Origin of the sequence: Streptomyces sp. NPDC097595, from assembly GCF_044761525.1 — a bacterium.
GTDB lineage: Bacteria > Actinomycetota > Actinomycetes > Streptomycetales > Streptomycetaceae > Streptomyces > Streptomyces drozdowiczii_A.
The window spans coordinates 225,095-282,244 of sequence record NZ_JBIWCN010000003.1; the positions used below are offsets into that span (position 1 = coordinate 225,095).

Below are 57,150 nucleotides of genomic sequence, written 5' to 3' on the forward strand. Positions count from 1 at the left end.
GCCTTCACCATGGCGTTCGGCGCTTACGCGTAGGGCCGGCACACAGCACCACCCCCCCCCCCCCCCCCCCCCGCCCCGCCCCCCCCCCCCCCCCCCCCCGGGGGGGGCGCGCGCCCCACTGCCCCCGGCCGGGTCGAGCACCCCCCTTCCTCCCGGCCGGGGGCGCACTCCTGTCGCGATCCGTTACCCGCGCGCCCGGTTCACCGCCGACAGCACCGCCGCCACGGACGCGGCCACGCCCGAGGCGTCCCGGCCCGCGCCCCAGCGCTCCTCGCCACCGACGCGGCAGCGCGCGTACGCCGTCGCCGCCCCGGTCCCGTCCGGCCCCTGCTCCACCAGGTCCAGGACGGCCGCCTCCACTCCCGCCGCCGCCAGCGCGTCCGCGAACGCCGTGACGGGGCCGGTGCCCGTTCCCTCGTAGTCGCCCTCCCGGTCGTCCACGCGCAGGGTGCAGACGAAGCGGTGCTCACCGGCCGGGCCGGTCTGCGCCGACCAGGAGGTGAGGGCGACCCCGCCGTCCCGCCCGGGGACCAGATACGCGGCCTCGAAGAGGTTCCACAGGTCCTTGCCGGTGGCCTCCGCGCCGCTGTCGTCGGTCGCCTCCTGGACGGTACGGGAGAATTCGGCCCGCATCCCGGCCGGCAGGTCGACGCCGTGGCCGGTGCGCAGCAGATGGGCGATGCCGCCCTTGCCCGACTGCGAGTTGACCCGGATGACGGCCTCGTACGTGCGCCCCACATCGGCCGGGTCGATCGGCAGGTACGGCACCTCCCACAGCTCCGACGCGCTGTCCGTGCGGCGGGCGAAGCCCTTGCTGATGGCGTCCTGGTGGGTGCCGGAGAACGCGGTGTACACCAGGTCCCCGCCGTACGGGTGGCGCGGCGGCACCGGCAGCCGGTTGCAGTGCTCGACCGTGCGGCGGATCTCGTCGATGTCCGAGAAGTCGATCATCGGGTCGACGCCCTGGGCGTGCAGGTTGAGCGCCAGGTTGACCAGGTCGACGTTGCCGGTGCGCTCCCCATTGCCGAACAGGCAGCCCTCCACCCGCTGGGCGCCCGCCAGCACCGCCAGTTCCGCGCAGGCCACGCCCGTGCCCCGGTCGTTGTGCGGGTGCACGGAGAGGATCACCGCGTCCCGCCGGGCCAGGTGGCGGTGCATGTACTCGATCTGGTCCGCGTAGACGTTGGGCGTGGCGATCTCCACGGTGGCCGGGAGGTTGTGGACGACCGGCCGGTCCGGCGAGGCGTCCCACAGCTCGGTGAGGCTGTCGCAGATCTCCAGGATGTAGTCGGGCTCGGTCAGGTTGAAGACCTCGGGCGAGAACTGGAACCGGATGTCGGCGCCGGGCCTGGCCCGGGCCAGCCGGTCCATCTGCCGGGCCGCGTCCAGCACCACGCCGTGCACCTCGGCCCGGTCGCGGCCCAGGACCACCTCGCGCCAGACGGGGGCGGTCGCGATGTAGAGGTGGACGACGACGCGGTCCAGGCCCGCCACGGACGCGAAGGTCCGGTCGATCAGGTCGGCCTTGGCGGGAGTGAAGACGACCACGGTGACGTCGTCGGGGACCGCCCCGCTCGTCGCCAGGTGGCGTACGAAGTCGAAGTCGGTGCGGCTCGCGGACGGGTAGCCGACCTCGATCTCCTTGAAGCCCATCGCCACCAGCAGGTCGAACATCCGCCGCTTGCGCGGGGTGTCCATCGGCTCCGCCAGCGCCTGGTTGCCGTCCCGCAGGTCGACCGGCACCCACAGCGGGGCCCGTTCGATACGGGCCTGCGGCCAGCTCCGCCCGGTCAGCGGGACCGCGACCCGGTCGAACGCGGAGCGGTAGCGGTGCGAGGGCATGGAGCTGGAGCGCTGCGGGTTCCAGCGGGGCGCCGCCTGGGGGACCGGGCCGCGCGGCGTGCAGATGGTGGGGAAGCTGTGCATCGGGGACCGGGCGTCGGACGTGGCCGCGGACATGGACTCGGGCATGGACGGTGTCTCTTCTCGCATCGCCGGATGCGACCGGCCCAGCACGGCACCCCGCGGCGGGGTGCCGATCGCTTCAGGCCCCGCCGCGGCAGCCGAGAAGGAGGAGACCGCGGTACGTCATGGGCGGTACAGTAACCAGAACGCAACCCCTCAGACAACCTGACAGGTGAACGACGTGTCCCGGCTCGGCCCCCTCCGCCCCAGTCCCCTCGTAGAGCAGGCGACCAGCCATCTGCGGACGCAGATCACCGAGGGGCACTGGCCGGTCGGCACGAAGCTCCCGGGCGAGACGACTCTCGCCCGCGAGCTGGGCGTGGGCCGCTCCACGGTCCGCGAGGCGGTCCGTACGCTCGCCACGCTCGGACTCCTCCGGTCCCGCCAGGGCGCCGGCGTCTTCGTCGTCGCGGACCACGTCACGGAGGACTGGCCGGTACGGCTGCGCCGGGCATCGGTCACCGACGTCTACGAGGTCCGCATGCTCGTCGAGGTCCAGGCCGCCCGCCTCGCCGCCCGCCGCCGCACCGACGAGGACCTCACCGCCCTCGACGCGGCGCTCACGGCCCGGCTGAAGGCGGGCGCGGGCGTCGACGACGCGGACTTCGTGGACGCGGACATCGCGGTGCACCGGGCGGTCGTGGCCGCCGCGCACAACCCGGTCCTCACGGACCTCTTCGCCGAGTTCGTCCCGGCCCTCCGCCAGGGCCTCATCGACCTCGTGGACCTCCTGGGCCTGCGCCGCCAGGACCCCCACCACGGCCACCCGGGCCACCGCGCCCTGGTCACCGCCATCGTCGCGGGCGACCCGGACCGAGCGGCCCGGGCCGCCCAGGACGAACTGGAAGCGACACTGGCCCGGCTGCGGGGGGAGTGACACCGGAGGGCCCCCGCTCCGCCACCATCCGGACCTCGGCTTCGGGCAAAGAAGGCGTGGGTCCGGATCAGTGCCCCCTCCATGCCGTACCCCGTTCACTTCCCGGCGGGGTCCGCAGGGCTTAGGCGGACTGTTTCCGGGCCGTGCCGGAAAACCGGCACCAGGGCCGGTTTTCCGCGAGGGCTCCCTCAAGATCCATTGTCAACCCGCCCCCCACCTGCGGGAATTCAAAACCGCGACCCACGCCGCAACGCGGCGCACCGCTTTGGCAAGCCTTCGGCCGGACACGGTCTCGTGACTTGCAGGACACGCTCGCGCAACGGAAGCGTCTTCAACTCTTGACACCCACCCCCCGCAGGCAGCAATCTTCCGACATCGACGCATGGGAGCGCTCCCACATCACGCGGGGGATTCCCCGGGTGAACGGCACTGCCCGTGTACTCCCCCCAAAACCATCCGGCACCCGCACTCACCAGCGCGTATGCCACGCAGTGAGCCAGTCCCACCCTGGAACAAGGAGTAGTGGAATGCGTATCACCCGCACCGTCGCCGGCCGCGGCCGCAGAGTCGCGGTCCTGGCCACCACGGGCCTGACCGCTTCGGCGCTGCTGCTGACCGGCTGCAGCAGCGACGACTCCGATTCGAACGAGTCCTCCGACGCGAACGGGAAGATCACGCTGACCGTCGCCGACTTCGGCCAGTTCGGCTACAAGGAAGCCGGTCTCTTCGCCAAGTACCACGAGCTGCACCCGAACATCACGGTGAAGGAAGACACCACCGCCGATGAGAAGGTCTACTACCCCAAGCTGCTCCAGCAGCTGAACTCGGGCAGCGGCCTCGCCGACGTCCAGGGTCTCGAGGTCGGCCGCATCAAGGAGCTCGTCGACACCAAGGCGGACCAGTTCGCCGACCTGGGCAAGGTCATCGACGTCAACGAGTTCGTGTCGTGGAAGGAGAAGCAGGCCACCACGGCCGACGGCAAGGTGATCGGCGCGGGTACCGACATCGGCCCGATGTCGCTCTGCTACAACACCGAGCTGTTCAAGAAGGCCGGTCTGCCGACCGACCGCAAGGAGGTCGCCGCCAAGATCGCCGGTGGCTGGGAGGACTACCTCAAGCTCGGTGAGGAGTTCAAGAAGAAGGCCCCCGCGGGCACGTACTTCATGGACTCCGCCAGCGCCATGTACAACGCCGTCGTCAGCTCCAACGCGAAGCAGTACTACGACGAGAGCGGCAAGGCGATCTACAAGGACAGCCCCAGCGTCCAGCAGGGCTGGAACCTCGCGGCCGAGGCCGCGGACAAGAAGCTGACCCAGGGCCTCGCCCAGTTCAGCGACCCGTGGAAGGCCGCGCTCCGCAAGAGCACCATGGCCACCGTGGTCTGCCCCGCCTGGATGGCCGGCCAGATCTCCGTGAACGCCGGTGACGCCAACAAGGGCAAGTGGGACATCACCACCGCCCCCGGCACCACCGCGGCCAACTGGGGCGGCTCCTTCCTCGGCGTCCCGAAGGCCGGCAAGAACGTGGACGAGGCCGCCAAGCTCGTCAAGTGGCTGACCGCCCCCGAGCAGCAGGCCGCCGTCTTCAAGGCGATCGGTTCCTTCCCGTCCAACAAGGGCGCGTACGAGCTGGCGGACGTGAAGTCCGCGACCCTGCCGTACTTCAACGACGCCCCGATCGGCCAGATCTACGCCGATGAGGCCAAGTCCATCCCCGAGACGATCCTCGGCCCGAAGGACGCGGCCATCAAGGACACCATCTCCACCCAGATCAACAACATGGAGCAGCGCGGCACCAAGCCGGACGCCGCGTGGGAGGCCGCGACCAAGTCGATCGACAAGGTGATCGGCTGACGTTCGCCAGGGCGTGTCCGGCCACCTGACCAGCCGGACCCGCCCGGGCGCGGGCGGCCCCTCCCCGGGCCGCCCGCACCCGCGTGTTCCTGAGGGGTGCGGCACGACGGCCCAGCCATCCCGTACCCGGGTAACCCAAGCAATCCAGGGAAGGACTCCCGCTCGTGGCCACCTCGACTCCCACCCGGGACGCATACGCGCCGCCACCCCGCGGCTCCCAGCACAAACCGGTGGACGCCCGCCGGCAGACGTGGCGGAGCCGGCTCTGGCGGTTCGACGACAAGGCGTCCCCGTACGCCTACATAGCCCCGTTCTTCCTCGTCTTCGGCGCCTTCGGGCTCTACCCGCTGCTGTACACCGGCTGGATCGCCATGCACCGGGTCGAGATGACCGGCATGGACCAGATGGAGTGGGTCGGCTGGGAGAACTTCGACAAGATCCTGCACGACTCCGAGTTCTGGACGGCTGTCAGCAACACCTTCCTGATCGGTGTCATCTCGGTCGTCCCGCAGCTGCTCGTCGCGCTCGGCCTGGCCCACCTGCTCAACTACAAGCTGCGGGCCAGCACCTTCTGGCGCACGGTCATCCTCACCCCGTACGCCACCTCCGTGGCCTCCGCCGCCCTCGTCTTCGCCCTGGTCTTCCGGGCCGACGGCGGCCTGCTCAACTGGGCGCTGCACTTCGTCGGTCTCGGCGACACCAACTGGGCCAACGGGCACTGGACGTCCAAGATCGCCATCGCGGTCATCGTGATCTGGCGCTGGACCGGCTACAACGCCCTGATCTACCTCGCCGCGATGCAGGCGGTGCCGTCCGACCTGTACGAGGCGGCCTCGCTCGACGGCGCCTCGCGCTGGCAGCAGTTCCGCAAGGTGACCATCCCGTCGCTCCGGCCCACGATCCTCTTCACGATCGTCATCTCGACCATCGGCTCCATGCAGCTGTTCGGTGAGCCCCTGCTGCTGGAGGGCGGCACGCTCGGCGCGACCGGCGGCAACGAGAATCAGTACGAGACCCTCAGCGTCTACCTCTACAACTACGGCTGGAATCTGGGGCACCTCGGTCCGGCCGCCGCAGTGGCCTGGGCGATGCTCGCCCTCCTGCTGATCATCGCCGCGGTCAACTGGCTCATCGGCCGCTTCGTACGCAAATCCGCGGTCTGACCGGGAGCGATATCCAATGACCCTCACCAGCCCCACCAAAGTCTCGGAGCCCGGCCTCCCGGCGCGTTCCGTCCACCGCGCACCGAAGCGGCCCAGCCGCTTCAAGCCCGGTGCCGGGCAGCAGCTGAAGGGCGGCCCGTTCGCGTACGTCGCCCTGGCCGTCATCGGCATCGGCTCGCTGCTGCCGCTGTACTGGACCCTCGTGGCCGCGTCCCACACCCAGGACGAGGTGCTGGCCACCACCCCGCCGTTCCTGCCGGGCGGGCGCCTCTTCCACAACCTCGACGCCGCCTGGACCCAGGCCCACCTGGGCAAGGCGATCGTCAACAGCGTCATCGTGGCCGGCTGCATCACCGCGGCGACGCTCTTCTTCTGCACCCTGGCCGGCTACGCCTTCGCCAAGATGCGCTTCCGCGGCCGCGGGGCCCTGATGACCGGGGTCATCCTCACCCTGACGATCCCGCCGCAGCTCAGCGTCGTCCCGCTGTTCATGATGATGGCCGACCTCGGCTGGGGCGGGAACCTGGAGTCGGTGATCTTCCCGACCCTGGTCAGCGCCTTCGGTGTGTTCTTCATGCGCCAGTACCTCATGGAGGCGCTGCCGTACGAGCTGATCGAGGCCGCCAAGATCGACGGCGCGAACAACTTCCGCATCGTGCTGAGCGTGGTGCTGCCGGTGGCCCGCCCCGCGATGATGGTGCTCGGCATGCTCACCTTCGTCCAGGCGTGGAACGACTTCTTCTGGCCCTACCTCGCCCTGAACCAGCAGAACCCCACGCTTCAGGTGGCCCTCGGCCAGCTCAGCGCCTCGTACACCCCCGACACCAGCATCGTGATGGCCGGCGCGCTGATCAGCACCCTGCCGCTGCTCGTGGTGTTCGTGATCTTCGGCAAGCAGATCGTCGGCGGCATCATGTCCGGCGCCGTCAAGGGCTGACCCCCCGCTCGCCGCAGCTGTGTCACGGAGACGTACGGTCCCGCCCGCCCCGTGGACCGTACGGGCCCCGTAGCCCCACCCGTCAACGCCCCTGTCCTTCACACCCCTGGGAGCGCTCCCGCATGACTGCTGTACGACCTGACATCGCCCCGAAGCCGGTGCCCGAGGCCCCCACGACCTTCCCGACGGGCTTCGTCTGGGGAGCGGCCACCGCCGCCTACCAGGTCGAGGGTGCCGCCGCCGAGGACGGGCGGACGCCCTCCATCTGGGACACCTTCAGCCGCACCCCCGGCAAGGTCCGCAACGGCGACACCGGCGACATCGCCGCCGACCACTACCACCGCTACCGCGACGACGTGGCCCTGATGAAGCAGCTGGGGCTGAAGGCGTACCGCTTCTCCATCTCCTGGTCCCGGGTCCAGCCCACCGGCCGCGGCCCGGCCGTCCAGCGCGGGCTCGACTTCTACCGCAAGCTCGTCGACGAGCTGCTTGAGGCCGGCATCACGCCCGTCGCCACCCTCTACCACTGGGACCTGCCCCAGGAGCTGGAGGACGCGGGCGGCTGGCCGGAGCGCGCCACCGCCGAGCGGTTCGCGGACTACACCGCGATCATGGCCGGCGCGCTCGGCGACCGCGTCGGTACGTGGACCACCTTCAACGAGCCGTGGTGCTCGGCCTTCCTCGGCTACGGCTCCGGGGTGCACGCCCCCGGCCGCACCGAGGCGGCCTCCGCCCTGCGGGCGGCCCACCACCTCAACCTCGCCCATGGCCGGGCGATCGAGGTGCTGCGCGGTCAACTCCCCGCTGCCGCGCAGACCTCGGTCACCCTCAACCTCCACCAGGTCCGCCCGCTGACGTCGAGCCCCGAGGACGCGGACGCCGCCCGCCGCATCGACGCGGTCGGCAACCGGGTCTTCACCGGCCCGATGCTGCACGGCGCCTACCCGGAGGACCTGCTCGCGGACACCGCGCACGTGGTGGACTGGTCGAAGCTGGTCCAGGACGGCGACCTGGAGGCCATCGCGCGCCCGGTCGACGTCCTCGGCATCAACTACTACACGCCGACCCTGGTCTCCACGCCCGACCGTGCCGGAAGCGGTTCCGGCAACGATGTCCACGGCGCGAGCGACCACTCGCCCTGGCCCGGCTCCGAGCGCATCGCCTTCCACCTCGCCGACGGCAAGCCGACTACCGCGATGAACTGGTCGATCGACCCCAACGGGCTCTACAACCTGCTCATGGACGTCACCCGCGAGCACCCCGGCATCCCGCTCATGGTCACCGAGAACGGCGCCGCCTTCGACGACTACGTCTCGCCCGAGGGCCGCGTCCAGGACCCGGAGCGCATCGCCTACCTGCACGGACACCTCGACGCCGTGCAGCGCGCGGTGGCCGCCGGCGCGGACGTGCGCGGCTACTTCCTCTGGTCGCTGATGGACAACTTCGAGTGGGCGTACGGCTATTCGAAGCGGTTCGGCGCGGTGTACGTGGACTACGCGTCGCAGCGCCGCATCCCGAAGGCCAGTGCCCACTGGTACGCCGACGTGATCCGCCGCCACGCCCTCCCGCCGCTGGAGGACCGCGCCTGATCCCTTCCGGTACGCCCTGTCCGTACCGATGCCTCCCCCCGAGACCCGGCACCCGTTGCCGGGTCTCGGCCCATTCGCCCCCCGGCCTGTGCGTTCCGCTTGACCACGCGCGTAGAGTGGGAGCGCTCCCACAAAGGGAGCGGGGGAGCGGCCGACCGGTCCCACAGAGTGTCAAGGGAACCAACGCCAGGACTTGGTTTGGTTATCCGACTGTGAGAAATTGACCGCGAACGGGAGGCAGCCATGACGGCAGCGCGAGTACGGAGCGGGGGCCGGCCCACGCTCGAAGAGGTCGCGGCGCGGGCGGGGGTCGGGCGGGGCACGGCCTCGCGCGTCATCAACGGATCGCCCCGGGTCAGCGCCCACACCAGGGAGGCCGTCGAGGCCGCCGTCGCCGAGCTGGGTTACGTGCCCAACCGCGCGGCCCGCGCACTGGCCGGCAACCGCACGGACGCCATCGCGCTCGTCGTGCCCGAGTCGGAGAGCCGCTTCTTCGCGGAGCCGTACTTCTCCGACATCGTGCGCGGGGTCGGCGCCGCCCTCGCCGATACGGAGATGCAGCTGCTGCTCACCCTCGTCGGCAGCGACCGCGAGCGCCGCCGGCTCGCGCAGTACCTCACCGCGCACCGCGTGGACGGCGTGCTGCTGGTCTCCGTGCACGCCGACGACCCGCTGCCCGACCTGCTCGAACAGCTCGGCATGCCCGCCGTGATGAACGGGCGCAGATCCGCCGCCGAGTCCCTCTCCTCCGTCGACTCCGACAACTTCGAGGGCGCCCGCACCGCCGTGGAACACCTCGCCTCGCGCGGCCGCCGCTCCATCGCCACGATCACCGGCCGGCTCGACGTCTACGCCTCCCAGAGCCGCCTGGACGGATACCGCCAGGCCGTCCGCGACGCGGGCCTGGAGCCCGACGAGCGGCTGATCGCCCCCGCCGACTTCTCCGAGGAGGGCGGCGCCCAGGCCATGCGCGACCTGCTCGCCCGCCGCCCCGACGTGGACGCGGTCTTCGCCGCCTCCGACGTGATGGCCGCCGGCGCCCGCCAGGTCCTGCGCGAGGCCGGCCGCCGCATCCCGGACGACGTCGCCCTCATCGGCTTCGACGACTCGGCCGTGGCCCGCCACATGGACCCGGCCCTCACCAGCGTGCGCCAGCCGATCGAGGAGATGGGCCGCACGATGACCCGGGTCCTGCTCGACATGATCGCGGGCGAGAACGCGGACCGGGCGCAGATCGTGCTCCCGACCGAGCTGGTGGTCCGCGACTCCTCGTGAGGCCGGGTTGCCGCAACTCGGTTTCCCCGGGGCGCACTTCGAGTAGCTTCTGAGGCGTGGACCCTTCTCTGACCGCTCTGATCGTCGCCGTGGTGGGGGTGGCGGGCACCCTGCTGTCCGGCGTGATGGCGCACCGCAGCGCCCTGCGTGCCAAGACGGTGGAGCTCGACCGCGCGGAGCGGCTGCGCCGGGACGAACTGCTGGCGGACGAACGCCGCGAGAACCTCGCCGTACGGCGCGCCTCGTACGCGGTGTTCAACCAGCGCCTGCGGCAGTTCCACTCGGTCCTCTCCAAGGACTACTTCGCCCTCGCCGCCGGGGAGGCGCGCCCCGAACGGGGCCGGGAGCGGGAGGAGCCCCGCCGCGTCCTGCGCGATGTGTACGCCGAGGCGCAGATGGTCATCAGCGACGAGGTGCTGACCGTCGCGGGCGGCGTCGTGCACCAGCTGCACCGCATCCATGCGGCGCTCCTCCGGCACGAGCAGGGGGAGCCGGCCGACGATTCCCTGGCGGACATCAGGGAACGGCTGGAACGGGCCTCGGAGGGCCTGTACGAGGTACGGCAGACGATGCGCCGGGAGCTGGGAGTCTCGGCGCTCCCGGTCGCCCGGCCCGAGGGCTACGGTGCCCCGTGAGAGGGCGCCGTGCGGAGGAGCGAACCATGACCCAGCACTGGACCAGGTCCACCTACTGCGACTCGGCGGGCCCCGACTGCGTCGAGGTGGCCCTGCCCCCCGGCCCCGCGACGGCGGTCCGCCTGCGCGACTCCAAGACCCCGTCCCTCCCCGCGCTCGCCTTCGAGCCGGACGCGTGGACGGAGTTCGTCGGCTCCGTCGAGCAGTTGAGCGCTGGTTCGACGCGTCGGTGCGGGCAGGGTTTGTGAGCGTGCCGTCCGGCCCGGCTGATCAGTGTTCCGGCTCGATCCGGACGCCGTCGGCCTCCAGGCGGTGGAGGTAGCCGAGGATCGCGTCGAAGCCGGTCGGCCGGTAGAAGCGGATCACCATGTTCCAGCCGGGCACGGTGGTCATGTTGTTGGGCCGGCCGGGGGCGTTGAAGCGGAAGGTGTAGGTGCCGTCGTCGTTGGGGACGGCCGTGCGGTGGTTGTACGCGTAGTCGTCGGTGGCGATGAACCCGTCGGGGCCGTAGGTGGTGACGGAGAAGAACCCGCCCGCGTCGAAAGCCAGCGGCGGAACGGGCAGGGTGAGGGCGGCGGGTCGCAGCTCGGCGGCCGCGCCGGTGGGCACGATCTTCGGGTAGTAGAGGGCGTGCTCCTTGGGCAGCCCGGCCCAGCCGCCGGCGGACGCGATCAGGAACGTCTGGGGGTCGACCGCCCCGGCGGTGCCGAAGCCCTCCCAGCTGTCGACCGTGGGGGCCAGCTTCAGCAACTCGGTGCGGACGTCGTCCAGCGACCGTTTGTCGAAGCCCTTCGGCTCGTAGGGGAGCGCGGAGGCCGCCTCGATGACATAGGCGTCCTGGTGGCGGTGCGCGTCGTGGAAGCCGCCACCGTTCTCCGGGCGCACCTCGGTGCGGATGTTGAGCCACACGTGGTGGCCGAGGGTCACCATGTCCGGCGTGACGGTGAGCGCGTCGCCCGGGTAGAGGTGCGCGAAGGAGTACTGGTTCTCGTCCAGGATCTGGATGATCGAGTACCGGTCTCCCCCGCGCCGGGGGTTCGCGATCACCGCACCCCGGGAGACGTCGACCACCGCGTGGCTGTACAGGCAGTCCTTGTTCTCCCGGATCACCACCTGGTTGTCCTTGTCGGAGAACCCGCGCGAGTGCCGGATCGTGTTGACCGGATGGCTTCGGGAGTGCTCGGCGAAATAGTGATCGGTTTCCGCCACGGTGAAATTCGTCCTGTCCACCCGGATCATGAGCACGCCCGTCGCCGTCGCTGGCCCCGCACCTGGCGGGATCATGGTGGCGCCAGCGTAGGCAGCGGCTGCCGCCAAGCCGCGCCTGTACCGCCACGACACCCGGCACACACCGGTTCCTTGCCCCATTCGAGGTGACGCCTCGGGGCTCCGGCGGTCACTCGCCGGGCGGCGCCGGCTGTCGCTCTTCGTCCGTGCGCGGGTGCCGGACCAGACCTTCGAGCATCAGGTCGTAGACGGCAAATGCGCGCTGGTCGAGCTCTTCGAGTTCGAGGCCGAGCTCGCGGGCGATGGTCTCACGGAATATGGCGTAGCCGAGGTACGTCGCCGCAGTCATCGCGTGCATGGCCAACCCGTCGGCATCCTCGGGGAGTTCGCCGCTCGCCCGATCGCGTTGCAGCGCTTCCTTGGTGCGGTCCAGCTCCGGGAAGAGGCTGAGCTCGGGGTCGCCGTCGAGGACCAGCAGGGCCTCCATGCGCAGGAGCTGGGTGTGCTCCAGCGCGTATCGGAGCATCGTGCGGCGCCGCTCCACGAACGACTGGTCCCAGTGGCTCCGCGCGCCGAGTTCGCTGGTGTCGATCAGGCGGCCGATGGCCGCGCGCAGCAGTGTCCGGCGGTCTCCGAAGTACTGGTAGATCTGGCCGTGGTTGACCCCGGCCTCCTTCGCGACCTCGCGCAGTGTGATGCCGGCGAGTGCTCCGTCGCGTTCCAGGAGGTGCAGAGCGGCGTCCAGCAGGTCGGACTCCGTCTCCTGGCGGGTGCGCCGTCGACGCTTGGCGGGTGCTGCGGCTGGCTGGTCCGGCATGACACTCCCAAAAAACTACTGGTCGGTAACCCATTGTCGGGTGAGCACTCGCGACGTACCGTCCCATATCAACGTTCCGTTGTTAACGAACCGTTGATTAGGTGGACGCATGACCGACACACAGCTACCGCTGGCTGGAATACGCGTACTCGACGTCTCGACCGTACTGGCCGCCCCCGTCACCGCGACCTTCCTGGGTGATTTCGGCGCCGACGTGGTCAAGGTCGAGGAACCGGGCCGCGGCGACTTCACCCGAGGGGGCGCAGGCCAGGACGCCCCCGGCAAGCGCTCGCTGCAGTGGGTGCAGGAGGGCCGCAACAAGAAGTCGGTCACCATCGACCTGCGCACCGAACGCGGCCAGGCACTCCTGCGCGACCTCGTCCCGCACTTCGACGTCGTCGTGACCAACTACCGGCCGCCGACGCTGGAGAAGTGGGGCCTGGGCCCGGAAGCACTCAGGGCCCTCAATCCGCGCGCCGTGCTGGTGTTCCTGACCGGGTACGGACTGACCGGCCCCTTCCGGGACCGGGGCGCCTTCGACCGGATCGCCAGCGCCTTCTCGGGGCTGACCTACGTCAGTGGCGACCCGGACCGCCCGCCGGTGCGCTCGGGGTACTCGGTGATCGACTACATGGCCGCCTACATGGCCGCGTTCGCCACGATGACCGCCCTCTACCACCGCGACCTGCGCGGCGGCGAGGGACAGATCATCGACCTCGCCCTGTACGAGGCCGGCTTCCGGGCCTGCGAGAACGCGCTCATCTCCTACAGCGGGACCGGTGCGGTCCGGGAACGGCTCGGCAACCGCAACCCCAACATCGCCCCCGCCAGCGACTTCGACACCGCCGACGGGCGCCGGGTCTCCGTGCACGCGGGGACCGACCCCCTCTTCCGCCGACTCGTGCACGCGATGGGGCGTCCCGAGCTGGTGGAGGACGAACGGTTCGCCGAGCGCAACGAACGGCTCGCGCACCAGGAGGAGCTGTACGGCATCGTCGCGGCCTGGGTCGCCACGCTGGAGGCCGATGCCGTGGTGACGCTGCTGAATGACGCGGGCATCCCGTCCGCGCCGCTCATGAACGTCGCCGACATCGCCGCCGACCGCCACTACCGCGAGCGCGGCACCATCGCCGAGGTCCACGACGAGCACCACGGCGACCTGCTGATGGCGGCGCCGCTGCCGCACCTGAGCTCCACCCCGGGCTCCATCCGGAGCCTCGGCGCCGCGCTCGGCGAGCACACCGACGAGGTGCTCGCGCACTACCTCGGACTGGACGCCGACGCCCTCGCCGCGCTCCACGCCGACGGCGTCGTCTGACGCCACCGCTCCGCCGCCCACCGACCCTCTCTCCGACGACGCAGACAGGCGTGACGACCATGACTCGACAGCAAGGGGCTCTGCCCGACGTGGCGGACCCCGCCGCGGTTCCCCCGCCGCGGCGCGCATGGCTGATGGCGTTCATGATCTTCGCCCTGGCCATGATCAACTTCGGGGACAAGACCGTCCTCGGGCTCGCCGCCGACCCCATCCGCGACGAACTGGGGCTCAGCCAGAGCATGTACGGGCTCGTGGCCAGCAGCTTCTTCGTCCTGTTCAGCATCTCCGCCGTCGTCGTCGGGTTCATCGCCAACCGGGTCGCCACCCGGTGGGTCCTGCTCGCGCTCGCCATCGTCTGGTCGCTCGCACAGCTGCCCCTGCTGCTCGCGGCATCGGTCGGCACGCTGTTCGCCTCGCGCGTCGTCCTGGGCGCCGGCGAGGGTCCGACGGCCGGTGTTGCCGTGCACGCGCTGTACAAGTGGTTCCCGCCCAAGCGGCGCGCCCTGCCCAGCGCCCTGTACATCATCGGTTCCGGCATGGGCGTTTTCATCGCCGCCCCGGTGCTCACGCATCTCATCGACGACAACGGCTGGCGTGCCGCGTTCTGGGCGCTCGCCGCCACGGGCGCGGTCTGGGCCGTGCTGTGGTTCCTGATCGGTCGCGAGGGCCCCTTCGGCGTCACGTCCGACGGCAAGACGCAGGCCCCCGAACCGGCCGAGGCCGTCGAGCCGAGCAGTGAGCCGTCCTCGTACCGCCGCTTCCTCGGCAGCCGCACCTGGTGGGGCGGTGCGATCGGCGGGTTCGGGGCCTACTGGACCGTCGCCCTGGGCTCCGCGTTCCTGCCCTCCTATCTGAAGGACCAGTACGACTACACGTCAGCGCAGGCCGCCCAGGCCGTCGCCCTCTATGCCGCGTTCACCGTCATCGTCCCGCTGACGGTCAGCCCGTGGACGGCCCGGCTGTTCCGGGCCGGCGTCTCCTCCCGCCGCTCGCGCGGCATCACGCAGGGAGCGCTCGTCCTGGCAGCCGGGACGGCCCTGGCGTTCCTGCCGTTCGTCGACGCGAAGGCGGGGCAGCTCGCCCTGGTCGCCGTCGCGTTCGGCTTCGGCGTAGGCGCGTTCGGACTGTCGTACGAGACGACCTCGGAGGTCACCCCGGTGGACCGGCGGGGTGCCTCGCTCGGGCTGCTGGTCGCGATCCAGACGCTTCCCGGGCTGATCGCCCCGGCCGTCACCGGCGTACTCATCGACGCCGCCTCCGACGACACCGCCGGCTACACGATCGCGTTCGTATTCGGCGGCATCCTGACCGTCGTGTGCGGCCTCGTGGCCGTCCTGACCGTCAACCCGGAGGGCGATGCCCCCGGGACTGTGGTCCTGCCGGACGCCCAGCCGCTTCCCGCCTGACTCTCATCCCTCACGCTTCCGGCCCGCAGGCCGGAGACCGCACGAAAGGTTCGTCCGCCATGCCCACCCAGCAGTCCGCCGTCATCGAGATCGTCAACCCCGCCACCGAGAAGGTCGTCGGCGAGGTCGTCAACCACACCCCGGAGCAGTGCGGCAGCGCCGTCGAGGCGTCCGCCACCGCGCAGCGCACCTGGGCCGGCCTGCCCGGCGAGGCACGCAGCCAGCTCCTGTGGAAGTGGGGTGAACTGGTCGAGACGAACCACCTGGAGATCGCCCAGCTCGATGTGCAGTGCACGGGCAAGAACTTCCCGGACGCGATGATGGAGAGCCACCGCGGTGCCCGGCACGCCCGTTACTGGGCGGGCCGCGCCGACAAGCTCTTCGGCCAGCAGCTCGCCGACGCCCCCGGCCGCCTCTCCTACAGCATCCTCGAACCCCTCGGCGTCTACGTCGTCGTCCTGCCGTGGAACGCTCCCGCGCACTCCTTCATGGCCCGCGTCACCCCGGCCCTGGCCTGCGGCAACTCGGTCATCGTCAAGCCGTCCGAGCTGTCCCCGCTCTCCGCCGTGCGCCTCGCGGAACTGGCCGAGGAAGCCGGCATCCCGGCCGGAGTCCTCCAGGTCGTCACGGGCGACGGCGCCACCGGCGCGTCCCTCTGCGCACACCCCGGCGTCGCCGGCGTCTCCTTCACCGGGTCCGTCCCCACCGGCCGGGCCATCGCCCACGCCGCCGCCGACACCTTCAAGAAGCTGACCCTGGAGATGGGCGGCAAGTCCCCGATCGTCGTGTTCGAGGACGCCGACCTCGACTCCGCCGCCCGCGCCGCGGTCCTCGGCATCCTCGTCAACGCCGGCCAGATCTGCGCCGCCTCCAGCCGCCTGATCGTGCACGCCTCCGTGGCGGAGGAGTTCGTGGAGCAGGTACGCGAACGCATGGGCCGCGTCACCGTCGGCGACCCCACCACCAAGGGCACCATGGTCGGCCCCGTCGTCTCGCGCGGCCAGTACGACAAGGTCCTCGGCATGCTGGCCCAGGCGCAGGCCGACGGCGCCCGCGCCCTGACCGGCGGCGGCGCCCACGACCCCGAGGGCCCCGGCTACTACGTCCAGCCCACCCTGCTCACCGACGTGCGCCCCGACATGAAGATCGCGAAGGACGAGGTCTTCGGCCCCGTCCTCACCGTGCAGACCTTCACCACCGAGGCCGAGGCGATCGAGCTGGCCAACGCCGGCGAACTGGGCCTCAGCAGCTACGTCTGGACCCGCGACATGGGCCGCATGATCCGCATGACCGAGGCGATCGACGCCGGTGTCGTGCACGGCAACACCACCCTGGTCATGGACTCCGGCCTCCCGTTCGGCGGCTTCAAGGACAGCGGCCTCGGCGGCGCGTACGGCGAGGACGCGGTCGCGGGCTGCACCCGCACCAAGCGCGTCACCCTCCGCGTCGCGGACGCCCCGCTGCCCAGCCCGTGGCCCGGCGTCTGACACTCGCAACCCCACCCCCGTACATCCGAACCAGGAGCGCCACCATGCCCACCCCCACCCGCATCGTCGTCCAGGACAAGCCCGGACAGCCGCTGGAACTGCGCGAGGTCACGCTGCCCGACCCCGGCCCGCACGACGTCCTCGTCAAGGTGCACGCCAGCGGCGTCTGCCAGAGCCAGCTGTTCTGGATGCACGCCCCGCACCCCGACCCCATGCTCTTCGGCCACGAGGGCTACGGCACCGTCCTGGCCACCGGCAGCGCCGTCACCCACGTCGAGGAGGGCGCCACCGTCATGGTGACGTGGCTGCCGCGCGCCGCCGACCGCACCCCGGGCCGCGCCTCGCTCGACATCCCGGGCCTGGGCACCGCCTACTCGCCCAACGTCTACACCTGGGCCGAGCACGCCTTGGTCGACGAGCTGTACGTCGTCCCGCTCGACGAGAAGAGCCGCCAGGACGTCGTCTCCGTCGTCGGCTGCGCCGTCCTGACCGGCGCCGGAGCCGTCACCAACGTGGCCCCGGTCCAGGCCGGCGGCAGCGTCGCCGTCTTCGGTGTCGGAGGCGTCGGGCTGTCGGCCGTCGCGGCCGCCTCGATCCGGGGCGCCAAGCACGTCATCGCCGTCGACCTCGGCGCGGACAAGCTGGAGTTCGCCAGGAAGTTCGGTGCCACGCACACCATTGACGGCAGCGAGGGCAACCCGGTTCAGGCGATCATCGACATCACCGGCGGCGGCGTCGACGTCGCCGTGGACTGCGTCGCCCTGCCGGAGACGGTCACCAACGCGATCAACGCGGCCCGCCCCGGCCGCCTCGGCGTCAGCATGGGTGGCACCGCGGTCATCGTGGGCCTGCCCAAGAAGCCGCTGGAGCTCAACATCGCCCAGCAGATCAACGGCAACATGCTCACCGGCCAGAAGTCCCTCGTCGGCACCACCGCGGGGGGCTGCCGCCAGGACGACATCGCCACCTTCCTCGACTGGCACCACACCGGCAAGTTCGACCTCAACGCCTTCGTGACCGACCGCTACCCGCTCGACGACATCAACCGTGCCGTCACCGACCTCGCCCAGGGCAAGATCCTCGGCCGGGCGCTCACCACGATGTAGTCCGTCGGCGTCGAAAGGGGCCTGCTCCCAGGCACCGGGCATCCCGGAGCGGGAGCGGGCCCCCTCGCGTCGCCGCGCAACCGCTGGAGGTTCGTTCGCCGATGAGCCGCATCGAGGGCCTTGACAGCCTGCCCCTGGTCCGTGGCGTCGCCCTCACCGGATTCCCGGACCTGGTCCGCGAGCTGGGCGGGCGCCCGGACGAGATCCTGTGCGCGGCCGGTATCGATCCCGTCGCCGTCGGCCGGTACGACACGCTGCTCAGCCACCGGGGCGTACGGAGCGTGCTGGAGACCGCCGCCGAGGCCACCGGAAGGCCGGACCTGGGACGGCGGCTCGGGCTGCGGCAGTCCACCGATGTGCTGGGGCCCGTGGTCATGGCCGGGCGTACCGCCCGCACGTTCGGTGAGGCCGCGGAGGTCTTCGCCCAGTACGTCCATCACGCCGCGTGTTCGGTGCGTGTCACATCGCGGCCCGACGAACATCTGGTCTTCGTGGAGCTGCGGTTCGAGGGCCGGCGATGGCAGCGGTACCCCCAGGTGACCGAGATGTGCCTGGCCCGGGGGCTGAAGGTGCTGCGGCTGATGCTGGGCGCGTCGTACCGCCCGCTCTCCGTCCACCTCCCGCACCGCGCGCTGTCGCCGGCCGCCGACTACGCACGGGACTACGCGGCCGTGACCCGTTTCGAGGAGCCCCGCACCGGATTCACGCTCCCCGCCGCCGACCTGGCCCGGCCTCTCGACCATGTCCCCGGGACGCATCGTGCGATGCTCCAGTACCTCAGCGGCGGCACGTCACCGGACGGCGAAGATCTGATCCGCTCGGCCGGTGACGTGGTCGCACGCATGCTGCCCGCGGGGCCGCCCACCGTCGAGGCGGTCGCCCGCCGGCTGGATCTGCACCCGAGGGCGCTGCAGCGCCGGCTCGCGGCGGAGGGGCTGTGCTTCTCGGAGCTGGTGGACCGGATCCGCCGGGACACCGCGGAGCGGTTGCTCACCGAGACCGCCATGCCGCTGGTGTTGCTTTCGCACCGCCTGGGATACGCCGAACAGAGCGCGCTGACCCGGGCGTGCAGACGGTGGTTCGGTGCCGCGCCGTCCGTCGTACGACGCGGCGCCGCGGCACGGAGGGTGTGCGACTCCGCCTGACAGGGCCGCACACCCTCAGTCCCTCCCGCTGCCCTACTGGACCGCGAGTTTGGCCATCAGGTCGCCGTTGGCGTCGTAGATGCCGTCGCCGCTGACCGACAGGTCGACATGGTTCACCGTGCCGCCGGTGAAGACGCCCCGCTCGACGCCGTACCGGTCGGTGACCGCGGCGCCCTCGTTGCAGGCGATGTTCGTCCACGACGTGTGGCCGTACATGAAGGGCACCGTACGGTCGACGCGGCCCTCGCACACCAGGGCCTTGTCCACGAGCACCCGGCCGGTGCCGCCGCGTCCGACACCGCCGCCGTCGTAGTCGAACTCGCAGCGGATCTCGTACGAGCCGGGGGCGAGCGCCACGCCGGCCTCGATGTCGTACATCTCGCGGCCCAGCCAGTTGTAGGTGAACGCGGGCCGGCCGTCGCGCAGATACAGTGCCCAGCCTCCGAAGTTGCCGCCCTGCGCGATGACGGCGCCGCGCGCGGTGCCCTCCGCGACCTCGACGCGGGCGGTGACCTGGAAGGAGCGGTTCTTCGTCTCGGGGATCACCGCGTCGCCGAGGTGGCGCATGCCGGGGTAGAGGCGTACCGAGGGTCGTCCCTCCGCCAGGCTCGGGCGGCCCGCGGTCTCGGGGAAGGCGCGTGCCACCTTGCGGTCGTCCAGCGGGAACACCTGGTATTTCGAGCCTTCGATGAGGAAGAGGTCCTGCAACTTCCTCAGCCGCTCCGGCTGTTCGGCGGCGAGGTCGCGGGCCTGGGCATGGTCGCCCGGCGCGTACAGCTCCCACACGTCGTCGGTGAACCTCGGCCGCTGGCCGAGCAGTACCCAGGGCACTCCGTGCATGGTGCAGGCGGACCAGCCGTCGTGATAGATGCCGCGGTTGCCGAAGACCTCGAAGTACTGGGTGGTGTGGCGCTCGGGCGCGTCCGCGTCGCCGAACGTGTACGCCAGCGAGACGCCCTCCATGGGCTTCTGCGTCACCCCGTTCACGGACGTGGGCTCGGGGATGCCGGCGATCTCCAGGAGGGTCGGCGCGATGTCGTTGACGTGGGTGAACTGCTCGCGCAGGCCGCCCTTTTCAGCGTCGCCGATGCCGGCGGGCCAGTGCACGATCATGCCGTTGCGGGTGCCGCCCCAGTGCGAGGCCACCTGCTTGGTCCACTGGTACGGGGTGTTCATGGCGTGCGCCCACGGCACCGGGTAGTGGTTGAAACAGTCGGGCCCCCCGATGTCCTCGATGTGCTCCAGCATGTCCTCAAGCGTGTCGGGGGACTGGTTGATGGTGGCGCGGTGGTTGAGGCAGCCGTCCATGCCCGCCTCGGCGCTCGCCCCGTTGTCCCCCAGCATGTAGATGACGATGGTGTTGTCGAGGACGCCGCGATCCTCCAGGGAGTCGATGACCCGGCCGACCTGTTCGTCGGTGTGGGTGCACATCGCCGCATACGTCTCCATCATCCGGGCGTACAGCCGGCGCGCGTCCTCCGGCCGGTCGGCCCAGGCGGGCATGTCGTCGGGGCGCTCGGTGAGTTCGCAGTCCTCGGGGACGACGCCCAGTTCCTTCTGCCTGGCCAGGGTCCGCTCGCGCTGCTCGTCCCACCCGTGGTCGAAGGCCCCCGCGTATTCCTCGATATAGCGGCGCGGCACCTGGTGCGGGGTGTGCGCGGCACCGAAGGCGAGGTAGGTGAAGAACGGCTTGTCCGGGGTGAGGGCCTGCTGTTCGCGGATGTCGGCGATGGCCCGGTCGGCCAGGTCCTCGCTGAGGTGGTAGCCCGCACGGTCCGGGGTGTCAACGGGGGTGGTTCCCTCGAACAGGGTCGGCTTGTACTGGTCCGTGTCCGCCCCCATGAACCCGTAGAACCGCTCGAAGCCCTCACCGGTGGGCCACCGGTCGAAGGGGCCCGAGCGGGACGTCTCCCAGGCCGGGGTCTGGTGCCACTTGCCCAGGCACGCGGTGCTGTACCCGTTGAGACGCAGGATCTCCGAGAGCGGGGCGCAGCTGTCGGGGCGCACCGAGTTGTAGCCCGGGTACGACGTGGCGATCTCGGTGATGCCGCCAGCGCCCACGGTGTGGTGGTTGCGGCCCGTCAGCAGGGCGGCACGAGTCGGCGAGCAGATCGACGTGGTGTGGAAGCGGGTGTACTTCAGCCCCTGCTCGGCCAGCCGCTCGGCGACCGGCATCCGGCAGGGCCCCCCGAACGGCGACGGTGCGCCGAAGCCGACGTCGTCGAGAAGGATCATCAGGACGTTCGGGGCCTGGGCGGGCGGGCGCAGCGGCTGGACCGGGTCGGGCCTCTCGCTGTCACGCACGTCCACCGGCGTCACCGCGGGACGGGACGGCGTGACGATGGGCAGGGAGCCTCGGTAGGCAGGGTCGACCATGGGGTGGTTCCTTCGTCGGTGGGTGGGAGGGGTCCGGGTTGCTCAGGACGCGGCCCGGACGGCGCGCCCGTACGCCCGTACCAGCGGGATCGCCGCCAGGAGCAGGAGCGAGGGGATGACCGAGAAGCCCAGCAGGATGCCCTCCCGGGCGAGCGGGGTCTGGGTCACGGGGTGGGCGAGTGTGGAGGAGGCGTAGCCGGTCACCGTGAGGACGACCGTGAAGCAGAGGGGGGCCAGGGCGTGGCCCGCGGTGTCGACGGCCGTCCATACCCCGGAGAAGGCGCCCGCCTGGTCCTTGCCGCTGCGCTCGGCGCTGAGGCGGATGCTTTCGGGCAGCATGGCGAAGAGCGAGACCTGAAGCCCGGCGAAGGCCACACCGAGTACGGCGCCGAGCACGGCCGTGGGTGCGACGCCCGTCTTCACGGCCGGGTACATCGCGCAGCCCGCCACGGCCCACAGCGCCATCGACGCCGACAGCACCCGGGGCTTGCCCCAGTTGCGGACGAGAGCACCCGCCCCGGGCACCGACACCGCGCCGACCACCGTGAACGCCACGAAGACGACCGCCTGGTGACTCCTGCCGCCCAGGTAGTACGTGGCCATGTAGGGCAGCCCGGCGATGGTCATGCCGGTGAGGATCAGCTTCACGAAGAACACGGCCACCGCGAGCGCGAAGGGCCGGTTGCCGCGCACCGCGCGCAGCGCCTGCGGGAGCGAAAGAGCCCCGCCGGAGGGACGGGAGCGCACCCAGCGGGTGCTCAGCACCGGGACCGCCAGCAGCGCCAGCAGGAAGGCGCCGATGACCAGGGACATGCGCTGGTAGGTGCCCGGGTTGTCGCCCTTGGTGAGGAGCGGGCCCACGACGCCGCCGATGAGCATGCCCACCGTGAAGAACAGCGTGCGCCAGGTCATGAGCCGGGTCCGCTCGTCGGGCAGCGGGGTCATCTCGGCGGGAAGGGCCATGAACGGCACCTGGAAGCACAGATAGGCGGCGGACGTGAGGATGAAGGCGAAGAACACCCACAGGGCCGCGGCGCTGCCGTGCGCCGGCGCGCTGAAGGTCAGCACGAAGGCGAAGGGGAGGACGGAGGCTCCGGCCACCATCAGCCGACGGCGGCGGCCGGTGCGTATCGCCTCACGGTCGCTGATCGCCCCGAGCCATGGGCTGATCACCACGTCGAACAGTTTGGGCACCGCAACCACCACCCCGGCGAGCGCCGCGGACACTCCGAGCGCATCCGTCAGATAGATGAGAAGCAGCAGCGCGGGCAGGGTGTTGAAGGCGTTGGCCGCGAGCGAGCCCGCCGACCAGCCCAGGACACGCCGCACGGACAGGGGGCCGGGGGCTTCCTCGTTCGACATGCCGACGACCAATCTTCGGGGGCCTGGGCCCTGGGTGTTGCACAGGGTGTGCCGACCGGCAGGGAGGAGGCGGAGACGTACGACCAGGGGGTCCACTCGGCGGCGCCGTCAGTGTGCGGCCGCGCGCGGCATCAGGTCTTGCCCCGGCAGCACAGACCGTGGCGCGTGAGGACAAGAAACGGCCGGCCCGGAACACGAAGAAGCCCCTGATCTGCGTCTCCGCAGATCAGGGGCTTCTTTTGAGAGGGTGAGTAACGGGACTCGAACCCGCGACATCCTGGACCACAACCAGGTGCTCTACCATCTGAGCTATACCCACCACGTCCGGGCGTTTCCGACCGGCCGAGAAAAAGTGTACAGGGTCCGGGAGGGTGCTCGCGCACTCATTTCCCGGCGGGGGGTCGCGGCCCCCGGGAGGGCCGTGACCAGCGCCTTCAGGTGCGGGGCTGGGAGACCCGCGCGGCCGCCGCCCTCGCCTGCTCGGAGTCCGGGCCGGGCTGCGGGACGAAGACCGCCTCGCGGTAATACCGCAGCTCGGTGATCGAGTCACGGATGTCGGCGAGCGCCCGGTGGTTGCCGTTCTTCTCCGGGCTGTTGAAGTACGCCCTCGGATACCAGCGGCGGGACAGCTCCTTGATGGAGGAGACGTCCACGATCCGGTAGTGGAGGTAGCCCTCAAGCAGCGGCATGTCCCGGGACAGGAAGCCGCGGTCGGTACCGACCGAGTTCCCGCACAGGGGAGCCTTGCCGGGCTCCTTCACATGCTCGCGGACATAGGCCAGGACCTGCTCCTCGGCGTCGGCCAGCGTCGTGCCGCCGGCCAGCTCGTCGAGGAGGCCCGAGGCGGTGTGCATCTGCCGCACCACCTCGGGCATGGTCTCCAGCGCCGCGTCCGGCGGGCGGATCACGATGTCCACCCCTTCGCCGAGCACGTTCAGCTCCGAGTCGGTGACCAGCGCGGCCACCTCGATGAGTGCGTCCTCCGCCAACGAGAGCCCGGTCATCTCGCAGTCGATCCACACCATGCGGTCGTTCATGGGCTCCACCCTACGGGGCGCTCCGCTGCCCGGGCAGGGCCGGGCGCCCCGCGGCGAACACGTCGGTGCCCGCCTTCGCGTCCAGCGCCGCGGGTGCGGCGCCGGACGGACCGGGGAGGGCGGTACGGCGGCTCTGGGCGTTGCCCTGGGCGGGCACCGCCACCTCCGACACCATGACCGGCTCCGGCACCCCGCCCTGCGGACGGCGGGCCCGGTAGGCGGCCCGGTACGCGGCGGGGGAGGAGCCGAGCTGGCGGCGGAAGTGCCCGCGCAGCGCGACCGGCGAGCGGAAGCCGCAGCGGCCCGCGACCTCGTCCACCGAGTAGTCCGACGTCTCCAGGAGGCGCTGTGCCTGAAGCACCCGCTGGGTGATCAGCCACTGGAGCGGTGCGCTGCCCGTCAGCGAGCGGAACCTCCGGTCGAAGGTCCGCCGGCTCATGTAGGCGCGCGCGGCCAGCGTCTCCACGTCGAACTGCTCGTGGAGATGCTCCAGCGCCCAGGCGACGACCTCGGCGAGCGGGTCGGAGCCGATCTCTTCAGGTAAAGACCTGTCGAGGTAGCGCTCCTGACCGCCACTGCGCCGGGGCGGCACGACGAGCCGGCGGGCGAGTGCCCCGGCGGCCTCCGTGCCGTGGTCCGAGCGGACTATGTGCAGACACAGGTCGATGCCGGCCGCCGTCCCGGCGGAGGTCAGCACGTCCCCGTCGTCCACGAACAGTTCGCGTGGGTCGACGTGCACCGACGGATAGCGCTTGGCCAGCGTCGGTGCGTACATCCAGTGGGTGGTGGCCGGGCGGCCGTCCAGCAGCCCGGCGGCGGCGAGCACGAAGGCCCCCGTGCACAGGCCGACGATGCGGGCGCCCTCCTCGTGGGCGCGGCGCAGCGCGTCCAGCGCCTCCGTGGGCGGCGGCGAGGTGATCGAGCGCCAGGCCGGCACCACGACGGTGCCTGCCCTGCTGATCGCCTCCAGCCCGTAGGGCGCGGTCAGTTCGAGTCCTCCGGTGGTGCGCAGCGGTCCCTCTTCACCGCTGCACACGAGCAACCGGTAGCGCGGAACTCCCGCGTCCTGGCGGTCGATTCCGAACACCGACAGCGGGATGGAGCTCTCGAAGATGGGGCCACCGCTGAAGAGCAGGACGGCGACGACTTCCCGGCGTCGTCTTCCGCCCAGCTTCCTAACAGCCTCCGTTGCGGTGGCGGAGTCCTGGCTCATGACGCTAAGCCCCCCTCGGTGTTCGCGTCTTCCTGGTCCTTACGGGCCTGTCGCACCTGCACTGTCCCCTCGGTCGTGCACGAGTCCCCGGCCTTCGACGCCCAAGATCGAATCTACTGCGTCCCGTGGTGCCGTCGTGACAAGTTCACCAACCGGCTCATTGTCGACAAGGCAACCTGGCGGGAAGCGTTCGATCACGAAGCGTTTCACTCGCGGCCCGTGCAGGGAAGTGCGTCCGGCGTTCATGGCCCGTCCCCATTGGGCGGAAGCGTACCGCCCGGTCTCTTCCTGCCTGGTGGCAAGGGGGTTGATCGGCCATTTCGACAAGGAATGGACCGGTCCTTGAAGTTGGCTGAAAATGTACGGTCGCGTGTGCGGAAATCAGTCGTTCTACCGGCGCACAACCCGGGGCGTCCGTCCACCCCCGCACGCCCCCTCGCCGGGGCCGGCGGCCCCGGCGGCGGGTACGGCGCCCCCATCCGGGGAGCGGTTCGGGCGGTCAGCCGAATACCGCTCCACCGGCCGTCCCCGGAGCAGACCGCGCGGTGGGTTCCGGACGGACCCCGCGAGTCGGCCGACTCCCCCGGAAGGGTGGGTTCCGCTCCTCGTGGGCGACGCCCCCGGACCCTCCTCGGGGCTCCCTCCGGGACGGCCCGGCCGGGCGCCGCAAGGGGCCGGGGCGGGGGCCCGTACGTCTGTGTAGAGGCCAACCGGCATTGCCATAGGGGCCCCGTCTCGGGCATGCTCCGGAAAACGCCGCATGCGCCGTGCGCGGGGCGGGCAATGGAGGAGTGGGGCCGTACCCTTGGGGGTAAGGGGTTGGGAAGATGATTCCCGGACACCACGACACCGCCCGCTGACGCACCTTCCCACGTCGCTCTCCTCACGAGGACTCTCTTCGCCGAGACACCGATGGCCGGTCACGAAATCCCTGAACCCGCGGACCGCAAGCAGGTAGCCGACCCTCTGTCGGACCCGCTGGCGGCCGAACAAGCGCGCCGTCCGTGCGACCCCGCCTTCCGGCATGGGGTCGTCGTCGGCTTCGACGGCTCGACCTCCAGCGAGCGGGCCCTCGCCTATGCGATCGGAATGTCCCGCAGGACGGGCTCCGGTCTGATCATCGTCCATGTCGCCAACCGGCTTCCGACCACGGTCTGGGCGGGCTGCGAGCCCCCCGTCTTCGTGGACGTGCCGGACCACCGCACCGAGGTCCTGGGCCTGGAGCTCGCCTGCGCGGACTACCTCGCCGAGGTGCCCTGGGTTCTCGTGGAGCGCGGCGGGGACATCTGCCACGAGCTGGAGGAGGTCGGCCGGGAGTACTCGGCGGACGCCATCGTGGTGGGCTCCACGCACGGCCTGGTGGGCAAGATCTTCGGCTCGGTCGCCGGCCGCCTGGCCCGCCGCGCCCAGCGCCCCGTTGTGGTCATCCCGTAAGCCCGGAAAGCCGCTCGGGGCCCTGTGGCGTCAACTCGCCTGTGGAAAACGCCTCATGGGCCCTTCCCGGCCGCTCCGGGGCTGATTCCGGCCCGTACGCGGAAGGCCCCGCGGTCACCGACCGCGGGGCCTCGCCTGCGCCACGTGACTATTCGACGGTGACCGACTTCGCCAGGTTGCGGGGCTTGTCGATGTCCCGGCCCATGGCCAGCGCCGTGTGGTACGCGAAGAGCTGGAGCGGGATGCCCATGAGGATCGGGTCCAGCTCGTTCTCGTTCTTCGGTACGACAATGGTGTGGTCGGCCTTCTCCTGGACCTGGTGGGCCACGGCGAGGATGCGGCCGCTGCGGGCCTTGATCTCCTCCATCGCGGCGCGGTTCTTCTCCAGCAGGTCGTCGTCCGGCACGATCGCCACGGTCGGCATCGCGGGCTCGATCAGGGCGAGCGGGCCGTGCTTCAGCTCGGAGGCGGGGTACGCCTCGGCGTGGATGTACGAGACCTCCTTGAGCTTCAGCGACGCCTCACGGGCCACGGGATAGCCGCGCACCCGGCCGATGAACATCATCGACTTCGCGTCCGCGTACTCGGCGGCCAGCCGCTTGATCTCGTCCTCGCCCGCCAGGATCTCGCTGATCTGGGCGGGCAGCTTGCGCAGGCCCTCGATGATCCGCTTGCCGTCGGCGACCGACAGGTCCCGGATGCGGCCCAGGTGCAGGGCGAGCAGCGCGAAGGCGACCACGGTGTTGGTGAAGCACTTGGTGGAGACCACGCACACCTCGGGACCGGCGTGCACGTACGTACCGCCGTCCGCCTCGCGGGCGATCGCCGAGCCGACCACGTTGACCACACCGAGGACCCGGGCGCCCTTGCGCTTCAGCTCCTGGACGGCGGCCAGCACGTCGTACGTCTCACCGGACTGCGAGACCGCGACGTACAGCGTGTCGGGGTCCACGACCGGGTTGCGGTAGCGGAACTCGGAGGCGGGCTCGGCGTCCGCGGGGATGCGGGCCAGCTCCTCGATCAGCTGGGCGCCGATCTGGCCCGCGTGGTACGAGGTGCCGCAGCCCAGGATCTTGATCCGGCGGACCCCGCGCGCCTCGCGGGCGTCCAGGTTGAGGCCGCCCAGGTGCACCGTGGAGAACCGGTCGTCGATCCGGCCGCGCAGCACCCGGTCGACGGCGTCCGCCTGCTCCGAGATCTCCTTGTGCATGTACGTGTCGTGGCCGCCCATGTCGTACGACTCGGCCTCCCACTCCACGGTGGTCGGCGTGGCCGTCGTGGTCGAGCCCTCCGTGGTGTACGTACGGAAGTCGTCGGCCTTCAGGGTGGCCATCTCGCCGTCGTCCAGGGTGACGACCTGGCGGGTGTGGGCGACCAGGGCGGCGACGTCCGAGGCGACGAACATCTCCTTCTCGCCGATGCCGAGGACGACCGGGGAGCCGTTGCGGGCGACCACGATGCGGTCGTTGAAGTCGGCGTGCAGGACGGCGATGCCGTAGGTGCCCTCGACGGAGCGCAGGGCCTCGCGGACCTTCTCCTCCAGCGTCCCGGCGTCCGAGCGGGCGATCAGGTGGACCAGCACCTCGGTGTCGGTCTCGGAGAGGAAGACGACGCCCTCGGCGGTCAGCCGGGCGCGCAGCTCGGAGGCGTTGTCGATGATCCCGTTGTGGACGACGGCGACCTTGCCCTCGGCGTCCAGGTGCGGGTGCGCGTTCTCGTCGCTGGGGGCGCCGTGGGTGGCCCAGCGGGTGTGGGCGATGCCGGTCGTGCCGGCGAAGCGCTTGGGGACCCGGGACTCCAGCTCGCGGACCCGGCCCTTGGCCTTGACCGACTTCAGCGCGGCGGGCTTCCCGGCCGCGGGCTTCCCGGTGATCACGATCCCGGCGGAGTCGTAACCCCGGTACTCCAGCCGCTGCAGGCCCTCAAGGAGCAGCGGGGCCACGTCACGCTTTCCGATGTAACCGACGATTCCGCACATAGAGCTTTCTGTCCTCCGACGACGAACAAGTAAGGGGTACCCGGCCGTGAGGCGGCCTCAGCCGTAGACGATCCGGCGCAGCTGACGGAGCGAGAGCTCCGGCGGCGCGACCGCGCGGTGCGGCAGTTCGGCCGCGATCCGCTCGAAGATCTCCGTGTTCACCAGGCCGCCGGCCTGCAGTTCGCGGTGGCGGCGGCGGACGAAGACCTCGGTCGTCTCGTCGAAGTACGCCAGCACGTCGAGGATCACCCGGGCGGCTTCGCCGCGGGGCAGCGTGGTGCTGCGCACCACGTGGTCAATGAGGTCGTCGTACGACGAGAGGCGTTCGAGCACCCGTCGATACTGCGGCGGAAGGGGCCCGAGCGCAACAATCCTGCCCGATATCGGGCAGGGAGCCGCGATACTGGCCCTGTTTTTCTGGCTTGGGTGGATTTCGCGCGGGTGGCGCGGGGGTGCGGGGGAGGGGGTGGCGCCACAGTGGTCGGAGCCGAAGGGGTGAATGTGCACATAAGCCGCAAAAGCTGATCAGGGTGCCTGGGTGACCAACGCCGGTGAGTGGTCTACACCTTGACCACCCGTGAGACGCGCGGTACGCATGGCGACGGAGAAAGGTCAGGAGACCCAGCAGAGTGACCCCCCAGAAAGGGACCCGGCTTGTGAGACTGCACACGGCACGTCGCAGTGCTCTTACCCGTTCTCTACCCCGGCTCCTCGGCTCGCTGCTACTCGTCGCGGCGGCCGGTGTCTCCAGCGCGTGCGCCGCCCCACAGGCGTCCGCCGCCGGTACGGCCTCGGCGGATTGGACGCCCAGGCCGCTCGGCCAGGTGGTGCCCGCCCCCGCCTCGGTCAGACCCGGCGGCGACCCGTACACGCTCAACGGCTTCACCAGAATCCGGGCCGTCGGCTCCTCCGGCGAGGCCCGGAAGATCGGCGACTACCTGGCGGGCGTACTGCGCCCCTCCACCGGGTTCGCCCTGCCGGTCACCACCAGGGACGGCGCCGACGGCATCCGGCTCCGGCTCGACCCGCGCGCCGGCAAGCTGGGCGCGGAGGGCTACACGCTCACCTCGGGGCGCGGCAGCGTCACCATCACCGCCAGGCAGCCCGCAGGGCTCTTCCACGGCGTCCAGACGCTGCGCCAGCTGCTTCCGGCCCAAGTGGAGCGCCCCACCCGCCAGAAGGGCCCCTGGCGGATCGCCGGCGGCTCCCTCACCGACACCCCGCGCTACGCCTACCGGGGCGCGATGCTCGACGTCGCACGCCACTTCTTCTCGGTGGACGAGGTCAAGCGCTACATCGACCAGGTCGCCCAGTACAAGTTCAACACCTTCCACATCCACCTCTCCGACGACCAGGGCTGGCGCATCGCCGTCGACTCCTGGCCGAGGCTGGCCACGTACGGCGGCTCCACCGAGGTCGACGGCGGACCGGGCGGGTACTACACCAAGGAGCAGTACAAGGAGATCGTGCGGTACGCGGCCTCCCGCTACCTGGAGGTGGTCCCGGAGATCGACATGCCGAGCCACACCAACGCGGCTCTCGCCTCGTACGCCGAGCTGAACTGCGACGGCGTCGCGCCGCCGCTCTACACCGGCATCAAGGTCGGGTTCAGCACGCTGTGCGCCGGCAAGGACGTCACGTACGACTTCATCGACGACGTCGTCGGCGAGGTGGCCGCGCTCACGCCCGGCCGCTACTTCCACATCGGCGGTGACGAGGCGCACTCCACCACCCATGAGGACTACGTGGAGATCATGGACCGGGCCCAGGCCATCGTCGGCAAGTACGGCAAGACGGTGATGGGCTGGCACCAGCTGACCGGGGCCGACCCGGTGAAGGGCGCCGTCGCGCAGTACTGGGGCTACGACAAGACCAGCGCCGCCGACCGGCAGCAGGTGGTGGACGCGGCGAAGAACGGCACCAGGCTGGTGCTGTCGCCGGCGGACCGGGTGTACCTCGACATGAAGTACAACGACCAGACCGTGCTTGGCCTGAAGTGGGCCGGGACGGTCGAGGTGCAGCGCAGTTACGACTGGGACCCGGGGACGTACCTCACCGGGGCCCCGGGAAGCGCGGTGCTCGGCGTGGAGGCGCCGATCTGGTCCGAGACCCTGACCGACAGCGACGACATCGACGCCATGGCGTTCCCGAGGCTGCCCGGTGCGGCCGAGCTGGCCTGGTCCCCGGCGTCGACGCACGACTGGGACACGTACAAGCTGCGGCTCGCGGCGCTCGGGGAGCGGTTCACCGCCCAGGGCATCGACTACTACCGCTCGCCGCAGGTCCCGTGGCCCGCGTCGGAGACGTCGGGCGGGAGCTGACACGGCACCGCCCCCGGCGGCCGGGCATCCCGGCCGCCGGGGGCGGTGAACCGTCGCGTCAGGCGACCTTCTTGGCGTTCTCGATGGCCTTCGCCAGGTCCTCCAGGATCGGCGCGCACTTGTCGTAGCTGTAGATCGGCTCCGTCGTACGCGGAATGACCTGGCCCGCCTTGACCGCCGGCAGCTGCGCCCAGGTCGGCTTGGAGGTCAGGGCCTCGGGCTGGAGGGCCGAGGAGCGGTTGTCCATCATGATGATGTCGGCGCCGTACTTGTCGACGTTCTCCCAGCTCAGCTCCTCGAAGAAGCCCGCCTCGTTCACCTTCGGCTCCACGAACTTCACGCCCAGGTCCTGGAAGTACAGGGTGTCGGCGGACATCTTGGCGAGTGAGACGTAGAACAGGTCCTGGCTGGCCGAGCCGACCATGACCTTGATCTCCGGCTTCGACTTCGCGGCCGCGCGCAGCCGGGCCGCCGCCTTCTCGAACCGCGTCTTCGCGGCGACGACCTTCGCGGACTTCACATCGGCGCCGAGCGAGGCAGCCAGGTCCTCGTGGCGCTGGATGGCCTTCGGGATCGTGGTCTCGGCGGCCCACAGGGCGACGCTCGGGGCCAGCTTGAGGATCTTGTCCTTGGACTGGTCCGGCACGTACCAGAGGGCGTCCTTCTGCCACATCGCCGTGACCAGCAGCTCGGGGCCGAGCTCCGCGTACTTCTCGACGTTGAACTCGCCCCAGACGTTGCCCAGGATCTCGACCTTGCTGATGTCCAGGTCACCGGCCTGCACGTCCGGCTTGCCGTCCTCGGTCTTGGTCGGGCCGAAGACCGCCTTGACCTCGATGCCGTAGTCGTGGAGGGCGGCGGCGACACCGGTGAAGGCGACGATGTTCTTCGGTATGGACTTCGCCTCGGCGACCTGGCCCCGGTCGTCCTTGAACTTCCACGGCCCGCCGCCGGCGCTCTTGGCGCCCGAGCCGGCGGAGTCCTTGGAGTCGCTGCCGCCGCAGGCCGCGAGCACGGCGCCGAGACCAACGGCGCCGCCCATGGCCAGCAGGCCGCGGCGGGTGGGACGGGACGCTCGGGTAGTGCTCATGACGGAATCCGCCTTCGTACGAGCCGGAGACCGGCAGGTGACACGTTTAAGGGAAGGTTAGCCTAACCTCAAGGTGTGACCAGCGGTCGGTGCCCCCTGCCGGGCGATGCGGAGGCTCATCCGTGCTGCGCCCCGCCGTCGAGAGGCTGGAGCCGCGTCATCGCGATGTCGGGGCACACCTTGGCGATGGAGCCGAAGTCATCGTTTACGTGGATCAGCGTGAGGCGGTGCTGTCGCGCTGTCAGGGCGATCAGGATGTCCATGGGTGAGGGGCCCCGGTGGTGGCCGATCCGCACCAGTTCGCGCTGGATGTCGATGATCTTCGGCCACGGATCTTCCGGCGCCGGCACCCAGCCGAAGGTCTGGCCGAGCATGGTGAAGAACGGTTCGTGGTCGCGGTCCGCCCGGAGAGCCGGCATGAGTTCGGACTCGACGGGCGGGCACAGGGACACGAGCCCCTGGGACACGCGTTGCGGCCATGGGTCCCCGACTTGTTTGCGGAGCAGGCGCCAGACCGCCGACGTGTCGGCGAGGTACGTCACAGGCCGGATCGCTCCCGCTCTTCGAGGACGTCGAAGTCCAGGAACTGGTCCGCGTTGTCCTGGAGCCAGCGCAGTGCACGCGCCCGGTCGTCGGCGCTGACCGCTGCCGCTATCGTCAGCGCGCGGTTGATCGTCTCCCGCTTGGTGGACGTGCCGAGCTGCTGCTGGGCGAAGGCGAGCATCTGGTCGTCGACGTCCACGAGGGTCTTGGACACGGGGCCTCCCGAATGCACGATGTATATACGCTTTCCGCCAGTATATACATCGCGTGGTGCCGGTCGGGGCCGAGCGCACGGGTCCCCGACCGGCCTCGGCCCTCAGGCCTGCAGCCCCAGCTCCCTGGCGATCAGCATGCGCTGGACCTCGCTCGTGCCCTCGCCGATCTCCAGGATCTTGGAGTCGCGCCACATCCGGGCCACCGGGTACTCGTTCATGAAGCCGTAGCCGCCGTGGATCTGGGTCGCCTCGCGGGCGTTGTCCACGGCCACCGTCGAGGAGTACAGCTTGGCGATGGCCGCCTCCTTCTTGAACGGCTCGTCCGCCAGCAGCCGGGACGCCGCGTCGCGCCAGCCGATGCGGGCCATGTGCGCCCGCATCTCCATGTCCGCGATCTTGAACTGGATGGCCTGGTTGGCGCCGATCGGCTTCCCGAAGGCGTGCCGCTCGGCGGCGTACTTCACGGACTCGTCGACACAGCCCTGCGCCAGGCCCGTCGAGAGCGCCGCGATGGCGATGCGGCCCTCGTCCAGGATGCGCAGGAACTGCGCGTAGCCCCGGCCCTCCTCGCCGAGCAGGTTCTCCAGGGGGACGCGGACGTCGGCGAAGGACAGCTCGCGGGTGTCCGAGGCGTTCCAGCCGACCTTGGAGTAGGGCGCTGCCACCGTGAAGCCGGGGGTGCCGGAGGGGACGATGATCGAGGAGATCAGCGGGGCGCCGTTCTCCTTGCGGCCGGTCACCGCCGTGACGGTCACCAACTCCGTGATGTCCGTACCGGAGTTGGTGATGAAGCACTTGGAGCCGTTGATCACCCACTCGCCCGTGGCCTCGTCGCGCACGGCGGTCGTCCGGGTGCCGCCCGCGTCCGAGCCGCCGTCCGGCTCGGTCAGGCCGAACGCGCCCAGCGCCTCGCCCGAGCAGAGCTTCGGCAGCCACCGCCGCTTCTGCTCCTCGGTGCCGAAGCGGTAGACCGGCATCGCGCCCAGCGAGACGCCCGCCTCCAGCGTGATCGCGACCGAGGAGTCGACCCGGGCCAGCTCCTCCAGGGCGATGCCGAGCGCGAGGTAGTCGCCGCCCATCCCGCCGTACTCCTCCGGGAACGGCAGCCCGAACAGGCCCATCCGCCCCATCTCGCGCACGATCTCGTACGGGAACTCGTGCCGCTCGTAGAAGTCGCCGATCTTCGGGGCGACGACGTCATGGGCGAACTCCTCGACGGTGCGGCGGAGTTCCTCGTGCTCGGCGGTCAGCCGGTGGTCCAGGGACATGCGGACGTTCACTCCTTGTGGGACAGGGCACGCACGGTGCGGGAAGGGCTGGGTCGGCCCAGGTGTCCGGCGAGCCACACGCTGGTGGCGGTGAGCTCGCCGAGGTCGACCCCGGTTTCGATGCCGAGGCCGTCGAGCATCCACACGAGATCCTCGGTGGCGAGGTTTCCGGTCGCGCTCTTCGCGTACGGGCAGCCGCCGAGGCCGCCGGCCGAGGCGTCCACCGTGGTCACGCCGTGCCGGAGCGCGGCGAGGGTGTTGGACAGGGCCTGCCCGTACGTGTCGTGGAAGTGCACCCCGGTCACGTCGGTGGGTACGCCCGCCTCGTTGAGCCCGGTCAGCAGCGCGGTCACGTGGCCGGGGGTGGCGACGCCGATGGTGTCCCCGAGCGACAGCTCGTCGCAGCCGAGGTCCATCAGCGCCTTGGCGACCCGGACGACCTGCGCGACCGGCACGGCCCCCTCCCAGGGGTCGCCGAAGCACATCGACAGATAGCCGCGCACGTGCACCGACTCCGCCTTGGCCCGGGCCACCACCGGCGCGAACATCGCCAGCGACTCGTCCACCGTGCGGTTGAGGTTGCGCGCGGCGAAGGTCTCCGTGGCGGAGCCGAACACCGCGATCCCGCGCGCCCCGAGCGCCAGCGCCCGGTCGAGCCCGCGTTCGTTCGGCACGAGGACCGGCAGTGCCACGTCGCCGACGTCCGCGATGTCCCCGAGCATCGGGAACAGCTGCTCGGCGTCGGCCAGTTGGGGTACCCACTTGGGGTGCACGAAGCTGGTGGCCTCGATGGTGGTCAGCCCGGCGACCGCGAGCCGGCGGATGAACTCCGCCTTCACCTCGGTCGGGACGACCTCCTTCTCGTTCTGGAGGCCGTCGCGGGCGCCGACCTCGTGGATGCGGACCCGGGCGGGCAGTCCCTCGGCGGGCACGGTCATCGGCAGGGCGCGGGCGTCGGCGGTCATGCGTCCTCCCCGGCACCGGCGGCGGGCACGACCACGGCGAGCACCTGGTCCATGGCCACCGTGGACCCGGCGGTCACGTCGAGTTCGGTCACGGTGCCGGCGTGCGGCGCGGAGATGACGTGCTCCATCTTCATCGCCTCCACCACCAGCAGGCTCTGCCCGGCGGCGACCTCGTCCCCGACGGCCACCTTCACCACGGTCACCGTCCCGGGCATGGGCGCGGCGAGCGTGTCCGCGCCGGAGCGGGCGGCGCCGGTCAGCGACGCCTGGACCGGGTCGTGGTCCCGGACGTGCCAGCTGTCGCCGTCCCGGCCGAGCCAGTGCCCCTCCGGGGAGACCGCGTACGCGAACACATGGGTGACCCCGGCGAGTTCGAACGCGATCCGGCCGTCCCCGGCCGCGAGGGTCCTGGCCTTCTCCGCCGTACCGGGCAGCGGTCCGAGCGGTCCGCAGGCCCCCGATTCCGGGGCGGGCGGGCTCGTGCCCTCGCCGACATGGCCGAAGGTCAGCTCCGTGTCCCCGTCGCCGCACGGCCGCAGGCCCACCTGGACCGGGTCGTGGCCCGGGATGTGGAAGTCGAGCACCGTCCGGGCCGGGGCGCCGCCGAGCCGCCAGCCGTTCCCGGCCGAGAAGGGGTCGGTCCAGGCGCCGGGCGCGGGGCGGGCGGCGGCGGACGCGGTGTGCTGCCGCAGCAGCGCGGCCGCCGCGTACACCTCTTCCGGCACGCCGTCCGGGACCAGCGCGGCCACCTCGCGCTCCACCAGGCCGGTGTCCAGCTCGCCCGCCACCACGGCCGGATGGGCCAGTAGCCGGCGCAGGAAGCCCGCGTTGGTGGGGACGCCGAGGACGACCGTGTCCGCGAGGGCCACCCGCAGCCGGCGCAGGGCGGTCGCCCGGTCGGGGCCGTACGCGATGACCTTGGACAGCATCGGGTCGTACAGGCTGCCGACCTCACCGCCCTCGGCGAGCCCCGAGTCGGTGCGGACCCCGCCGCCCTGCGGCTCGTGGAGCGCGAGCACGGTGCCGCCGGAGGGCAGGAAGCCACGGGCCGGGTCCTCGGCGCAGACCCGGGCCTCCACCGCGTGCCCGGTGAGCTTGAGGGAGTCCTGCCCGTACGGCAGCGGCTCACCGGAGGCGACGCGCAGCTGCCACTCCACCAGGTCGAGTCCGGTGATCAGCTCGGTCACCGGGTGCTCGACCTGGAGCCGGGTGTTCATCTCCATGAAGTAGTACGAGGACGGGTCACTGCCCGGGACGATGAACTCCACCGTGCCCGCGCCGACGTACCCGCAGGAGCGGGCCGCCTGGACGGCCGCCTCGCCCATCGACGCCCGGGTCGCCTCGTCCAGCAGGACGGACGGGGCCTCCTCGATGATCTTCTGGTGGCGGCGCTGGAGCGAGCACTCGCGCTCGCCCAGGTGCACCACGTTGCCGTGCGCGTCGGCCAGGACCTGGATCTCGATGTGGCGCGGCCGGTCGATCCACCGCTCCACCAGCAGCGTGTCGTCGCCGAAGGAGGCGCGGGCCTCGCGCCGGGCCGCCGCGATCTCGTCCGCGAGCAGCGCCGCGTCCCGGACGAGCCGCATGCCCTTGCCGCCGCCGCCCGCCGAGGGCTTCAGCAGCACGGGCATGCCGATACCGGCCGCCGCCTCGGCCAGCTCGGCGTCGCTGAGCCCGCTCCCGGAGGAGCCGGGCACGACGGGGACGCCCGCCGCGGCGACCGTCTCCTTGGCCCGGATCTTGTCGCCCATCAGCGCGATCGCGGTGGCGGGCGGCCCGATGAAGACCAGCCCCGCCTCCGTGCAGGCCCGGGCGAACGCCGCGTTCTCCGCGAGGAAGCCGTAGCCGGGGTGCACGGCCTGGGCGCCGGTGCGGCGGGCGGCCTCCAGGAGGCGGTCGGCGCTGAGGTAGCTCTCGGAGGCGGGCGCGGGGCCGATCCGTACGGCCGTGTCGGCCTCCCGTACGTGCCGCGCGTCGGCGTCCGCGTCGCTGAAGACGGCGACCGAGCGCACGCCCAGCTCGCGCAGGGTCCGGATGACCCGGACCGCGATCTCGCCGCGGTTGGCGACGAGGACCGTGTCGAACATCGTCATCTCTTCCTCACATCCGGAAGACGCCGAAGCCGGCGTCGCCCAAGGGCGCGTTGGCGCACGCGGTCAGGGCGAGCCCCAGCACCTGCCGGGTCTCCAGCGGGTCGATCACCCCGTCGTCCCAGAGCCGGGCGGTGGCGTAGTACGCGTTGCCCTGGGTCTCGTACTGCTCGCGGATCGGGGCCTTGAAGGCCTCCTCGTCCTCGGCGCTCCAGTCGTCGCCCAGCTGGTCGCGCTTGACCGTGGCGAGGACGGAGGCGGCCTGCTCGCCGCCCATGACGGAGATCTTCGCGTTGGGCCACATCCACAGGAACCGGGGGCTGTAGGCCCGGCCGCACATGGAGTAGTTGCCCGCGCCGTAGGAGCCGCCGATGACCACGGTCAGCTTCGGGACCCGGGTGCAGGCGACGGCGGTGACCATCTTCGCGCCGTGCTTGGCGATGCCGCCGGCCTCGTAGTCGCGGCCGACCATGAAGCCCGAGATGTTCTGGAGGAAGACGAGCGGGATGCCGCGCTGGTCGCACAGCTCGATGAAGTGCGCGCCCTTCTGGGCGGACTCGGAGAACAGGATGCCGTTGTTGGCGACGATTCCGACCGGGTGGCCGTGGATGTGCGCGAAGCCGGTGATCAGCGTCTGGCCGTACTCCGCCTTGAATTCGGCGAACCGCGAGCCGTCGACCACCCGGGCGATCACCTCGCGCACGTCGTACGGCGTACGCGAGTCGACCGGGACCGCGCCGTAGAGCCCGGCCGGGTCCACCTTCGGCTCCTCGACCGGCCGCACCGACCAGGGCAGCGCGCCCCGGTCCGGCAGCGTCGCCACGATGTTCCGCACGATCCGCAGCGCGTGCGCGTCGTCCTCCGCGAGGTGGTCGGTGACGCCCGACGTACGGGAGTGCACCTCGCCGCCGCCCAGCTCCTCGGCCGTGACGACCTCGCCGGTGGCGGCCTTCACCAGCGGCGGGCCGCCCAGGAAGATCGTGCCCTGGTTCCGGACGATGACGGCCTCGTCGCTCATCGCCGGGACGTACGCCCCGCCCGCCGTGCAGGAGCCGAGCACCGCCGCGATCTGCGGGATGCCGACGCCCGACATCCTGGCCTGGTTGTAGAAGATCCGGCCGAAGTGCTCGCGGTCCGGGAAGACCTCGTCCTGCATCGGCAGGAAGGCGCCGCCCGAGTCCACGAGGTACAGGCAGGGGAGACGATTCTCCAGCGCCACCTCCTGGGCCCGCAGGTGCTTCTTCACGGTCATCGGGTAGTACGTGCCGCCCTTGACGGTCGCGTCGTTGGCGACGACCACGCACTCCCGGCCGCTGACCCGGCCGATCCCGGCGATCACCCCGGCGGCCGGCGCCGCGCCCCCGTAGAGCCCCTCGGCCGCCAGCGGGGCCAGCTCCAGGAAGGGCGAGCCCGGGTCGAGCAGGGTGTCCACCCGCTCCCTGGGCAGCAGCTTGCCGCGCGCCACATGCCGGGCGCGGGCCCTCTCACCTCCGCCGAGCCTGGCCGTGGCGAGCCGCTTGCGCAGCTCGTCGGCGAGCGCGTGGTGCGCCGCCTCGTTGGCCTGCCAGGCCGCCGAGGCGGGATCCGCCGCGCTCGTCAGCACCGGTGCCTGCTGCATCGTGTCGAGCCCCCTTGCCCGTACCGCGCCGTTCCGATCGCCAACGCCACCGTGTTAATGAGCGTTAACGTGATCACAGGTTAACGAGCGCTAACCCGCCTGTCTAGAATGGCTGCTCATGAGCACCCATGCCGCCGCCCGCGTCGCGGCCCCGACCCGCCGCGAGCAGATCCTCCGGGAGGCCGCCCGGCTCTTCGCCGAGCGCGGCTTCCACGGGGTCGGCGTAGACGAGATAGGCGCCGCCGTCGGCATCAGCGGCCCCGGCCTCTACCGCCACTTCCCCGGCAAGGACGCGATGCTCGCCGAGCTCCTCGTCGGCATCAGCGAACGGCTGCTGGCCGGCGGCGAGCTCCGGGTGTCCGAGGACGCCGCCTCCGGCGACGGATCGCCCGAGGCCCTGCTGGACGCGCTCATCGAGGGCCACATCGACTTCGCCCTCGACGACCGCCCCCTGATCACCCTGCACGACCGGGAGCTGGACCGCCTGCGGGACACCGACCGCAAGCGGGTGCGCCGGCTCCAGCGGCAGTACGTCGAGGTGTGGGTCGCCGTCGTCCGCGACCTCTACGCGGACCTCCCGGAACACGAGGCCCGCGCCGCCGTCCACGCGGTCTTCGGCCTGCTGAACTCCACCCCGCACCTGGGCCGCCCCGGCGCGCTGCCCGGGCGCACCGAGACGGCGGCGCTGCTGCACCGGCTGGCCCGGGGCGCGTTCGCGGCGGCGGGGGAGCGGCAGGGGGACTGACCGGCCGCGTTTCCAGGGGTGGACGGCCGGGACGCCGGGCACGCGTCACGGCACAATGGCCCCATGCCGATACCCAGCCGCGCCGCCCTCGTCGAACACCTCGTCCGTACGCGCATCGCGGGGGACGTCGCCACCCCGCGCGACAACAACCTGGCCCACTACCGCAGCCTGGCCAACGGGGACCGGCACTACTGGCTGGGCCTGGAGCTGGGCGACCGGTGGCGCGACGAGCAGGACGTGCTGGCCGTGATGGCCGAGCGGTGCGGGGTCAGCGACGATCCGGAGCACCGGTTCGGGCAGGACACCATCGACCCCGAACTCACCGTCGACGCCCTGGAACGGGCCGCCGCCCGGCTCCGCAAGGCCGTCGAGGGCGCCGAGCGGGTCCTCTTCGCCACCGGCCACCCCGGCGGCCTGCTCGACGTGCACCGCCAGACCGCGCAGGCGCTGCGGGCGGCCGGCTGCGAGATCGTACGGATCCCGGGCGGGCTGATGGCCGACGAGGGCATGGTCTTCCAGTTCGCGGACGTCGCCGTCCAGGAGCGCGGCGCGACGCTCTGGCACACCCACTCCCCGGCCCCGATGGCCGCGATCCTCGACGGCCTGGAGCGCGAGGGGCGCCCGCTGCCCGACCTCGTCGTCGCCGACCACGGCTGGGCGGGCTGCGCCGCGCAGCGCGGCCTGGACGCCATCGGGTACGCGGACTGCAACGACCCCGCGCTGTTCCTCGGCGAGTCCGAGGGCACCCTCCAGGTGTGCGTCCCGCTCGACGACCACGTGCTGGACCCGCGCTTCTACGACCCGATGACGGACTACCTGCTGGACGCGGCGGGGCTGCTCTGAGGCTCGGGCTTTCGGAGGCTCGGGCTTCAGGGGCCCTCCCCCTCGGCCGCGCGGGCCCGGCGGCGCGCCTCGCGGCCCGATGTGGGGTCCAGGTACACCCGTTTGATGGACGCGTACCGCTGCCGCAGCCGGCGCTCCGCCTCCTCGCAGGCCGTCTCGACCTGTTCGGCGGTGACGGTGTCCCGGAAGTCGACCTTCGCGGCGACCAGGATCTCGTCCGGCCCCTGGATGAGCGTGGTCAGCTCCAGTACGGAGATGAGGTGGTCGACGCCGAGCAGTTCCTCCCGGATGCCGTCCCGCATCGGCCGGGACACCGGGCGCCCGATCAGCAGCTGGACGTTGGACTTGCCGAGCACCCACGCCACGTACACCAGCAGCACCCCGATGAGCAGTGAGGCGATGCCGTCCCACACCCCGGACCCGGTCAGCTGGCCGCCGAGCAGCCCGCCCGCCGCGAGCAGCAGGCCCACCAGGGCCGCCGAGTCCTCCATCACGACGGCCTTGACCGCCGTGTCCGGGGTGCGCCGGAAGTAGTGCCGGGCGGGCGCGCCCAGCTGCTCGGCCTCCTCGCGGACCTGCTTGAGCCCGGTCCGCAGCGAGAAGCCCTCAAGGAGGAAGGCGACGACGAGCACGAGGTACGAGATCAGCGGGTTGCCCAGGTCCTCGCCCGCGAGCAGGGTGTGCACCCCGTCGTAGATCGAGAAGACCGCGCCGCCGACGAAGGTCGCGACGGACGCCAGCAGCGCCCAGATGTACCGCTCGGGGCCGTACCCCAGCGGGTGGTCGTCGTCGGCCGGCTTCTCGCTGCGCTTGAGCGCGGTGAGCAGCAGGACCTCCGTGACGGTGTCGGCGACGGAGTGGGCCGCCTCGGAGAGCATCGCGCTCGACCCGCTGATCAGCCCGGCGACCGCCTTCGCCACGGCGATGCCGAGATTGGCCAGCGCCGCGACGACGACGGTGAACGTGGACCCCCCACCACTGCTTTTCGCGTCAGTCATGCCGGTGAGTATGTCCGCGCCCGGCCCACTCATGTCCGACGCGCGGCCGGTCACCGGGGGACCCGGACCACACCCTCCTGGATGACGGTGATCGCGAGGCGTCCGTCCTGCGTGTGGATACGGGCCTGGCCGAGGCCGCGCCCGCCGGACGCGGACGGCGACTCCTGGTCGTACAGCAGCCACTCGTCGGCCCGGAACGGCCGGTGGAACCACATCGCGTGGTCCAGGCTGGCCCCGACGACGTCCCCGACCGCCCAGCCGCCGCGCCCGTGGGCGAGCAGCACCGAGTCGAGCAGCGTCATGTCGGAGACGTACGTGGCCATGCAGACGTGCAGCAGCGGGTCGTCCGCCAGCTTGCCGTTGGTACGGAACCACACCTGCGACCTGGGCTCGCGGGGTTCGCCGACCGTGCCGAACGGCGGCGCGTCCACGTACCGCAGATCGACGGCGGCCCGTGCCTCGACCAGCCGGTCGACCATGCCGGGGTCGCTGAACCGGTCGGCGTAGCGGGGCAGCATCTCGGCGGCGGTGGGCAGCGTCTCCGGGTCGGGGGCGGGCGGCATGGCCGCCTGGTGCTCAAGACCGTCCTCGTACGTCTGGAAGGACGCGGAGAGGTGGAAGATCGGCTGCCCGTGCTGGACGGCGACGACCCGGCGGGTGGTGAAGGAGCGGCCGTCGCGGATGCGGTCCACGGTGTAGACGATCGGCGCGCCGGGGTCGCCCATGCGCAGGAAGTACGCGTGGAGCGAGTGGGCGGAACGATCCGCGGGGACGGTGCGGCCGGCGGCGACGAGCGCCTGGGCCGCGACCTGTCCGCCGAAGACCCGGGGCACGACCGCCGAGCGGCTGGTGCCCCGGAAGATGTCCTGCTCGATCCGCTCCAGGTCGAGCAGATCGAGCAGGGAATCGAGTGCGGTGCTCATGGGAGTCGGGCGGTCCCTACAGGCCCATGGACTTGGCGATGATCGACTTCATGACCTCGCTGGTGCCGCCGTAGATGCGGTTGACGCGGTTGTCCGCGTACAGGCGGGCGATCGGGTACTCGTTCATGAAGCCGTAGCCGCCGTGCAGCTGGAGGCAGCGGTCGATCACGCGGTGGGCGACCTCGGTGCAGAACAGCTTCGCGGAGGCGGCCTCGGCGGCGGTCAGCTCACCGGCGTCCAGCGCTTCGAGCGCGCGGTCGGCGACGGCCTGGGCCGCGTCCACCTCGGCCTGGCAGGCGGCCAGCTCGAACTTGGTGTTCTGGAACGAGGCGACGGTCTTGCCGAAGACGGTGCGCTCCTGGACGTACTCCTTGGCGAACCGCACGGCGGCGGCGGCCTGGGCGTACGCGCCGAAGGCGATGCCCCAGCGCTCGGAGGCCAGGTTGGTGCCGAGGTAGCCGAAGCCCTTGTTCTCCTCGCCGAGGAGGTCCTCGGCGGGCACCTTGACGTCCACGAACGCCAGCTCGGCGGTGTCGGAGACCTTCAGGCCCAGCTTGTCGAGCTTGCGGCCGACGGAGTAGCCCTCGGACTTGGTGTCCACGGCGAACAGCGAGATGCCGAAGCGGCGGTCGTCCTCGCGCGGGGCGGAGGTGCGGGCGCAGACGATGACGCGGTCGGCGTGGACGCCGCCGGTGATGAACGTCTTGGCGCCGTTGAGGACGTAGTGCGTGCCGTCCTCGGAGAGCTTGGCGGTGGTCTTCATGCCCGCGACGTCCGACCCGGTGCCCGGCTCGGTCATCGCGAGGGCCCACATCTCCTCGCCGGTGACGAACTTCGGCAGCCAGCGCTTCTTCTGCTCGTCGGTGGCGAGCATCTTGATGTACGGCAGGCCGAGCAGCGTGTGCACGCCGGAGCCGCCGAAGGAGACGCCGGCCCGGGCGGCCTCCTCGGTGATGACGGCCTCGTACTTGTGCGAGTCGATGCCCGCGCCGTCGTACTCCTCGTCCACGGTGATCCCGAAGACGCCCAGCTCGCCGAGCTTGAGGTAGAAGTCCCGCGGCGCCTGCCCGGCGGCGAACCACTCGTCGTACACGGGCACGACCTCGGCCGCGATGAAGGCCCGGATGGTCTCCCGGAACGCCTCGTGGTCCTCGTTGAATACCGTACGGCGCACGGGGTGCCTCCCTGGTCGGCTGCGAGTTCTGCGTCTTCTGCTGCTACGTCTTCTGGGGCATGGCTAAGCGCTTGCTCAGCCATGGTTAAAAGTTACCCGGCGGTCACGGGGCTGTCCAGGGTGATGCTGAGCACGCGGGGACGGTCGGTCGGTAGGGTGATGCGCGGCCTGCGCCCGGCCGGACACGAGCGAGACGAAACGGTGGAGCTGTGCACATCGAGGGGCATGTAATCGACGAGGCACGCGTCTCGGCTGCTCGGGACGGATTCGAGGGGCGGATCGGCGGGCTGGTGCGGACCATGTCCTCGGAGCGGATGACCGCCAACGACTGGTCCCTGCTGGCGGGGGAGTTCCTCGATCACCTCGGTGCGCTGTCCGTCAGTCACCCCGCGCTCGACACCCCGCAGGCGGAATTCGTCCTCCGTGCCGCGGAGCAGGCGGCGAGCGGCGCCGTAGCCTTCGCCGCGTATTTCCCGGGCCACCCCTTCACGGTCTCCCTGGATTACGTGAACTTCGGGGTGTCCTACGACGCGGGTGCGGACGGAAGCCCTGTTTCCCTCGGGTCGTCCGACTGGCTCGACGCCTTCTGCCTGGCGGTGCTCACGGGTACGGTCGAGCGCCACCGGGAGGCGTTCTACCACGCGCGGAACCCTCAGGAGGAGGCCCGCTTCCCCGTGGACGCGCTCGCCGACGGCCTCATGGCGTACGTCCTGGGGGACTTGGACGACGACGATGCGGACTACCCGCCCACGGAGGCGCAGGTGCTCGCGGCGATCGACGGCGGGCTCGCCTGGATCCGCGCGTTCGGCGCGGAACTGGGGCGCGATGTCGGGGGCCGCTCCGATTACCTCGCCCTTCTCGGGCTGCGCGCCTTGGCGGCGGGGGGCCGGGAGGCGTTCGATGCGGCGTTGAGTCGACTGCTGCGCACGAACAGGGCGTTCGGCGAAATCAGCGCACAGCCCCGTTCCCTCCTGCCGCTCACACCCCTGGCGCTCGCCGCACTGGCGTACCGCCGCCGGGGCTGGGCGCCCGCCGTCGACAGCGACTACCTTCCTCGCGCCGTGATCACGGGCCGCAAGGCGAGCGGACCCGCGAGCCGCGCGGACATGGTCGCCGCACTGCGTTCGGGAGCGGAACTCTTCGGACGTCCCGGCGAATAGCGGTTGCCGTCAGGTGGGAAATTCGCCGATCCAGGTGCGCTGGAGGAGGTGCTTGGGGAGGTAGTCGGATTCGATGTCGAGGGGGAAGTCGGCGTCGTGGGCGAGGCAGGCGATGGCAAGGGGGCCGAGGGCGATGCTGCCGTCGATGTCCGTGGCGCGTTCTTCGTTGAGGGTCCAGTACGCCTTGTGGAGCTTGAGTGCCTCGGTGAGGGCGGGGGCGAAGCCGGCCTCGTCCTTGCGGACGTAGTGGTAGAAGAGGTTGATCGGCGGGTAGAGCACGCCCTGCAGCATGTCGAGGGGTGCGACGCGTGCGACCGAGGGGTCGGACGTCTCGATGGTGGCGATGAGCTTGTCGGCGAGGCCGGGGCCGCGTAGCCACCAGGTCTGGAGGGTGTCGATCCAGTGGTGGAGGTATTCATCGGCCAGAGCCTGGGGTGAGCGCAGCTGTTCCAGCGGGATCTGGCTGAGCTGGGCCAGGCGTGGCTGGTCGCGGCAGATGAGTGCCAGCCAGAAACTGGTCAGCCAGGCACCCTCGCCGGCTACCAGCCTGCAACCGGGGGCAGGGATGGTCCGCAGCTTGTGATTGATCCGGCACTCCACGGTTCCCTCGCCGTCGCCGTCGCCGGCGACGGCGAACAGTGCCGAGCCCAACTGCAGGGCGTTGACCGCCGACTCCCATGTCTCGATCGCAGCAGCCTCGGGATCGATCAGGCACCGGGCACGCAGTCCCATCACGGAGGTGTTGAAGGTTGCATCGATGAGCTTGGAGCTTCTAGTCAGCTTGTCGATGTCTTCGAACAGGTATTCCTCCAAGTCGGCTACGAACTCTTCCGTATCGCGCCCCTTGAATACGTCATGGCGGGCGATATTGGTGGTGCTCACGACAGGGTCCCCCTGCTGATGCCGAACCGTCTGTCGATGCTGCCACCCTCGGGGCACTACAGGCTCGGGCGTCGCGTGCCGGGTGAGGGTGTCAGGTGCAGTACTGCTTCGGCGTTTGCGATCAATCGCCCGATCTCGATGGGGAGATGCTCGAATTCCTCCATGGTGACGTCGTACGGCTCTACGCGAGAGCGGTTGCCGTCGAGGCCGGTCGCCTCGATGTACCACCGGTACCCGGCGGGAGACGTGGAGTCCTCCGTAGCCACCCAGGTCGCCGCATGGCGCAGGACCATGAGGTCTCCCAGGTAGGCGGTCAGGTCCGTGTGCAGGGTGATCCAGTCCGATTGCTCGAACTCTGCCAGCGGAAGGCGGTCCACGTAGTTCTGAAGACCTGGCAGGAGAATCAGTGGGTCCTCCGCGTACCGCTGCTCGCTCAGGCCCAGCATTTGGGCGATGCCCACGGCGTGACGATGCATGCCAGTGGTCCACTCGGAGGCGTATGAGGCGGACTCGGGCATATCGGTCCTAGGATCGGCTTGTGCAGACGGTTCTCTCGCCGGTCGGCGGCCACTTCCCGGAGGGCGTCGAGGCACATGCGGCTGAGGGTGTGGGTGAACTTGTCGTACCGACGGGGGATCTCGAAGATGGACCACACGTCGGACGGGGCCCCGTTCTCCTCGTAGACGTTCTCGACGCCGGTCGGGGTCGGTCTCGAGAAGCGGCTCCGGTCGTCCGGACCCGTCTCGGAATCGAGAGTGTCGGCGAGTGCGGGCAGGGCGGTGGCCAGGCACGCAGAGTTCGTCGCAGCCCACGTTGATTCTGAACACCACCGCGTAGGCGGCAGCGAGCCCATGTGCGGCAAGGGCAGGGCGTGCCGTCAGATCGCGCAAATACACCGTCAAGTCGCCCCCGTTGTCGTCACTACGCCTCCAGGTCCAGCGGGCTACGGTTGTGCCGGCGAGCATAAGTACACCCCCGACTCGAGTCCTTGGCTGTGGCTAGCCTTCCTCGTTCACCTGCCGCGTCAAATGCAACGTGAGCTCCGCGCTTGCGAGCATCCTGATGATCTCGATGGGGGAATTCTTGAGTTCTTCTCGCGCGATTTCGGTCGGATCTGCTGTCCGGACCCTTCCGTCCTTGCCGATTGCCTCGATTACGTGTCGGTAGCCACGTGGTGTCGTGGAGTCATCGATCACGACCCATTTGGCTCCGTGGCACTGGATCAAAAAGTCAGCTACGTAAGCCATGAGGTCCGTCTGGAAAGTGATCCAGTCCGATTGTTCGAATTCGTGAAAGGGTAGCTCCGATGTGTAGTTCTGTAGAGCGGGTGCCAAATTCAATGGGTCGCTCGTGTAGAGCTCCGGGGGGACTCCGAGCATGTCGGCGACATCGATGATTGTGAGACGCCCCTCCTCGGTCCAGCGTTTGAGGTCTGGAGCCGGGATTCCTCCCTTTTCCATTTGTGCTTCCCTTCCGGGTGGAGCTACTTCTTCGGTGTGGGGCCGAATTTTACGAATATTACCCGAGCTTGGGTGAGGTAATTACGCAGAGCGTCGCAAGGCGGTGCGTCCAGGAACCCGCGGTCGCCGCTACGCCCCCAGGTCCAGCGGGCGACAGGGGTACTGGCGATCATGGGTACTCCTCCCGGGCATGGTGAAGCGGTCCGCACGGAGCGTCAGACGGGGAACTCTCCGACCCAGCTGCGTTGGAGGAGGTGCTGAGGGAGGTATTCGGATTCGACGTCGATGGGGAAGTCGCCGTCGTAGGCGAGGCACGTCATGGCGAGTGGACCGATGGCCCACAGGCCCTCGGCGTCCTCCTCGCGGTCCTCGGTCTTTGTCCAGTACGTCTTGTGAAGTTCAAGTGCTTCCGCGAGGGCGGCGTTGAAGCCGTCGTGGTCATGTTTGATGAACCGGTAGAAAAGGTTGATCGGCGGGTACGAGATGTTCTGCAGCCAGTCTCGCGGGGCGATTTCGGTTACGTCCGGGTGGGAGGTACGGAAGGCTGCTGTGAGGGCCTCGACCATTGCGGGTTGCTGACGTGCCCCATACGCCTGCAGTGTGGCTACCCAGTGGTAGAGATATTCGTCGTGCTGTGCACCGGAGTCGCGCAGTACGGCCATGGGTACTTCGCACAGCTCGGTCAGCCGTTCCTGGTCGCGGCAGATGAGGGCGAAGTAGAAGGCATCGATCCAGGAGGGCGCATTGGTGTAGGTCCTGGGGCCGGTGACAGGGAGTGTGCGCATCTCGTGATGGATGCGGCACTCGAAGGTGTCACCCATGGCAGTGGCGGCGCGGAAGATCGCCGATCCCACTTGCATGGCGTTCACCACGGCCTCCCAGGTCTCGATGCCTGAGCACGCCGGGTCGACCGTCGAACGGGCGCTGACGCACGTCCGCACTGAGTTCCACAGGGCGTCGAGCATATGTGGCGACTGCTCGATCGAGGAGATCTCGTCGATAGTCTCCTCGGTCAGGGCTCGTGCGAAACCTTCGTCGTCGGGCCCTGGCACGCCATGGCGAGGGATGGTCACGGTCACGAAGGTTTCCTGACGTCGAACTTCTGACTGGCGTATCGAGACGAACGGTGCGCCCGTCGGACGCGCTGCGGCTCGGGCGAGGGCTCAGGTGGGGAATTCACCGATCCAGGTGCGCTGGAGGAGGTGCTTGGGGAGGTAGTCGGACTCGACGTCGAGGGGAAAATCGGCGTCGTGGGCGAGGCAGGCGATGGCGAGGGGGCCGAGGGCGATGCTGCCGTCGATGTCGGTGGTTCGGTCTTCGGTGAGGGTCCAGTACGTCTTGTGGAGTTTGAGCGCGTCGGCGAGGGCGGGGGTGAAGCCTTCTTGGTCCCTGCGGAGGTAGTGGTAGAAGAGGTTGATGGGCGGGTAGAGGATGCCGTCCATCAGGTCTCGGGGGGCGATCTGGGCCACGGACGGGTCGGATGCCTCGATGGTGGCGATGAGTTTGTCGGCGAGGCCGGGGCCGCGGAGCCACCAGGTCTGGAGGGTGTCGACCCAGTGGTAGATGTATTCGTCGTACTGCCCTTGAGGTGACCGCAGCCGTTCCAGAGGGATCTCACTGAGCAGGGTCATCCGTTCCTGGTCACGGCAGATGACGGCGAGCCAGAAGGCGGACAGCCAATTGCCCGCGTCGGCCACGGACAGCGGGCCGGCGGCTGGGATGGTGCGCAGTTTCCTGTTGATCCGGCATTCGACAGTTCCCTCGGTCACCGCGCTTGTGGCGAACAGCGCCGAACTGACCTGCATGGCGTTGACCGTGGCTTCCCACGTCTCCACCTTGGAAGCCCGCGGATCGATGGCACAGCAGGCATGGAACCCCAGAATGGAGGAACCGAACGTGAAATCGAGCAGGGCTGCTGACTCCTCCAGGTCGTTGATTTCCTCGGCCAGGCGCTCGCTCAGCCGGTTGGCCAGTGCCTCCGTATCGGCTTCTCCCCGGAGATTGTGGCGGGTAATGACCGTTGACATGGAAAAGTCCCTTGGGTCGTGAAAGACGTCGGCGTATGCGGTGTCAGGTGGGGAACTCGCCGGCCCACGTCCCCTTCAAGAGGTGCAGGGGCAGGTAGTCCGACTCGATTTCGATGGGGAAGTCGGCGTCGGCTGCCAGGCAGGCCATGGCCAGCGGGGCCAGGGCGACCCAGCCGAAGCAGGAGTCGGAGCGCTCCTGGTCGGCCGACCAATAGGCCCTGTGCGCGTGGAGCGCCTGCTCCAGCGCGCTGTTGAACTCCGCGTGCTGCCCGGTGGCCCGTCGGCGGAGGAGATCCATGGGGGGCCACATGAGCTGGGAGACGTAATCCTGTCCGGTGACGGACGGCACGCCGGGAGCCGTTCCCGATGCTGCCTCGACCAGTTTGTCGGCGAACTCCGGCCGGCCCAGCCAGAACGCCTGCAGCGCCTCGATCCACGCGTAGAGGTATTCGTCGCACACGGCTCCCGACTCGCGCAGCTTCGAAGTCGGGACGCGACAAAGTGCCGTCAGCCGCTCGGCGTTGCGGCAGACGACCGCCAGGTAGAAGGCGGTGAGCCAGTGCCCCGCGTCCGCGAACGACTCGGGACGGTCGAAGGCGGAAACCGTACGCACTTCATGGTGGATGAGGCAGTCCACGCTGTCCTCGGCGGTCGTGGCGGCGGCGAAGAGGGCTGACCCGGATTGCATGGCGGCGACCCACGCCTCCCACGATTCGATCCATGAGGCGGTGGGATCGACCGCGGATTTCTCGTAAGCCATGACCAACGAGGTGGACATGACGCTTTCGAGGGCATAAGGCGATTTGTAGATTCTTTCCAGCAGTTGCTCTGTATGCGGAGAGATGGAGGGTTCCCGATCGGGCAGATACTGTCGGGTGATCGCGTGCCGGGTAATGGCTGTGGCCACTTGATTACTTTCTCGGAAGCGTGTGGGCGGCGCGGACCCGTAGGGTGAGGGCTCAGGTGGGGAACTCGCCCACCCAGGCGCGATTAAGCAAGTGGGCGGGTAGATAGTCTGATTCGACTTCGATCGGGAATCCCGCGTCGAAGGCGAGGCAGGTGATGGCCAAGGGCCCCAACGCCAGGTAGCCCTCGACGCTGGCTTCTCTCTCTGCGGTTGCCGTCCAGTACGACTTGTGCAATTCCACTGCTTCGAAAAGGGCTTGGTTGAAGCCTGCGTGGTCTTTGCGTACGAAGAGATGGAAGAGGTTGACCGGCTGATAAAGGATCTTGTCGATGAGCTCCTTCTCCGCCACTCTCGCGACATCGGGGTGGGATCCTTCGATGGTGGCGATGAGTTTCCCGCCGAGGCCGGGGCGCTCGTCCCAGTAGGACTGAAGTGTGTCGACCCAATCGAACATGAACTCGTCGTACCGCGCTCGTGACGCCCTCAGCAGCTCCAGCGATACGCTGCACAGCTGGGTCATCCGCGCTTGGTCACGGCAGACGATGGCCAGCCAGAAGGCATTGATCCAGTGGCCGGGATTGGCAGAACGGGTCGGTCCGGTCGCCGGGATCGATCGCGTCTCTTCGGCGATGCGGCACAGGGCGTGCCCCTCCGGCCGATCGGCGGCCGCGAACAGCGCGGAATGCACCTGCAACGCCGTCACCACGGCCTCCCAGGTGCGCAGCTCCGACGCGTCGGGGTCGGTGGCTAGATGTGCCCGGACAGTCAACAGGGATTTGCCGAGGCCGCTGTCGAACATCCCGGGCGAACGTTCCAGAGCCTCGATGGTCCTCAGGAGCCCCGCGCTCAGGCTCCGGGCGTACGCCTCGTCGTCAGGACCGGCACTGCCGTGCCGAGCCACATGCCGTGTCACAAGGTGCCCCCGTTGCCAAGGTTGTCCAACTCGCGGATGTCGAACTTCTCCATCGTGTAACCACCGTACAGGCCGCCATCCGCCTTGCCCTTGACTAGGATGTAGTCGAGCTTGCCGTGATCCAGTGCGAACTCAAGTTCCTCTGCCAGGCTCAATTCGCTGGGATGGGCTCGGCCTCTCTCCTCCATTTTTCGAAGAATGTCGAAGAAGTATTCTCTCGATCCCTGCATGGCGCTACCTCCCTCGGGGAGCTGGCGCGAATTATGGGGGGTCTTGACATTCGATTTTGCCTCTACGACTACAAACTTTCCATCCTTGCGCCGGTAGATCTGGTCGAACTGGTCGTTTCCATTCGCCGGGCCGTACAGCTTTTCCTTCTTGATGACGTCGTCATAGAGTTCCGGAATGGCTTGGTGTTCTGCCACCAGTTCGCCGTACGTCTCCGCTGCCTTGGTCTGCGTGCCCAAGGCAGAGCTGTACTCGTTGGCCGTATCGATCCGTTCGGGGGTTCCGTCGGGAAGTCCGGAGTGCATTCCCCTGTGTCGTTCGGCCGCTTGCGCGTAGTCGATGGAGCTTCTTCGGTGAGCGGCTGCTTCATCGAGTATCCGTAGCGTATTCTGGTCGGACGCGTCTCCGCGGACGCGGCTTACTCCTTCGCCGTCAAAGTATCGCTCAGGAATGGGTGGCGGGGCATCGCTTGCGGCAATCCACTCCCCATCCTTCTTGATGAGGTGCGGTGGGGCATAGCCGCTCTCGTCCGCGACCTTAACCCGTATGCGGCGGCCATCGATTGAGTAATACCTCTGGAAATATCCTTCCTCGTGATTGGCCCGGTAGACCTGGATTTCTTTCACCTGTTCACCAGTGAGTGAATGGCGAGGGCCGTAGGGATCGGCGCCCTGGTGCATGAAGCTGGGGGGCTCATGGCCGCCACCGGAACCGACTGGCGCAGAGTGCCCGCCCGCTCCCGTCGATCGGACGCGTCCGGCGCTGCCGTTCGCGCCGACCAACGCCTCATCCGGCGACGCCGAGGCCCGGACCCCCGCCCCCTCTTGGCGCGCCGCCGAGTTGTGCTGGAGGAGGGTGCCGTCCTCCGCGAGGACGTTGCCCGGGCGGTCCAGGTAGACCGTGTTGCCGTGTTCGTCCACGCCCTTGAGCACGTTCTCCGGGAGGGCCGTCGTGCCGTCGGGGAGTTTGAGGGTGCCCTCGGGGATGCGGAGGGCGCCCTCCGGGGGGTGTACGCCCTCCGGGAGGCGGACCACGCCGTCGCCCAGGTCCACGGCTCCCGGGGGGATCTCCGCGCCTTCCGGGAGCTTGAAGGAGTTGGCCGGGACCTCGAACGCGGACTCCGGGACCGCCGCGCCCTCCGGAAGGTGCAGGGTGCCGTCCTGGAGCTTGAACGCGCCCTCCGGGAGGGTGATCGCGCCCTCCGGGAGGGCGGGTATCTCGAACTGCCCCAGGCCCTTGAGCGCCGCCAGGCCGTCGCCGATCTTCGTCAGGCCCAGGCCCGCGCCCTTGAAGACGTACGTCATCGGGTCCACGACCCGGCCCACCTTGCCCACCGTGGACAGGGCCTTCGCCGCGACGGCCGCCTTTCCCGCGCCGGAGGCCGCGCCGCCCGTGCCGCCGGTGAACACCGTCGTGACGACGTTGAACGCCACCGCGCCCAGGGCCCGGGACGGGTTCTCGCTCCACTGGTCCCAGGCCAGCAGCGCCTTGCCGGTCTCCTTCATCGCCGTACGGGATTCACGCAGGTAGGAGGGGAGTTTGTCGTCCGGCAGGCCCCAGTACAGGCCGGCGGTCAGCGGTGTGCCGGATATCGCCAGGCCCGTGGCCAGCTTGCCCAGGCCCGACCACGCCTGCTTGGCGGAGTCCCAGCCGTCGGTGCCGACCAGGGTGCCCAGGCCCTTGATCGTGCCCCAGACGCCGTCGACGAAGAAGCCCTTGACGAAGTCCCAGGCGTGTTCGTGGAGTTGCCACCAGGGCTTGGACTCCTCGACCGGGTCGCCCCAGGGCAGGCCCTCGGCGTGCTTGAGGGTGTCGGCGTCGTAGCCGTACGTGCCCTTCTTGCCGGAGCCGTCGTCCGTCTTCAGCGCGGGGCCGCCGACCAGGGCGACGATCTTGTCGTGGCAGGCCCGCTCCACCGCCTGGAAGGCCGCCCAGGTCTCGGCGATCTCGTCGTGGCGGCGGTTGTTCTCCTCGACCAGGTCCCCGTCCTCGCGCCACTTGTCGTCGTCCTTGATCCGGACGACGAAGGACTCGGCCTCGCGCTTGAGCTCCTCCAGCTTCTCGACCAGCGGGGCGGCGTCCGACGCGTACGTGGACAGCGCGGCCGTGATCGTCTCCAGCTCCGACTTCAGGGAGGTCCCTCGGTCCGCGACCGGTTTCGTGGTCGCGAACAGCTGGTCGGCCTCCGGCGCCTTGTAGAACGCCTGGAGGCCGCCGAAACTGCTGTGGACGTCACCGGCGGCGGTGGCGGTCGACGCCCCGCTCTTCGTCAGCGTGGTCACGGTGGTGTCCAGCAGGGCGAGGTTGCCGGTGAAGACCGGTATGCCGGACGGGGTGACCGCCTCGTTCTTGCTCACTCGCCCGCCTGTATGTCCTTCAGCACGTCCAGACGGACGGACTTGGCGGCGTCCTGGGCCCGCTTGGCCGTGTCGAGGTCGCCCTCCACGTACTCGTTCGTCGCCGTCGCGGCGCCCACCACGGCGGCCTGGATGCGCTCCGCCATCGACTTCAGCTGCGGCTTCCGCTCCGTGATGTACGTGCCCAGCGCGGCGGCGACCGGCCCGAGGGTGGGGTGGGACAGGGGCTCCGCCCCCACCGCCACCGGTCCGGCCACCGGCAGCGACGCCGCCGAGCCCGGCACCGCCGTGCCCGCGTGCGTCGCCGCCGCCGACATCGCGGTGACCATGGAGTTCAACGCCTTCTCCAGGTCACCGGCGTGCGTGCCGACCTTCTTCAACTGCCCCTGTACGCCCTGCGGTTTGATGTCCCAAGCCGTCACCGGCCGCCCCCCCCGGAGTCGTCACCGTCAGCCGATGTTGTCGACCGCTGCCTTCGCCCGGGCCAGGGTCTGGTGGGCCGTGCCGTCGTTCTCCACCAGTGTGGAGCGGAGGAGGTGGATGATGTTCTTGACCTCCTTGGAGGTCGCCTGCCAGCGGAGTTCCTTGCTGTGGTAATCGTCGGCCACGCCGTCCGCCGTGAAGTCGGCCATCGCGGCCTTGACCTGGCCGTCGCGGGCCGTGATGACCAGTTCGAGCTGGGCGATCACCGTCTGGAGACTGCCCTGCACCTCGGTCGATGCGCCGGTGTCGTACGACCGCCGGTCCGTGTTGCCGCCGTGTCCTGCCATGACTCTTGTCTCCCCGTCAGGAATGTGTACGGTTGCGTCGAAAGTGCCGGTCGTGCCGGCTCAGCGGCCGCCGAAGCGGGCCGCGTCGAAGTTGGCCGAAGCCATCTGCGTACGGGCGTTCTCGCCCTGCTCCTGCTCGCCCGAGCCGAAGGCCGCGTCCATGCCCTGCTGACCGCCCAGGATGCCGGAGAGCGAGGCGTTCAGCGCTGCGGTGATCTCGTCGGAGCGGTTCTTGAAGTCGTCGAACGCGACCTTGCCCGCGCCGTTGAACTTGCCCTCCAGCGGCTCCGCCGCGGCGATCAACTGCCTGATCAGCGTGCCCAGATCGGTGCTGGAGCCCTGCGAGTGCTTGAGCAGCGTCGTCAGGACCGTGGACCCCATGTCGAACTTCATCGGCTTCCCCCATGCTTCGGACCTCGAACGGATGTATCCGTCCCAGTATCATGTCTATCAATCCGTGCGTCGCTACTGCAATCTGCAATCGGCCATATCTTCACGGTGGTGGGACGAGCCGACCGGTGACCCCGTCGGCGGCGCTTTGCGAAGCGGTACGTCAGTGCGGCACGTACACCGTCTGCGTCAGCCGGTTCGGGCGCCCCCGTTGGATGAACACCCCACGTCCCGGCGCCTGTTGGGCCGCGTAGACACCGGGGAAGAGCTGGCCCTCGCTGCGGTCGCCGGACATCACGAGCGCGGAGGCCCCCGACTCCCGCAGGCTCTGCACCACCGGCTCGTACATCCCGCGCGCCGCCCCCGCCACGCGCCGCGACAGGACGAAGTGCAGGCCGATGTCCACGGCGGAGGGGATGTACGGGAGGAACGCGGCCAGCGGCGACTGGCCCGCCGTGGTCAGCACGTCGTAGTCGTCCACCAGGACCACGATGCGCGGGCCCTGGCCCCAGCTGCCCGGCTCCAGGTCCTCCAGGCGGGCGTTCTCGTCCGGCAGCCGCTTCTCCAGCTCGGCGGAGATCGCGGCCGAAAGGCCCATGCAGAGCTTGGAGTTGTACGCGTAACCGCCGTTCAGCTCCTCCGGGACCACCCCGCGCAGCGAGCGCCGGGGATCCATCACCGCGAAGACGAGGTCGTCCTCGCCGTAGCGGTCGGCGAGCCCCTGCGCGACCGCCCGCAGCAGGTTCGTCTTGCCGCACTCGCTGTCCCCGAGGACCAGCAGGTGCTGGTCGTGGCCGAACAGGTCGAGCAGCACGGGCGCCAGGGCCGACTGGTCGAGCCCGAGCGGCACCCGCTCCGGCTCCGCCGACCGGCCGGGCAGCAGGTGCGGTTCGAGCAGGTGCGGCAGCACCCGTACCGGCTGGGCGACCTCGCCGTGCCAGGTGGCCCGGACCGTGCGCGTGGCGCGCTCCAGGACCGCGCCCAGCTCCGCCGTCTCCGCGACCCCGTCCGTACGGGGCAGGGCGACCTGGGCGAAGAGCTTCCCGTCGGTCAGGACGCGGCCCGGCTCGTCCGGGGACAGGGTCTCGGCCAGCTTGCGGTCGATGCTCGACTCGCCCGGGTCGTTGAGCCGCAGCTCCACGCGGGTGCCGAAGTTGGACTGGATCGCGATGCGCACGTCGTTCCACCGGAGCATCCCGGCGACGACGTGGATGCCGTAGCCGCCGCCCCGCTTGAGGATGTCCGCGACCGCGTCGTCCAGCTCGTCGAAGTCGTCGCGCAGCGCGCCGAACCCGTCGATGACGAGGACGATCTCGGCGGACGCCAGCGGCGGCAGGCGGCCCGCCGCATGCAGGGTGCGCAGCTGCTCGACGGAGTCGATGCCGTGCTCCCGGAACAGGTCCTCGCGCAGGGTGAGCATCGCGCGCACCTCCTCGACCGTGCGCGCCGCCCGCTCCCGGTCGGCGCGGCCGGCGACACCGCCGACGTGCGGCAGCTCGGCTAGGGCCTGGAGGCCGCCGCCGACCAGGTCGAGGGCGTAGACGCCGACCTCCTGCGGGGTGTGCGTGAGCGCGAGCGAGAGGACCAGGGTGCGCAGCAGCGTCGTCTTGCCGGACTGCGGGCCGCCGATGACGGCCGCGTGCCCGCCGGCCACCGTGAGGTCCAGGAGCCACTGCCCCTGCCACTGCTTGGCCGGGTCGTCCAGCAGCCCGAGCGGCACCAGCAGCGGACCGCGCTGCCGGGTGCCGGGCCTGCCCGCGTCCGGGCGCACCCCGGCCAGCCGCATCCCGCGCGGCCCCGCGTCCAGCGGTCCGGCGACGGCGTCCAGGGTGATCGCCGGGGGCAGCGGGGGCAGCCAGATGCTGCGTACCCCGGGCGCCGCACCGGTCAGCTGGTCCACCATGACCGCGAGTTCGGTCGGCCCGGTCTCGCGGCGGCGGGCCGACGGCTCGCGGTCCTGCGGGCCGCTCTCCGGCCCGGCGAGGGTGTTGTACGCCTCGTAGGGGAGGGCGAGCGGCCCGGTCTCCTCCTCGTCGGCGCTCCGGACGGGGCCCCGGTACGCGCCGGAGACGTAACCCGCCTTGAAGCGCGTGTAGTGGCTGGTGTCCACCTTGAGGAAGCCGAAGCCGGGCAGCGGCGGCAGATGGAAGGCGTCCGTGGTGTCCAGGACCATCCGCGACTCGTCGGCGGAGAAGGTGCGCAGGCCGAGGCGGTACGAGAGATAGGTCTCCAGGCCCTTGAGCTTGCCGCCCTCGATGCGCTGGCTGGACAGCAGCAGGTGCACGCCGATGGAGCGGCCGATCCGGCCGATGGAGAGGAACAGGTCGATGAAGTCCGGCTTGGCGGTGAGGAGTTCGCCGAACTCGTCGATCACCACGAACAGGTGCGGCAGCGGTTCCAGGTCCGGCCGCTTCTGCGCGCGCAGCGCCGTGTAGTCCCCGATGTCCGCGACGTTGCCCGCGTCCTTCAGGGCCTGCTGGCGGCGCTTGACCTCGCCGGCGAGCGAGGAGTGGACGCGCTCGACCAGACCCGCCTGGTTCTCCAGGTTGGTGATGACCCCCGCCACGTGCGGCAGGTCCGCGAACGGGGCGAAGGTGGCGCCGCCCTTGTAGTCGACCAGGACGAGCGCCAGGTCCTCCGGCGGATGCGTGGCCGCCAGGCCGAGGACCAGGGTGCGCAGCAGCTCCGACTTGCCGGAGCCCGTCGCGCCCACGCACAGCCCGTGCGGGCCCATGCCCAGCTCGGAGGACTCCTTGAGGTCCAGGAGCACCGGCTCGTGCGCGTCGCTGATCCCGATCGGCACCCGCAGGAAGGCCCGTTCGCCGCGCGGCGCCCACAGCCGGTCCAGGTCCAGCGCCGCCACGTCCTGGATGCCGAGCATCGCGGCGAACTCGACGGGCCCGGCCAGCGGCGCGTCGACCAGGGACTCGGCGGACAGCCGCAGCGGGGCGATCATCCGGGCCAGGCCCTCCGCGAAGGGCACCCCGACCTCGTCCACGGTGCCGTGCGCCTCGACGGTCTCCGCCGCGCGCAGGTCCTCCACGACCACGTCCGTGCCGTCCA

At 70.3% G+C, this 57,150-nt stretch carries 49 protein-coding genes and 1 tRNA gene (1 of these 50 running past the window's edge); 18 read left to right on the forward strand and 32 right to left on the reverse strand.

Annotated elements, in window-relative coordinates; translation table 11 throughout:
• Positions 1–183: 183 nt before the first annotated feature.
• Entirely contained in the window at positions 184–1,971 is a 1,788-nt protein-coding gene (locus ACIQZN_RS05955) for a 2-isopropylmalate synthase (RefSeq protein ID WP_403988767.1), read from the reverse strand.
• A gap of 166 nt (positions 1,972–2,137) precedes the next feature.
• On the opposite strand from ACIQZN_RS05955, the gene ACIQZN_RS05960 reads away from it, so the two are divergent.
• The 8 genes from ACIQZN_RS05960 to ACIQZN_RS05995 all read left to right on the forward strand — a co-directional run bounded on the left by ACIQZN_RS05960 (position 2,138) and on the right by ACIQZN_RS05995 (position 10,542).
• A complete protein-coding gene (locus ACIQZN_RS05960) occupies positions 2,138–2,842 on the forward strand; it encodes a FadR/GntR family transcriptional regulator (RefSeq protein ID WP_403988769.1) in 705 nt (234 codons plus the stop codon).
• A gap of 527 nt (positions 2,843–3,369) precedes the next feature.
• Positions 3,370–4,695 (forward strand): ABC transporter substrate-binding protein, encoded by a 1,326-nt coding sequence (locus tag ACIQZN_RS05965; protein ID WP_403988771.1) that lies wholly within the window; start codon positions 3,370–3,372, stop codon positions 4,693–4,695.
• Positions 4,696–4,859: 164 nt separating this feature from the next.
• The gene (locus tag ACIQZN_RS05970; RefSeq protein WP_330312101.1) at positions 4,860–5,858 is read left to right on the forward strand and encodes a sugar ABC transporter permease; all 999 of its coding nucleotides are present in this window, start codon (positions 4,860–4,862) and stop codon (positions 5,856–5,858) included.
• A gap of 16 nt (positions 5,859–5,874) precedes the next feature.
• Positions 5,875–6,795: a carbohydrate ABC transporter permease gene (locus ACIQZN_RS05975; protein WP_403988773.1), complete on the forward strand. Its 921-nt coding sequence runs from the start codon at positions 5,875–5,877 to the stop codon at positions 6,793–6,795.
• 122 nt (positions 6,796–6,917) lie between these two features.
• A complete protein-coding gene (locus tag ACIQZN_RS05980; protein WP_403988775.1) occupies positions 6,918–8,384 on the forward strand; it encodes a GH1 family beta-glucosidase in 1,467 nt (488 codons plus the stop codon).
• 243 nt (positions 8,385–8,627) lie between these two features.
• Positions 8,628–9,659, forward strand: coding sequence for a LacI family DNA-binding transcriptional regulator (locus ACIQZN_RS05985; protein WP_403988777.1), 1,032 nt, complete (start codon positions 8,628–8,630; stop codon positions 9,657–9,659).
• Positions 9,660–9,715: 56 nt separating this feature from the next.
• A complete protein-coding gene (locus tag ACIQZN_RS05990) occupies positions 9,716–10,294 on the forward strand; it encodes a hypothetical protein (RefSeq protein ID WP_403988779.1) in 579 nt (192 codons plus the stop codon).
• Between the two features lie 26 nt (positions 10,295–10,320).
• A complete protein-coding gene (locus ACIQZN_RS05995) occupies positions 10,321–10,542 on the forward strand; it encodes a DUF397 domain-containing protein (RefSeq protein ID WP_403988781.1) in 222 nt (73 codons plus the stop codon).
• A 22-nt stretch (positions 10,543–10,564) separates the two neighbouring features.
• Here the strand turns inward: ACIQZN_RS05995 and ACIQZN_RS06000 are convergent, their stop codons facing one another.
• Together ACIQZN_RS06000 and ACIQZN_RS06005 are read right to left on the reverse strand one after the other, a co-directional pair.
• Entirely contained in the window at positions 10,565–11,503 is a 939-nt protein-coding gene (locus tag ACIQZN_RS06000) for a DUF1254 domain-containing protein (protein ID WP_403988783.1), read from the reverse strand.
• Positions 11,504–11,690: 187 nt separating this feature from the next.
• Positions 11,691–12,338, reverse strand: a complete 648-nt coding sequence (locus ACIQZN_RS06005) for a TetR/AcrR family transcriptional regulator (RefSeq protein ID WP_403988785.1) — start codon at positions 12,336–12,338, stop codon at positions 11,691–11,693.
• Positions 12,339–12,447: 109 nt separating this feature from the next.
• On the opposite strand from ACIQZN_RS06005, the gene ACIQZN_RS06010 reads away from it, so the two are divergent.
• From ACIQZN_RS06010 to ACIQZN_RS06030, 5 genes are all read left to right on the forward strand, one after another.
• Positions 12,448–13,656: a CaiB/BaiF CoA transferase family protein gene (locus ACIQZN_RS06010; RefSeq protein WP_403988787.1), complete on the forward strand. Its 1,209-nt coding sequence runs from the start codon at positions 12,448–12,450 to the stop codon at positions 13,654–13,656.
• A gap of 59 nt (positions 13,657–13,715) precedes the next feature.
• Positions 13,716–15,062 (forward strand): MFS transporter, encoded by a 1,347-nt coding sequence (locus ACIQZN_RS06015; protein ID WP_403988789.1) that lies wholly within the window; start codon positions 13,716–13,718, stop codon positions 15,060–15,062.
• Positions 15,063–15,121: 59 nt separating this feature from the next.
• Positions 15,122–16,549, forward strand: a complete 1,428-nt coding sequence (locus ACIQZN_RS06020; RefSeq protein ID WP_403988791.1) for an aldehyde dehydrogenase family protein — start codon at positions 15,122–15,124, stop codon at positions 16,547–16,549.
• A gap of 44 nt (positions 16,550–16,593) precedes the next feature.
• Positions 16,594–17,655, forward strand: a complete 1,062-nt coding sequence (locus tag ACIQZN_RS06025; RefSeq protein WP_403988793.1) for a zinc-binding dehydrogenase — start codon at positions 16,594–16,596, stop codon at positions 17,653–17,655.
• 101 nt (positions 17,656–17,756) lie between these two features.
• On the forward strand, positions 17,757–18,800 hold the full coding sequence (locus ACIQZN_RS06030) for an AraC family transcriptional regulator ligand-binding domain-containing protein (RefSeq protein ID WP_403988795.1): 1,044 nt from the start codon (positions 17,757–17,759) through the stop codon (positions 18,798–18,800).
• Positions 18,801–18,833: 33 nt separating this feature from the next.
• Here the strand turns inward: ACIQZN_RS06030 and ACIQZN_RS06035 are convergent, their stop codons facing one another.
• The 5 genes from ACIQZN_RS06035 to ACIQZN_RS06055 form a co-directional block, all read right to left on the reverse strand.
• Positions 18,834–21,176 carry an arylsulfatase gene (locus tag ACIQZN_RS06035; RefSeq protein WP_403988797.1) on the reverse strand — a complete coding sequence of 781 codons (2,343 nt, stop codon included), beginning with the start codon at positions 21,174–21,176 and terminating at the stop codon, positions 18,834–18,836.
• 42 nt (positions 21,177–21,218) lie between these two features.
• Complete coding sequence (locus ACIQZN_RS06040; protein ID WP_403988799.1) at positions 21,219–22,538, reverse strand: MFS transporter; 1,320 nt, start codon at positions 22,536–22,538, stop codon at positions 21,219–21,221.
• 246 nt (positions 22,539–22,784) lie between these two features.
• Positions 22,785–22,857 (reverse strand) — tRNA-His (locus ACIQZN_RS06045).
• Positions 22,858–22,972: 115 nt separating this feature from the next.
• Positions 22,973–23,575, reverse strand: a complete 603-nt coding sequence (gene orn / locus ACIQZN_RS06050) for an oligoribonuclease (RefSeq protein WP_403988801.1) — start codon at positions 23,573–23,575, stop codon at positions 22,973–22,975.
• A 10-nt stretch (positions 23,576–23,585) separates the two neighbouring features.
• Entirely contained in the window at positions 23,586–24,788 is a 1,203-nt protein-coding gene (locus tag ACIQZN_RS06055; protein ID WP_403988803.1) for a helix-turn-helix domain-containing protein, read from the reverse strand.
• A gap of 912 nt (positions 24,789–25,700) precedes the next feature.
• Here ACIQZN_RS06055 and ACIQZN_RS06060 point away from each other — a divergent pair.
• Positions 25,701–26,222 carry a universal stress protein gene (locus tag ACIQZN_RS06060; RefSeq protein WP_018105726.1) on the forward strand — a complete coding sequence of 174 codons (522 nt, stop codon included), beginning with the start codon at positions 25,701–25,703 and terminating at the stop codon, positions 26,220–26,222.
• A 148-nt stretch (positions 26,223–26,370) separates the two neighbouring features.
• On the opposite strand, the gene glmS is transcribed toward ACIQZN_RS06060, so the two are convergent.
• Positions 26,371–28,200 carry a glutamine--fructose-6-phosphate transaminase (isomerizing) gene (glmS, locus tag ACIQZN_RS06065; protein WP_018105727.1) on the reverse strand — a complete coding sequence of 610 codons (1,830 nt, stop codon included), beginning with the start codon at positions 28,198–28,200 and terminating at the stop codon, positions 26,371–26,373.
• A gap of 57 nt (positions 28,201–28,257) precedes the next feature.
• A complete protein-coding gene (locus tag ACIQZN_RS06070) occupies positions 28,258–28,533 on the reverse strand; it encodes a hypothetical protein (protein ID WP_018105728.1) in 276 nt (91 codons plus the stop codon).
• Between the two features lie 323 nt (positions 28,534–28,856).
• Between ACIQZN_RS06070 and ACIQZN_RS06075 the strand changes: the two genes are divergently transcribed.
• On the forward strand, positions 28,857–30,521 hold the full coding sequence (locus ACIQZN_RS06075; protein ID WP_403988806.1) for a beta-N-acetylhexosaminidase: 1,665 nt from the start codon (positions 28,857–28,859) through the stop codon (positions 30,519–30,521).
• A 58-nt stretch (positions 30,522–30,579) separates the two neighbouring features.
• Here ACIQZN_RS06075 and ACIQZN_RS06080 read toward each other — a convergent pair whose 3' ends face one another.
• The 7 genes from ACIQZN_RS06080 to ACIQZN_RS06110 all read right to left on the reverse strand — a co-directional run bounded on the left by ACIQZN_RS06080 (position 30,580) and on the right by ACIQZN_RS06110 (position 38,310).
• Complete coding sequence (locus ACIQZN_RS06080) at positions 30,580–31,611, reverse strand: ABC transporter substrate-binding protein (RefSeq protein WP_403988808.1); 1,032 nt, start codon at positions 31,609–31,611, stop codon at positions 30,580–30,582.
• A gap of 116 nt (positions 31,612–31,727) precedes the next feature.
• Positions 31,728–32,030, reverse strand: a complete 303-nt coding sequence (locus tag ACIQZN_RS06085) for a hypothetical protein (protein WP_403988810.1) — start codon at positions 32,028–32,030, stop codon at positions 31,728–31,730.
• A 119-nt stretch (positions 32,031–32,149) separates the two neighbouring features.
• Complete coding sequence (locus ACIQZN_RS06090) at positions 32,150–32,368, reverse strand: type II toxin-antitoxin system VapB family antitoxin (protein ID WP_326662013.1); 219 nt, start codon at positions 32,366–32,368, stop codon at positions 32,150–32,152.
• A 102-nt stretch (positions 32,369–32,470) separates the two neighbouring features.
• Entirely contained in the window at positions 32,471–33,637 is a 1,167-nt protein-coding gene (locus ACIQZN_RS06095) for an acyl-CoA dehydrogenase family protein (protein WP_147972408.1), read from the reverse strand.
• A gap of 8 nt (positions 33,638–33,645) precedes the next feature.
• Entirely contained in the window at positions 33,646–34,602 is a 957-nt protein-coding gene (locus ACIQZN_RS06100) for a hydroxymethylglutaryl-CoA lyase (RefSeq protein WP_403988813.1), read from the reverse strand.
• Positions 34,599–36,689, reverse strand: coding sequence for an acetyl/propionyl/methylcrotonyl-CoA carboxylase subunit alpha (locus tag ACIQZN_RS06105; protein ID WP_403989168.1), 2,091 nt, complete (start codon positions 36,687–36,689; stop codon positions 34,599–34,601). The genes ACIQZN_RS06100 and ACIQZN_RS06105 overlap by 4 nt, the downstream gene beginning before the upstream one ends.
• A gap of 13 nt (positions 36,690–36,702) precedes the next feature.
• Positions 36,703–38,310, reverse strand: a complete 1,608-nt coding sequence (locus ACIQZN_RS06110) for a carboxyl transferase domain-containing protein (RefSeq protein ID WP_403988815.1) — start codon at positions 38,308–38,310, stop codon at positions 36,703–36,705.
• 118 nt (positions 38,311–38,428) lie between these two features.
• On the opposite strand from ACIQZN_RS06110, the gene ACIQZN_RS06115 reads away from it, so the two are divergent.
• Together ACIQZN_RS06115 and ACIQZN_RS06120 are read left to right on the forward strand one after the other, a co-directional pair.
• Positions 38,429–39,055 carry a TetR/AcrR family transcriptional regulator gene (locus ACIQZN_RS06115; RefSeq protein ID WP_403988817.1) on the forward strand — a complete coding sequence of 209 codons (627 nt, stop codon included), beginning with the start codon at positions 38,429–38,431 and terminating at the stop codon, positions 39,053–39,055.
• A gap of 63 nt (positions 39,056–39,118) precedes the next feature.
• Positions 39,119–39,898 carry a phosphatase gene (locus ACIQZN_RS06120; protein WP_403988819.1) on the forward strand — a complete coding sequence of 260 codons (780 nt, stop codon included), beginning with the start codon at positions 39,119–39,121 and terminating at the stop codon, positions 39,896–39,898.
• 26 nt (positions 39,899–39,924) lie between these two features.
• On the opposite strand, the gene ACIQZN_RS06125 is transcribed toward ACIQZN_RS06120, so the two are convergent.
• From ACIQZN_RS06125 to ACIQZN_RS06135, 3 genes are read right to left on the reverse strand one after another with little or no spacing between them, the layout of a single operon-like run.
• The gene (locus tag ACIQZN_RS06125; RefSeq protein ID WP_403989170.1) at positions 39,925–40,929 is read right to left on the reverse strand and encodes a cation diffusion facilitator family transporter; all 1,005 of its coding nucleotides are present in this window, start codon (positions 40,927–40,929) and stop codon (positions 39,925–39,927) included.
• Positions 40,930–40,946: 17 nt separating this feature from the next.
• Positions 40,947–41,819, reverse strand: a complete 873-nt coding sequence (locus ACIQZN_RS06130) for an acyl-CoA thioesterase II (RefSeq protein ID WP_265544271.1) — start codon at positions 41,817–41,819, stop codon at positions 40,947–40,949.
• Between the two features lie 16 nt (positions 41,820–41,835).
• Complete coding sequence (locus tag ACIQZN_RS06135; RefSeq protein WP_403988821.1) at positions 41,836–42,993, reverse strand: acyl-CoA dehydrogenase family protein; 1,158 nt, start codon at positions 42,991–42,993, stop codon at positions 41,836–41,838.
• A gap of 209 nt (positions 42,994–43,202) precedes the next feature.
• Here ACIQZN_RS06135 and ACIQZN_RS06140 point away from each other — a divergent pair, with 209 nt between their 5' ends.
• A complete protein-coding gene (locus ACIQZN_RS06140; protein WP_403988823.1) occupies positions 43,203–44,153 on the forward strand; it encodes an Imm49 family immunity protein in 951 nt (316 codons plus the stop codon).
• A gap of 9 nt (positions 44,154–44,162) precedes the next feature.
• Here ACIQZN_RS06140 and ACIQZN_RS06145 read toward each other — a convergent pair whose 3' ends face one another.
• The 12 genes from ACIQZN_RS06145 to eccCa form a co-directional block, all read right to left on the reverse strand.
• Positions 44,163–44,966, reverse strand: coding sequence for an immunity 49 family protein (locus ACIQZN_RS06145; protein ID WP_403989172.1), 804 nt, complete (start codon positions 44,964–44,966; stop codon positions 44,163–44,165).
• A gap of 125 nt (positions 44,967–45,091) precedes the next feature.
• Complete coding sequence (locus tag ACIQZN_RS06150; protein ID WP_403988825.1) at positions 45,092–45,496, reverse strand: hypothetical protein; 405 nt, start codon at positions 45,494–45,496, stop codon at positions 45,092–45,094.
• Positions 45,497–46,033: 537 nt separating this feature from the next.
• A complete protein-coding gene (locus ACIQZN_RS06155) occupies positions 46,034–46,495 on the reverse strand; it encodes a hypothetical protein (RefSeq protein ID WP_403988827.1) in 462 nt (153 codons plus the stop codon).
• 215 nt (positions 46,496–46,710) lie between these two features.
• Positions 46,711–47,574: an immunity 49 family protein gene (locus tag ACIQZN_RS06160; protein ID WP_403988829.1), complete on the reverse strand. Its 864-nt coding sequence runs from the start codon at positions 47,572–47,574 to the stop codon at positions 46,711–46,713.
• Positions 47,575–47,658: 84 nt separating this feature from the next.
• Positions 47,659–48,522, reverse strand: coding sequence for an immunity 49 family protein (locus tag ACIQZN_RS06165; RefSeq protein WP_403988831.1), 864 nt, complete (start codon positions 48,520–48,522; stop codon positions 47,659–47,661).
• A 43-nt stretch (positions 48,523–48,565) separates the two neighbouring features.
• Positions 48,566–49,429, reverse strand: a complete 864-nt coding sequence (locus ACIQZN_RS06170; protein ID WP_403988833.1) for an immunity 49 family protein — start codon at positions 49,427–49,429, stop codon at positions 48,566–48,568.
• 52 nt (positions 49,430–49,481) lie between these two features.
• Complete coding sequence (locus ACIQZN_RS06175) at positions 49,482–50,228, reverse strand: immunity 49 family protein (RefSeq protein ID WP_403988835.1); 747 nt, start codon at positions 50,226–50,228, stop codon at positions 49,482–49,484.
• A 110-nt stretch (positions 50,229–50,338) separates the two neighbouring features.
• Positions 50,339–52,927 (reverse strand): hypothetical protein, encoded by a 2,589-nt coding sequence (locus ACIQZN_RS06180; RefSeq protein ID WP_403988837.1) that lies wholly within the window; start codon positions 52,925–52,927, stop codon positions 50,339–50,341.
• The gene (locus ACIQZN_RS06185) at positions 52,924–53,349 is read right to left on the reverse strand and encodes a DUF6507 family protein (RefSeq protein WP_403988839.1); all 426 of its coding nucleotides are present in this window, start codon (positions 53,347–53,349) and stop codon (positions 52,924–52,926) included. The genes ACIQZN_RS06180 and ACIQZN_RS06185 overlap by 4 nt, the downstream gene beginning before the upstream one ends.
• 27 nt (positions 53,350–53,376) lie before the next feature.
• Entirely contained in the window at positions 53,377–53,697 is a 321-nt protein-coding gene (locus tag ACIQZN_RS06190) for a pore-forming ESAT-6 family protein (RefSeq protein ID WP_403988841.1), read from the reverse strand.
• Positions 53,698–53,757: 60 nt separating this feature from the next.
• Positions 53,758–54,090, reverse strand: a complete 333-nt coding sequence (locus ACIQZN_RS06195) for a hypothetical protein (RefSeq protein ID WP_018105965.1) — start codon at positions 54,088–54,090, stop codon at positions 53,758–53,760.
• Between the two features lie 160 nt (positions 54,091–54,250).
• On the reverse strand, positions 54,251–57,150 hold the 3' portion of the coding sequence (gene eccCa, locus ACIQZN_RS06200; RefSeq protein ID WP_403988843.1) for a type VII secretion protein EccCa. Its footprint extends 1,111 nt past the window's final position; only the last 2,900 of its 4,011 coding nucleotides appear in the window; its start codon lies off the right edge, out of view; it ends in the stop codon at positions 54,251–54,253.

Bases quoted from the DNA above. Each gene is read 5' to 3' on its own strand.
- ACIQZN_RS06190 (WP_403988841.1), bottom strand. From the start codon at position 53,697: ATGGCAGGACACGGCGGCAACACGGACCGGCGGTCGTACGACACCGGC.
- ACIQZN_RS06005 (WP_403988785.1), bottom strand. From the start codon at position 12,338: ATGCCGGACCAGCCAGCCGCAGCACCCGCCAAGCGTCGACGGCGCACC.
- ACIQZN_RS05995 (WP_403988781.1), top strand. From the start codon at position 10,321: ATGACCCAGCACTGGACCAGGTCCACCTACTGCGACTCGGCGGGCCCC.
- ACIQZN_RS06025 (WP_403988793.1), top strand. From the start codon at position 16,594: ATGCCCACCCCCACCCGCATCGTCGTCCAGGACAAGCCCGGACAGCCG.
- ACIQZN_RS06155 (WP_403988827.1), bottom strand. From the start codon at position 46,495: ATGGAAAAGGGAGGAATCCCGGCTCCAGACCTCAAACGCTGGACCGAG.
- ACIQZN_RS06110 (WP_403988815.1), bottom strand. From the start codon at position 38,310: ATGCAGCAGGCACCGGTGCTGACGAGCGCGGCGGATCCCGCCTCGGCG.
- ACIQZN_RS06095 (WP_147972408.1), bottom strand. From the start codon at position 33,637: ATGTCCCTGGACCACCGGCTGACCGCCGAGCACGAGGAACTCCGCCGC.
- ACIQZN_RS06120 (WP_403988819.1), top strand. From the start codon at position 39,119: ATGCCGATACCCAGCCGCGCCGCCCTCGTCGAACACCTCGTCCGTACG.
- glmS (WP_018105727.1), bottom strand. From the start codon at position 28,200: ATGTGCGGAATCGTCGGTTACATCGGAAAGCGTGACGTGGCCCCGCTG.
- ACIQZN_RS05985 (WP_403988777.1), top strand. From the start codon at position 8,628: ATGACGGCAGCGCGAGTACGGAGCGGGGGCCGGCCCACGCTCGAAGAG.
- ACIQZN_RS06115 (WP_403988817.1), top strand. From the start codon at position 38,429: ATGAGCACCCATGCCGCCGCCCGCGTCGCGGCCCCGACCCGCCGCGAG.
- ACIQZN_RS06080 (WP_403988808.1), bottom strand. From the start codon at position 31,611: ATGAGCACTACCCGAGCGTCCCGTCCCACCCGCCGCGGCCTGCTGGCC.
- ACIQZN_RS05965 (WP_403988771.1), top strand. From the start codon at position 3,370: ATGCGTATCACCCGCACCGTCGCCGGCCGCGGCCGCAGAGTCGCGGTC.
- ACIQZN_RS06060 (WP_018105726.1), top strand. From the start codon at position 25,701: ATGGCCGGTCACGAAATCCCTGAACCCGCGGACCGCAAGCAGGTAGCC.
- ACIQZN_RS05955 (WP_403988767.1), bottom strand. From the start codon at position 1,971: ATGCCCGAGTCCATGTCCGCGGCCACGTCCGACGCCCGGTCCCCGATG.
- ACIQZN_RS06035 (WP_403988797.1), bottom strand. From the start codon at position 21,176: ATGGTCGACCCTGCCTACCGAGGCTCCCTGCCCATCGTCACGCCGTCC.
- ACIQZN_RS06020 (WP_403988791.1), top strand. From the start codon at position 15,122: ATGCCCACCCAGCAGTCCGCCGTCATCGAGATCGTCAACCCCGCCACC.
- ACIQZN_RS06100 (WP_403988813.1), bottom strand. From the start codon at position 34,602: ATGACCGCCGACGCCCGCGCCCTGCCGATGACCGTGCCCGCCGAGGGA.
- ACIQZN_RS06165 (WP_403988831.1), bottom strand. From the start codon at position 48,522: ATGTCAACGGTCATTACCCGCCACAATCTCCGGGGAGAAGCCGATACG.
- ACIQZN_RS06125 (WP_403989170.1), bottom strand. From the start codon at position 40,929: ATGAGTGGGCCGGGCGCGGACATACTCACCGGCATGACTGACGCGAAA.
- ACIQZN_RS06195 (WP_018105965.1), bottom strand. From the start codon at position 54,090: ATGAAGTTCGACATGGGGTCCACGGTCCTGACGACGCTGCTCAAGCAC.
- orn (WP_403988801.1), bottom strand. From the start codon at position 23,575: ATGAACGACCGCATGGTGTGGATCGACTGCGAGATGACCGGGCTCTCG.
- ACIQZN_RS05980 (WP_403988775.1), top strand. From the start codon at position 6,918: ATGACTGCTGTACGACCTGACATCGCCCCGAAGCCGGTGCCCGAGGCC.
- ACIQZN_RS06085 (WP_403988810.1), bottom strand. From the start codon at position 32,030: ATGCCGGCTCTCCGGGCGGACCGCGACCACGAACCGTTCTTCACCATG.
- ACIQZN_RS06010 (WP_403988787.1), top strand. From the start codon at position 12,448: ATGACCGACACACAGCTACCGCTGGCTGGAATACGCGTACTCGACGTC.
- ACIQZN_RS06055 (WP_403988803.1), bottom strand. From the start codon at position 24,788: ATGAGCCAGGACTCCGCCACCGCAACGGAGGCTGTTAGGAAGCTGGGC.
- ACIQZN_RS06030 (WP_403988795.1), top strand. From the start codon at position 17,757: ATGAGCCGCATCGAGGGCCTTGACAGCCTGCCCCTGGTCCGTGGCGTC.
- ACIQZN_RS06175 (WP_403988835.1), bottom strand. From the start codon at position 50,228: ATGTTCGACAGCGGCCTCGGCAAATCCCTGTTGACTGTCCGGGCACAT.
- ACIQZN_RS06130 (WP_265544271.1), bottom strand. From the start codon at position 41,819: ATGAGCACCGCACTCGATTCCCTGCTCGATCTGCTCGACCTGGAGCGG.
- ACIQZN_RS05975 (WP_403988773.1), top strand. From the start codon at position 5,875: ATGACCCTCACCAGCCCCACCAAAGTCTCGGAGCCCGGCCTCCCGGCG.
- ACIQZN_RS06040 (WP_403988799.1), bottom strand. From the start codon at position 22,538: ATGTCGAACGAGGAAGCCCCCGGCCCCCTGTCCGTGCGGCGTGTCCTG.
- ACIQZN_RS06105 (WP_403989168.1), bottom strand. From the start codon at position 36,689: ATGTTCGACACGGTCCTCGTCGCCAACCGCGGCGAGATCGCGGTCCGG.
- ACIQZN_RS06015 (WP_403988789.1), top strand. From the start codon at position 13,716: ATGACTCGACAGCAAGGGGCTCTGCCCGACGTGGCGGACCCCGCCGCG.